54 protein-coding genes and 2 tRNA genes (2 of these 56 running past the window's edge) are annotated in these 56,842 nt (G+C 60.1%); 35 read left to right on the plus strand and 21 right to left on the minus strand.

Annotated elements, in window-relative coordinates:
* The 3 genes from JK176_RS03020 to JK176_RS03030 all read right to left on the minus strand — a co-directional run.
* Window positions 1-1,390: the 5' portion of a YifB family Mg chelatase-like AAA ATPase gene (locus JK176_RS03020; protein ID WP_211586333.1), read on the minus strand. The gene continues 113 nt to the left of window position 1, outside the view; only the first 1,390 of its 1,503 coding nucleotides appear in the window; its start codon is at window positions 1,388-1,390; the stop codon falls past the left edge of the window.
* 50 nt (window positions 1,391-1,440) lie between these two features.
* Window positions 1,441-2,691 (minus strand): phosphoglycerate dehydrogenase, encoded by a 1,251-nt coding sequence (gene serA / locus JK176_RS03025; RefSeq protein ID WP_211586334.1) that lies wholly within the window; start codon window positions 2,689-2,691, stop codon window positions 1,441-1,443.
* A gap of 139 nt (window positions 2,692-2,830) precedes the next feature.
* Window positions 2,831-3,619 carry an inositol monophosphatase family protein gene (locus JK176_RS03030; protein ID WP_211586335.1) on the minus strand — a complete coding sequence of 263 codons (789 nt, stop codon included), beginning with the start codon at window positions 3,617-3,619 and terminating at the stop codon, window positions 2,831-2,833.
* A 75-nt stretch (window positions 3,620-3,694) separates the two neighbouring features.
* Between JK176_RS03030 and JK176_RS03035 the strand changes: the two genes are divergently transcribed.
* The 4 genes from JK176_RS03035 to smpB are packed head-to-tail and all read left to right on the plus strand — an operon-like array spanning window position 3,695 to window position 6,691.
* Window positions 3,695-4,420, plus strand: coding sequence for a 3-deoxy-manno-octulosonate cytidylyltransferase (locus JK176_RS03035; protein WP_211586400.1), 726 nt, complete (start codon window positions 3,695-3,697; stop codon window positions 4,418-4,420).
* Complete coding sequence (locus tag JK176_RS03040; RefSeq protein ID WP_211586336.1) at window positions 4,420-5,256, plus strand: prephenate dehydratase; 837 nt, start codon at window positions 4,420-4,422, stop codon at window positions 5,254-5,256. Before JK176_RS03035 ends, JK176_RS03040 begins: the two co-directional genes overlap by 1 nt.
* 17 nt (window positions 5,257-5,273) lie before the next feature.
* The gene (gene dapA / locus JK176_RS03045; protein ID WP_249194140.1) at window positions 5,274-6,185 is read left to right on the plus strand and encodes a 4-hydroxy-tetrahydrodipicolinate synthase; all 912 of its coding nucleotides are present in this window, start codon (window positions 5,274-5,276) and stop codon (window positions 6,183-6,185) included.
* A gap of 8 nt (window positions 6,186-6,193) precedes the next feature.
* A complete protein-coding gene (gene smpB, locus JK176_RS03050; RefSeq protein WP_062031523.1) occupies window positions 6,194-6,691 on the plus strand; it encodes an SsrA-binding protein SmpB in 498 nt (165 codons plus the stop codon).
* A gap of 137 nt (window positions 6,692-6,828) precedes the next feature.
* Here smpB and JK176_RS15080 read toward each other — a convergent pair whose 3' ends face one another.
* Window positions 6,829-7,524, minus strand: coding sequence for a cold-shock protein (locus JK176_RS15080; RefSeq protein WP_194262070.1), 696 nt, complete (start codon window positions 7,522-7,524; stop codon window positions 6,829-6,831).
* Between the two features lie 277 nt (window positions 7,525-7,801).
* On the opposite strand from JK176_RS15080, the gene JK176_RS03060 reads away from it, so the two are divergent.
* Window positions 7,802-8,803 carry a lipid A deacylase LpxR family protein gene (locus tag JK176_RS03060; RefSeq protein ID WP_194262069.1) on the plus strand — a complete coding sequence of 334 codons (1,002 nt, stop codon included), beginning with the start codon at window positions 7,802-7,804 and terminating at the stop codon, window positions 8,801-8,803.
* 59 nt (window positions 8,804-8,862) lie between these two features.
* Here the strand turns inward: JK176_RS03060 and JK176_RS03065 are convergent, their stop codons facing one another.
* Window positions 8,863-10,566 (minus strand): bifunctional diguanylate cyclase/phosphodiesterase, encoded by a 1,704-nt coding sequence (locus JK176_RS03065; RefSeq protein ID WP_228125431.1) that lies wholly within the window; start codon window positions 10,564-10,566, stop codon window positions 8,863-8,865.
* A gap of 75 nt (window positions 10,567-10,641) precedes the next feature.
* Entirely contained in the window at window positions 10,642-12,771 is a 2,130-nt protein-coding gene (recG, locus tag JK176_RS03070; RefSeq protein ID WP_211586338.1) for an ATP-dependent DNA helicase RecG, read from the minus strand.
* 72 nt (window positions 12,772-12,843) lie between these two features.
* Between recG and mfd the strand changes: the two genes are divergently transcribed.
* Window positions 12,844-16,365, plus strand: a complete 3,522-nt coding sequence (gene mfd, locus JK176_RS03075) for a transcription-repair coupling factor (protein ID WP_211586402.1) — start codon at window positions 12,844-12,846, stop codon at window positions 16,363-16,365.
* On the opposite strand, the gene JK176_RS03080 is transcribed toward mfd, so the two are convergent.
* Window positions 16,354-17,217, minus strand: a complete 864-nt coding sequence (locus JK176_RS03080; protein WP_211586340.1) for a DUF2125 domain-containing protein — start codon at window positions 17,215-17,217, stop codon at window positions 16,354-16,356. The genes mfd and JK176_RS03080 overlap by 12 nt on opposite strands.
* 94 nt (window positions 17,218-17,311) lie before the next feature.
* Between JK176_RS03080 and JK176_RS03085 the strand changes: the two genes are divergently transcribed.
* The gene (locus JK176_RS03085) at window positions 17,312-18,136 is read left to right on the plus strand and encodes a DUF1217 domain-containing protein (RefSeq protein ID WP_207728908.1); all 825 of its coding nucleotides are present in this window, start codon (window positions 17,312-17,314) and stop codon (window positions 18,134-18,136) included.
* A 78-nt stretch (window positions 18,137-18,214) separates the two neighbouring features.
* Window positions 18,215-19,642: a pyridoxal-dependent decarboxylase gene (locus JK176_RS03090; protein WP_211586341.1), complete on the plus strand. Its 1,428-nt coding sequence runs from the start codon at window positions 18,215-18,217 to the stop codon at window positions 19,640-19,642.
* Here the strand turns inward: JK176_RS03090 and JK176_RS03095 are convergent.
* From JK176_RS03095 to JK176_RS03105, 3 genes are all read right to left on the minus strand, one after another.
* Window positions 19,596-21,467 carry a cobaltochelatase CobT-related protein gene (locus JK176_RS03095; RefSeq protein ID WP_211586342.1) on the minus strand — a complete coding sequence of 624 codons (1,872 nt, stop codon included), beginning with the start codon at window positions 21,465-21,467 and terminating at the stop codon, window positions 19,596-19,598. The two genes, JK176_RS03090 and JK176_RS03095, sit on opposite strands and share 47 nt — an antisense overlap.
* A gap of 4 nt (window positions 21,468-21,471) precedes the next feature.
* A complete protein-coding gene (gene cobS / locus JK176_RS03100) occupies window positions 21,472-22,488 on the minus strand; it encodes a cobaltochelatase subunit CobS (protein WP_211586343.1) in 1,017 nt (338 codons plus the stop codon).
* Between the two features lie 85 nt (window positions 22,489-22,573).
* On the minus strand, window positions 22,574-23,194 hold the full coding sequence (locus JK176_RS03105) for a J domain-containing protein (RefSeq protein WP_211586344.1): 621 nt from the start codon (window positions 23,192-23,194) through the stop codon (window positions 22,574-22,576).
* 69 nt (window positions 23,195-23,263) lie between these two features.
* Here JK176_RS03105 and JK176_RS03110 point away from each other — a divergent pair, with 69 nt between their 5' ends.
* Both JK176_RS03110 and JK176_RS03115 read left to right on the plus strand, forming a co-directional pair.
* Window positions 23,264-23,566, plus strand: a complete 303-nt coding sequence (locus tag JK176_RS03110; RefSeq protein WP_194262061.1) for a BolA family transcriptional regulator — start codon at window positions 23,264-23,266, stop codon at window positions 23,564-23,566.
* A complete protein-coding gene (locus JK176_RS03115) occupies window positions 23,563-24,156 on the plus strand; it encodes an outer membrane lipoprotein carrier protein LolA (protein WP_194262060.1) in 594 nt (197 codons plus the stop codon). The genes JK176_RS03110 and JK176_RS03115 overlap by 4 nt, the downstream gene beginning before the upstream one ends.
* Here the strand turns inward: JK176_RS03115 and lipB are convergent.
* Window positions 24,137-24,838 carry a lipoyl(octanoyl) transferase LipB gene (gene lipB / locus JK176_RS03120; protein WP_211586345.1) on the minus strand — a complete coding sequence of 234 codons (702 nt, stop codon included), beginning with the start codon at window positions 24,836-24,838 and terminating at the stop codon, window positions 24,137-24,139. The two genes, JK176_RS03115 and lipB, sit on opposite strands and share 20 nt — an antisense overlap.
* 59 nt (window positions 24,839-24,897) lie before the next feature.
* Between lipB and JK176_RS03125 the strand changes: the two genes are divergently transcribed.
* From JK176_RS03125 to JK176_RS03155, 7 genes are all read left to right on the plus strand, one after another.
* Window positions 24,898-24,983: transfer RNA gene (locus tag JK176_RS03125), tRNA-Leu, on the plus strand.
* Between the two features lie 212 nt (window positions 24,984-25,195).
* Entirely contained in the window at window positions 25,196-26,080 is an 885-nt protein-coding gene (galU, locus tag JK176_RS03130; RefSeq protein ID WP_194262058.1) for a UTP--glucose-1-phosphate uridylyltransferase GalU, read from the plus strand.
* 112 nt (window positions 26,081-26,192) lie between these two features.
* The gene (locus JK176_RS03135; protein WP_211586347.1) at window positions 26,193-26,387 is read left to right on the plus strand and encodes a DUF3553 domain-containing protein; all 195 of its coding nucleotides are present in this window, start codon (window positions 26,193-26,195) and stop codon (window positions 26,385-26,387) included.
* Window positions 26,387-27,154 carry a ComF family protein gene (locus JK176_RS03140; protein ID WP_283091953.1) on the plus strand — a complete coding sequence of 256 codons (768 nt, stop codon included), beginning with the start codon at window positions 26,387-26,389 and terminating at the stop codon, window positions 27,152-27,154. Before JK176_RS03135 ends, JK176_RS03140 begins: the two co-directional genes overlap by 1 nt.
* A 7-nt stretch (window positions 27,155-27,161) precedes the next feature.
* Window positions 27,162-27,419, plus strand: coding sequence for a glutaredoxin 3 (gene grxC / locus JK176_RS03145; protein ID WP_211586348.1), 258 nt, complete (start codon window positions 27,162-27,164; stop codon window positions 27,417-27,419).
* A gap of 33 nt (window positions 27,420-27,452) precedes the next feature.
* The gene (locus JK176_RS03150) at window positions 27,453-27,902 is read left to right on the plus strand and encodes a DUF2147 domain-containing protein (protein ID WP_249194142.1); all 450 of its coding nucleotides are present in this window, start codon (window positions 27,453-27,455) and stop codon (window positions 27,900-27,902) included.
* 72 nt (window positions 27,903-27,974) lie between these two features.
* The gene (locus JK176_RS03155; protein ID WP_211586350.1) at window positions 27,975-29,246 is read left to right on the plus strand and encodes a lactonase family protein; all 1,272 of its coding nucleotides are present in this window, start codon (window positions 27,975-27,977) and stop codon (window positions 29,244-29,246) included.
* A 63-nt stretch (window positions 29,247-29,309) separates the two neighbouring features.
* Here the strand turns inward: JK176_RS03155 and ubiG are convergent, their stop codons facing one another.
* Entirely contained in the window at window positions 29,310-30,065 is a 756-nt protein-coding gene (gene ubiG / locus JK176_RS03160) for a bifunctional 2-polyprenyl-6-hydroxyphenol methylase/3-demethylubiquinol 3-O-methyltransferase UbiG (RefSeq protein WP_211562873.1), read from the minus strand.
* 164 nt (window positions 30,066-30,229) lie between these two features.
* Between ubiG and JK176_RS03165 the strand changes: the two genes are divergently transcribed.
* From JK176_RS03165 to prfA, 6 genes are all read left to right on the plus strand, one after another.
* Window positions 30,230-31,555, plus strand: coding sequence for an aspartate kinase (locus JK176_RS03165; protein ID WP_194262052.1), 1,326 nt, complete (start codon window positions 30,230-30,232; stop codon window positions 31,553-31,555).
* Window positions 31,552-32,619 (plus strand): nitronate monooxygenase, encoded by a 1,068-nt coding sequence (locus JK176_RS03170; RefSeq protein WP_349291894.1) that lies wholly within the window; start codon window positions 31,552-31,554, stop codon window positions 32,617-32,619. Before JK176_RS03165 ends, JK176_RS03170 begins: the two co-directional genes overlap by 4 nt.
* A 14-nt stretch (window positions 32,620-32,633) precedes the next feature.
* Complete coding sequence (locus JK176_RS03175) at window positions 32,634-33,884, plus strand: helix-turn-helix domain-containing protein (RefSeq protein WP_211586351.1); 1,251 nt, start codon at window positions 32,634-32,636, stop codon at window positions 33,882-33,884.
* Window positions 33,885-33,975: 91 nt separating this feature from the next.
* Window positions 33,976-35,121: a flavodoxin-dependent (E)-4-hydroxy-3-methylbut-2-enyl-diphosphate synthase gene (gene ispG, locus JK176_RS03180; protein ID WP_062031453.1), complete on the plus strand. Its 1,146-nt coding sequence runs from the start codon at window positions 33,976-33,978 to the stop codon at window positions 35,119-35,121.
* Complete coding sequence (gene hisS, locus JK176_RS03185) at window positions 35,121-36,368, plus strand: histidine--tRNA ligase (RefSeq protein ID WP_211586352.1); 1,248 nt, start codon at window positions 35,121-35,123, stop codon at window positions 36,366-36,368. The genes ispG and hisS overlap by 1 nt, the downstream gene beginning before the upstream one ends.
* A gap of 4 nt (window positions 36,369-36,372) precedes the next feature.
* A complete protein-coding gene (gene prfA, locus JK176_RS03190; RefSeq protein WP_211586353.1) occupies window positions 36,373-37,434 on the plus strand; it encodes a peptide chain release factor 1 in 1,062 nt (353 codons plus the stop codon).
* A 3-nt stretch (window positions 37,435-37,437) separates the two neighbouring features.
* Here the strand turns inward: prfA and JK176_RS03195 are convergent, their stop codons facing one another.
* Window positions 37,438-37,908, minus strand: a complete 471-nt coding sequence (locus JK176_RS03195) for a hypothetical protein (protein WP_211586354.1) — start codon at window positions 37,906-37,908, stop codon at window positions 37,438-37,440.
* Between the two features lie 30 nt (window positions 37,909-37,938).
* Between JK176_RS03195 and prmC the strand changes: the two genes are divergently transcribed.
* Window positions 37,939-38,784 (plus strand): peptide chain release factor N(5)-glutamine methyltransferase, encoded by an 846-nt coding sequence (gene prmC, locus JK176_RS03200; RefSeq protein ID WP_211586356.1) that lies wholly within the window; start codon window positions 37,939-37,941, stop codon window positions 38,782-38,784.
* Between the two features lie 277 nt (window positions 38,785-39,061).
* The gene (locus tag JK176_RS03205; RefSeq protein WP_249194159.1) at window positions 39,062-39,523 is read left to right on the plus strand and encodes a DUF4167 domain-containing protein; all 462 of its coding nucleotides are present in this window, start codon (window positions 39,062-39,064) and stop codon (window positions 39,521-39,523) included.
* Between the two features lie 61 nt (window positions 39,524-39,584).
* On the opposite strand, the gene JK176_RS03210 is transcribed toward JK176_RS03205, so the two are convergent.
* Both JK176_RS03210 and JK176_RS03215 read right to left on the minus strand, forming a co-directional pair.
* Window positions 39,585-40,454, minus strand: a complete 870-nt coding sequence (locus JK176_RS03210) for a glycosyltransferase family 2 protein (protein ID WP_211586358.1) — start codon at window positions 40,452-40,454, stop codon at window positions 39,585-39,587.
* Between the two features lie 75 nt (window positions 40,455-40,529).
* Window positions 40,530-40,604 (minus strand) — tRNA-Met (locus JK176_RS03215).
* Window positions 40,605-40,819: 215 nt separating this feature from the next.
* Between JK176_RS03215 and JK176_RS03220 the strand changes: the two genes are divergently transcribed.
* Window positions 40,820-42,019, plus strand: a complete 1,200-nt coding sequence (locus tag JK176_RS03220; RefSeq protein ID WP_194267725.1) for a mechanosensitive ion channel family protein — start codon at window positions 40,820-40,822, stop codon at window positions 42,017-42,019.
* Here JK176_RS03220 and JK176_RS03225 read toward each other — a convergent pair.
* Entirely contained in the window at window positions 42,011-43,552 is a 1,542-nt protein-coding gene (locus tag JK176_RS03225; protein WP_194262043.1) for an APC family permease, read from the minus strand. The genes JK176_RS03220 and JK176_RS03225 overlap by 9 nt on opposite strands.
* 38 nt (window positions 43,553-43,590) lie before the next feature.
* Window positions 43,591-44,433, minus strand: a complete 843-nt coding sequence (locus JK176_RS03230; RefSeq protein WP_194262042.1) for an undecaprenyl-diphosphate phosphatase — start codon at window positions 44,431-44,433, stop codon at window positions 43,591-43,593.
* A gap of 158 nt (window positions 44,434-44,591) precedes the next feature.
* Between JK176_RS03230 and JK176_RS03235 the strand changes: the two genes are divergently transcribed.
* Complete coding sequence (locus JK176_RS03235; protein ID WP_099286401.1) at window positions 44,592-45,056, plus strand: MlaD family protein; 465 nt, start codon at window positions 44,592-44,594, stop codon at window positions 45,054-45,056.
* 12 nt (window positions 45,057-45,068) lie between these two features.
* On the opposite strand, the gene JK176_RS03240 is transcribed toward JK176_RS03235, so the two are convergent.
* Window positions 45,069-46,133 (minus strand): ATP-grasp domain-containing protein, encoded by a 1,065-nt coding sequence (locus tag JK176_RS03240; RefSeq protein ID WP_194267724.1) that lies wholly within the window; start codon window positions 46,131-46,133, stop codon window positions 45,069-45,071.
* Window positions 46,134-46,138: 5 nt separating this feature from the next.
* On the minus strand, window positions 46,139-46,705 hold the full coding sequence (locus JK176_RS03245) for a DedA family protein (protein ID WP_211570078.1): 567 nt from the start codon (window positions 46,703-46,705) through the stop codon (window positions 46,139-46,141).
* A gap of 193 nt (window positions 46,706-46,898) precedes the next feature.
* On the opposite strand from JK176_RS03245, the gene JK176_RS03250 reads away from it, so the two are divergent.
* From JK176_RS03250 to JK176_RS03285, 8 genes are read left to right on the plus strand one after another with little or no spacing between them, the layout of a single operon-like run.
* A complete protein-coding gene (locus JK176_RS03250; RefSeq protein ID WP_211586359.1) occupies window positions 46,899-47,906 on the plus strand; it encodes a lytic murein transglycosylase in 1,008 nt (335 codons plus the stop codon).
* Window positions 47,860-48,744, plus strand: coding sequence for a septal ring lytic transglycosylase RlpA family protein (locus JK176_RS03255; protein WP_249194144.1), 885 nt, complete (start codon window positions 47,860-47,862; stop codon window positions 48,742-48,744). Before JK176_RS03250 ends, JK176_RS03255 begins: the two co-directional genes overlap by 47 nt.
* On the plus strand, window positions 48,741-50,015 hold the full coding sequence (locus JK176_RS03260) for a D-alanyl-D-alanine carboxypeptidase family protein (protein ID WP_211586360.1): 1,275 nt from the start codon (window positions 48,741-48,743) through the stop codon (window positions 50,013-50,015). Before JK176_RS03255 ends, JK176_RS03260 begins: the two co-directional genes overlap by 4 nt.
* 4 nt (window positions 50,016-50,019) lie before the next feature.
* Window positions 50,020-50,664: a dTMP kinase gene (gene tmk, locus JK176_RS03265; protein WP_211586407.1), complete on the plus strand. Its 645-nt coding sequence runs from the start codon at window positions 50,020-50,022 to the stop codon at window positions 50,662-50,664.
* On the plus strand, window positions 50,661-51,584 hold the full coding sequence (locus JK176_RS03270; protein WP_211586361.1) for a DNA polymerase III subunit delta': 924 nt from the start codon (window positions 50,661-50,663) through the stop codon (window positions 51,582-51,584). Before tmk ends, JK176_RS03270 begins: the two co-directional genes overlap by 4 nt.
* 30 nt (window positions 51,585-51,614) lie before the next feature.
* Entirely contained in the window at window positions 51,615-53,150 is a 1,536-nt protein-coding gene (metG, locus tag JK176_RS03275; protein ID WP_211586362.1) for a methionine--tRNA ligase, read from the plus strand.
* Complete coding sequence (locus tag JK176_RS03280; protein WP_211586364.1) at window positions 53,147-53,932, plus strand: TatD family hydrolase; 786 nt, start codon at window positions 53,147-53,149, stop codon at window positions 53,930-53,932. The genes metG and JK176_RS03280 overlap by 4 nt, the downstream gene beginning before the upstream one ends.
* Window positions 53,929-54,726, plus strand: a complete 798-nt coding sequence (locus JK176_RS03285; protein ID WP_211586366.1) for an MBL fold metallo-hydrolase — start codon at window positions 53,929-53,931, stop codon at window positions 54,724-54,726. Before JK176_RS03280 ends, JK176_RS03285 begins: the two co-directional genes overlap by 4 nt.
* On the opposite strand, the gene JK176_RS03290 is transcribed toward JK176_RS03285, so the two are convergent.
* Both JK176_RS03290 and JK176_RS03295 read right to left on the minus strand, forming a co-directional pair.
* A complete protein-coding gene (locus JK176_RS03290; protein ID WP_211586368.1) occupies window positions 54,723-54,953 on the minus strand; it encodes a hypothetical protein in 231 nt (76 codons plus the stop codon). The genes JK176_RS03285 and JK176_RS03290 overlap by 4 nt on opposite strands.
* Before the next feature lie 310 nt (window positions 54,954-55,263).
* On the minus strand, window positions 55,264-56,842 hold the 3' portion of the coding sequence (locus JK176_RS03295; protein WP_211574732.1) for a porin. 47 nt of this gene lie beyond the right edge of the window; the window shows 1,579 of its 1,626 coding nt (coding positions 48-1,626); the start codon falls outside the window, past its right edge; it ends in the stop codon at window positions 55,264-55,266.

Below are 56,842 nucleotides of genomic sequence, written 5' to 3' on the forward strand. Positions count from 1 at the left end.
TGGACAGGCGCAGCTTTTCGGCAGCCTGTTCGGCGAGAGAGCGGGCGTCATCGTCCATGTCGAGGTCGTCCGGGGACGCCTGTGAGTTCGGAACGCCCTGACGGTCGATCTGACGTTTGCGGGCGGCCTCAACCCGGGCGCGAACCGTGGCGCTGTTCTCGCCTTTCGGGGCTCGGCTGATCTCGATCGGAGAGAGCGGTTCGATCTGGACGCAGAGATCCATACGGTCGAGCATCGGGCCTGAAATCTTGGCCGTGTAATCCTCGCCACAGCGCGGGGCCTTGCGGCAGCTTCGCTCAAGATCGCCCAGATAGCCGCAGCGACAGGGGTTCATGGCGGCGATGAACTGGAAGCGCGCGGGATAGGTCGTGTGATGGGCCGCGCGGGCAATGGAAATGCTGCCGGTTTCGATCGGCTGGCGCAGGGACTCCAGACAGGAGCGTGAAAACTCCGGAAGCTCGTCGAGAAACAGGACGCCGTTATTGGCAAGACTGACTTCGCCGGGCCGGGCTTTCGCGCCGCCTCCGACGATGGCGGGAAGGCTCGCGCTGTGATGCGGTGCGCGATAGGGCGGCCGGACGACCAGTCTCCCATTCTGTAGGATGCCAGAGACACTGTGAATCCGGCTGGTTTCAAGCGCTTCTTCACGTGTCAGATTGGGAAGAATACCGGGCAAACGGCTGGCGAGCATGGATTTCCCGGCACCGGGAGGTCCGCTCATGAGCATGGAATGTGCTCCTGCAGCGGCAATTTCCAGAGCGCGCCGTCCGATCGCCATGCCTTTGACATCTGAAAGATCCGGTCCGTATTCAAGAACCTGTTCACTTGGCAGCGGTGCCGGAGACAGGATCTGTTGCCCCTGAAAATGGGAGACGAGAGCGGCAAGCGTCGGCGCACCGAGAACGTCCGTGCTCCCATTGCCCCAGCGTGCTTCAAGAGCCTGCGCGATCGGGCAGATCAGGCCGAGTTTGTCCGCAACGGCGCCGATGGCAGCCGAAAGAACACCAGCAACGGGGTTGATCCGCCCATCCAATGAGAGTTCGCCAACGGCGGCATAGGCCGAGACAGCCTCAAAAGACAGAACGCCCATAGCGCAAAGCAACCCAAGTGCGATGGGCAGATCGAAATGCGCGCCTTCCTTGAGAAGATCGGCCGGGACGAGATTGACGAGAATGCGTTTGGGCGGGAGCGCCAGTCCCATTGCTGTTAATGCAGCACGGACACGTTCGCGGGCTTCCCCGACAGATTTGTCCGCCAGTCCTACGACGAGAAACGCAGGAAGGCCGCTGGAGACCTGAACCTCGACCTTAACCGGGACGGCTTCAATGCCCGAGAAGGCGAAGCTCTGGATGCGGGCGAGGGCAGGTGTATGCGGGCTGGGACTCGTCATGAGACAAATCCTAGCCCGAAATTATTTCCCGTTGGTTAACGGAAAATGCCTCAGGAACGTTGGTACAGCAGACGAGCACGGAGTGTGCCATCGAGCGCCTTGAGGCCGTCGAGAAGTTTCGTGTCCATGTCCGGGCCTTCCGACTCGGCTTCGACGACGACATAGCCCACTTCACCATCGGTCTGGAGATACTGCGCCGTCACGTTGCAGTTCTGGGCTGCGAACAGATCGTTGATCTGGCGCATAATGCCGGGACGATTGGCATGGACATGCATGAAGCGTGTGCCACGGGGGCGTTCGGGAAGCTGGACGCTGGGGAAGTTGACCGAACCGATCGTGGAGCCCACGTCGGAATAATCGACTAGCTTGCGCGCGACTTCAACGCCGATGCGCTCCTGCGCTTCCATGGTGGAACCGCCGATATGCGGCGTGAGAATGACATTCTCCAGACCCTGAAGCGGGGATTTGAACTCTTCGCCAGCCTTCTTGGGCTCGACGGGGAACACGTCCACGCCCGCGCCCATAAGATGACCGTCTTTGAGGGCCGCGGCGAGGGCGTCGAGGTCCACGACGTTGCCGCGCGCGTTGTTGAGCAGGATGGAATTGGGCTTCATGGCCCGGATTTCCGTCTCTCCGATCAGCAGATCGGTCTCCGGCGTCTGCGGGACGTGGAGGCTGACGATGTCGGACTCGGCCAGCAGGTCATGCAGGGTCGGAACGGCGATGGCATTGCCGTGCGGCAGACGGGGCATCACGTCGAAATACAGAACGCGCATGCCGAAAGCTTCGGCCAGGACGGAAAGCTGCGATCCGATGGAGCCATAACCGACGATACCGAGCGTCTTGCCGCGGACTTCCCAGGCATTGGTGGCGGATTTGTCCCAGCCGCCCTTGTGGCAGGCTTCCGAGCGCGACGGGATGCGACGCAGCAGCATCACGACCTCGCCCATGACCAGTTCTGCCACGGAACGGGTGTTGCTGAAGGGCGCGTTGAAGACGGGAATACCGAGCATGCGGGCAGCATTCAGATCGACCTGATTGGTGCCGATGCAGAAGCAGCCGATGGCCATGAGGCGGTCTGCTGCTTCAAGGATTTCGCGCGTGAGCTGGGTCCGGCTGCGAATACCGACCATGTGCACGCCCTGAAGGGCCTCTTTCAGCGCAGCGCCTTCAAGCGCGCCCTTGACCCGCGTGACCTCTGCATAGCCTTCTGCGGCGAAATGGGAAGCGGCGCTTTCGTGAATGCCTTCCAGAAGAAGAATGCGGATCTTGTTCTTGGGGAGAGAGAACTGCGTTTCCATAAATCCGTCCCGGTCATGAACCGGAAGGCTCCGGTTTCAATTCAAACTGGTTCACCAGATCTGGCCGTGACCAGACCGGCCCCGGCTGATGTCTGCCGCCACGTTCGCCGGGGCCCCCTCCCTAGCCGATCAGCGGGTTTCAGGAAAGATGGCGCACGAGTTCGGGAAGCAGGGTTGCGTCTCCACAGGCGAGGACGGTGCCGTCACTTTCGAGCGTCAGGCTCTGTCCCTGCCAGTCCGTAATGCGGCCCCCCGCACCTTCCACTACTGGAACGAGCGCGCCCCAGTCCCATGGATTCATGGTGCATTCCGCAATGACGTCGATCTGACCAAGGGCGAGAAGGCCGTAAGCGTAGCAGTCTCCGCCCCAGGACGTGCGGCGAGTGTGTTTCTGCAGATTGGCAAAACGTGGCGCATGAGCGGCGGTCATGATCTCCGGGGCGGTGCAGGACAACTCTGCTTCGGCGGCGTTCGGGCAGGGACGGGTGCCGATCGTGCCAGGCAGGCGATCGGACAGAAACTGCGTAGGTCGTCCCGACACCCCAATCCAGCGTTCCCCGGTTACGGGCTGGTCGATCAGCCCGAGCACAGGACGACCTTTATGGAAAAGGGAAATGAGCGTGCCGAAAGTAGGACGACCGGTTAGGAAGGCACGGGTCCCGTCAATGGGATCAAGAACCCAGAGCCAGTCGCCATCCGTGCCGCTCATGCCGCTTTCTTCCCCGAGAATGGCATGTTCCGGCAGGCGCTCTGTGAGAATCTCGCGCATGGCCTGTTCCGCCTGACGATCCGCGATGGTGACGGGGCTGTCATCGGATTTCGCATCGGCACGCAGGGACGTCCTGAAATGAGGCAGGACGGTCTTGCGGGCGATATCCGCGCAGGCTGTTGCGGCATCAATGGCACTTTGCAGCACGTTTTCAGTCATGATTTGTGTCTATTCCCGTCCTGTAAGCGCTGCATGCGATTGACGCCCGTGGTGGCGGGCGGCATCAGAGGAGCCATGCATCCGATCATCGTCATTCCCTCCAGACTTGCTTCGACCCGTCTGCCGCGCAAGCCCCTCGCTGATATTGGTGGCGTCCCCATGATCGTCCGGGTCGCCCGTCAGGCTCTGGCCGCACAGATCGGCCCTGTAGTCGTGGCGGCGGGAGACGAAGAAATTCTGGAGGCCGTCAAAGGGATACCCGGTGTACGGGGCGTGCTGACCGACTCGGATCTGGCAAGCGGCTCCGACCGTGTCCATGCCGCTTTGGCGGATGTGGACTCCGATGGCGCTCATGATGTGGTCATCAATCTTCAGGGCGATCTGCCCCTGATTGCGCCTTCCAGCTTGGCTGCCGTTCTGAAACCGCTTGAAGATCCGACCATCGATATCGGAACACTGGCCGCTCCTGTGACGAGCGATGCCGAGCGCGATGCCGCGCAGGTCGTCAAGATTGCGTGTGATTTTGACGGGGCGGATGTGACGCGGGCGCTGTATTTTTCGCGTCTGCCCATTCCGTGGGGTGCCGGGCCGCACTGGCATCATGTGGGCGTCTATGCCTGGCGCCGGACCGCGCTGGAGCGTTTTGTGGCTCTTGCGCCGTCTGCTCTGGAGCGTCGGGAAAGCCTGGAACAGCTTCGTGCGCTACAGGCTGGCATGACGATCGGCTGTGCAAGGATTGACCATGCCCCTCAAGGGGTGGATACGCCTGCTGATCTTGAGCATGTGAGAGGGTTGGTCTGATGCCGGTCATTGCATTTCAGGGCCGTCCGGGCGCCTATTCCGATCTGGCCTGCCGTCAGGCGCGCCCCGGCTGGACAACGCTGCCCTGCCCGACTTTTGCCGATGCGATTGACGCCGTGCATGATGGCCGGGCCGATGAGGCGTTATTGGCCTGCGAAAACACGCTTGCCGGGCGCGTGCCGGACATTCATTCGCTGCTGCCTGACGCCGGGCTTCATATTGTCGGGGAATATTTTCAGCGCGTGGAGCATTGCCTTCTGGGTGTGCCGGGAGCGACGATCGAAGATATCCGGCGCATTCACACGCATCCGGTCGCTCTGGGGCAGGTTCGCAAGTTGGTCAGCGAGCTTGGCGTAGAGCCAGTGGTGCAGTTCGACACGGCGGGCGCGGCTGAAATGGTCGCTCAGTGGGGACGGAAAGAAGACGCGGCCATTGCTTCTTCTCTCGCAGCAGAACTGAACGGACTGACGGTGCTGCGGAGCAATGTGGAAGATGCCTCTCACAACACGACGCGCTTTTATCGTGTCTCCCGCAAGCCTTGCATTCCTTCACCCGAACGCACAGATGTTCTGACGACACTTTTGATGCGGGTCGGAAACTGTCCGGGTGCGCTCTATGCGGCATTGGGTGGATTTTCCCGGCATGTTATCAACATGACGCGGATCGAAAGCTACATGCTGGACGGCTCGTTCACGGCGACGCAGTTCCTGATGGATGTCGAAGGACATCCCGAGCAGGCGGCACTGGCCAGTGCGCTCGCAGAACTGGAGCAGGTCAGCGATGATCTCAGAATTCTGGGTGTTTACCCAAGCAGCCTCTCACGGCACGCCGCGTGACGGCAGGACAGGAACCCATGACAGAAGACGGAACAATGGCTGACACGAGCATGTATCAGGGATCGCTGACGGCTCTGGTGACCCCGATGCATACGGACGGGCGGATTGATTTCGACGTCTCGGCCAAGCTGATCGAGCGTCAGATCGACGCTGGTACAACGGCACTGATCCCCGCCGGAACGACGGGTGAAAGCCCCACACTTTCGCACGAAGAACATAGCCGTGTTGTCGCGCACTGTGTCGAGACGGCGAATGGTCGGGTCCGCGTCATGGCAGGTGCTGGCTCCAACAGCACGTCTGAAGCCGTCCTGATGGCGAAACACGCTCATTCCGTCGGTGCGGACAGTCTGCTGGTTGTAGTGCCATATTATAACAAGCCGTCGCAGGAAGGGCTGTATCGCCACTTCATGACGATTGCGGATGCAACGCCCCTGCCGATTTTCCTGTACTGCATTCCAGGTCGATCGGTTGTCGATATTTCGGTGGCGACCATGGCGCGTCTGGGAGAACATCCCAATATCGTCGGGACGAAGGATGCCACGGCCAATATGGCCCGACCGATTGCTGTGCGCCGGGCGGTGGACAAGCCCTTCAACCAGCTTTCTGGTGACGACAATACCGTTCTATCGTTCCTCGCTGCGGGGGGCGACGGATGTATCGGCGTGACGTCGAATGTCGTGCCGCATCTGTGCGCGGACATGCACTTGGCTTGGCAGGAAGGGCGGATCGAAGATGCGATCGCCATTCAGGACCATCTGACCCCGCTCCATGATGCGATGTTCATGGAAAGCAATCCGGGGCCGGTCAAGTACGCGATGTCACGGCTTGGTCTGTGCGGTGCAACCCTGCGTTTGCCGCTGGTCGAGCCTCAGGAAGCGACTCGTCTGGCTGTTGATGAAGCCCTGCGTGCTCTTGAGCTTCTGGACTGAGTGCAGGTATGGCGGGAAAGAAAACCAAGAGCGGCATGATTTCTCACGGCATTGCCGCGCAGAATCGCAAAGGTCGGTTTGACTACACGATTCTGGAGACGACCGAAGCCGGGATTGTTCTAAAGGGGCCGGAAGTTAAAAGCCTTCGTCTTGGACGCGCGACCATTACGGAGGCTTATGCGGCTGAGCGTGACGGCGAAATCTGGCTCTTCAATTCCTATATTCCGGAATATCAGGGCGGTGTGCTCTCGCGTTTCGAGCCGCGAGCACCACGCAAACTCCTGATGCACCGCAAACAGATCGTACATTTCTTGGATTCGGTCAGTCGTGCGGGTGCCAGTCTTGTGCCGTTGGATATTCACTTTAACGATCGTGGAATGGCGAAAGTGACCCTTGGTTTGGGTCAGGGACGTCGCAAGGAAGACAAGCGGCACGCCATTGCCGAGCGGGACTGGAAGCGGGACAAAGCTAGGCTGGTCCGTAGTAGTGGTAAGGATTATGGGTAAGAACCCGAAAGGCCGGATCGGATCTGATCCGGCTTTTTTTTATGGCTTGAGAGAGTGCCTGTAATTCTGGGCACAAAAAAAACCGCTGCAGCAGAAGCTGGCAGCGGTTTTTTTACTCAGACCGAAGTCCGGGTCATTCAGTCAGCGCTGATTTCAGCAGCTTCCGGACCCTTCTGGCCCTGAACAACCTTGACGTTGATCGTCTGGCCTTCGTCAAGCGTCGGCAGGCCGGAACGCTCGAGAGCGGAAGCATGGACGAAAATGTCCTTACCACCGGATTCCGGCGTGATGAAGCCGAAGCCCTTCGTGGCGTTGTACCACTTGACCGTGCCACGCATATCTTCAGCGCGGGACAGGTCCGGAGCCGGACGGCCCGGACGAGCCGATCCACCGAAACGGGGCTGATCGCCAAAAGCGGCGCGCGGACGCGGTGCTTCTGCCGTGCTCTCGTCAACCGAGAGAACTTCAGCGACCTGACGACCCTTCGGGCCCTGGCCGATGCGGACCACGACGGTTGCACCCGGGTTCACGGCGCTGACACCGGCATTGGTGAGAGCGTTGGCGTGCAGGAAGATGTCGCCCGAACCATCGGACAGTTCAACGAAACCGAAGCCCTTTTCGGTGTTGAACCACTTCACGCGGGAGCTGATTTCCGGGCCTGAAGCTGCGACGAAGCTGTTGCTGCGACGGGGAGCGCCGTAGCCGCCACCGCCACCATTTCCACCACCAAAGCCACCACGGTCGCCATAGGACGGCTGGGACGAGTATGTGTCGTCAAACCCGCCGCGGCGAGGTGAGTTGAAGCTGCTGCGGTCGGTTCTGTTGTTTCTCAACGGTCTAATCCCGAGACTGGGGTGCCATGATAGGGCGGACCCTGTCGTGACGTAATTTCAAAAATTTGGAAAAAAACGATGCTGCTTTTCTCCTGCAATAAGCTGTAGCACGGTTTTTTCCTTCTCTGCCACAGGGAATGTCAGGCTGAAACATAACTCGCGCTGATTTTAAGATTGTGAAGTGCCAGCTCGACACTTTGATTTCGGTCGTGGAAATGACATACACACGTTTTCCAGTACTTTGCGGTCCCGGATCCCGCACGTAACAGAGGTGCCCATGCGAAGCAGACTGACTTTTTCCATTGGAGCCACTGCCGTGCTGGCGCTGTCTTCCTCTGCCATGGCAACACCGTTGCAGGACCCGTATGGAACATGGACCATTCAGGGTGAAAATGATGCAATCTCCACGCTGAAAGGCACGTCGGATCAGTATTATACGTCCGGTCTGCGCATCAACTGGACGTCCGGAACCGATAATCTGCCGCGCCCGATTGCCAAGCTGAACCGCATCCTGATGGGAGAAGGCGTTCAGCGCATCAGCATTGGTTTGCAGCAGATCATTGATACGCCGCGCGATACGCAGGCCGATAATCCGCCCCAGGGTGATCGTCCTTATGCGGGTCTGCTGCTCGGAACGGTCAACCTTATCAACGATACCGATCTTTCCCGGACTGTTACGGGAATCCAGTTCGGCATGCTTGGCCCAGCAGGACTCGGGCGTCAGGTCCAGAACGGGTTTCACAAGGCCATCAGCGACACCCCGAGCACGGGCTGGGGCCATCAGCTTGCGAATCAGCCGATCTTTCAGGTTCAGGCGGGACGGATCTGGCGTCTGCCGGTCCTGAATGTCTATGGCATTCACGCGGATGTGCTGCCCGCGATCTCGGGTGCTGCTGGTGATTACCGGACCTATGCCGATGTGGCGACGACGTTCCGCATTGGTCAGGGTCTCGACAGCGATTTCGGCAACGCGACAATCGGACCGGGGCTGGACGGAACGGATGCGTTCCGCGCGACTCGTCCTTTCGCCTGGTATTTTTATGGCGGTGTTGAAGGTCAGGCCGTGGGATATGACGTGACGCTTCAGGGCAGCACGGTCCGCCCGAATGCGCCGCATGTGAACAAGATATGGGATGTGGGTGAGGTTCATGCCGGTGTTGCGGTGATGTGGCATGGTGTGCGCCTGTCCTACAGCCAGAACTGGCAGACAGCCCAGTTCCAGACTCAGAAGGCCGGTCTGTTTAACTATGGATCGCTCAAGCTGTCCGTGAAGTTCTGATCTGTTTAGACCGCTGATCTGAAAAGGTCGCCTTCCATGAAAAGGAAGGCGGCCTTTTTTTATGTCAGTGCGGGATGTGGGGTGTGACTGTCACGAACCGGTGCGCCCAGAAGATAGCCCTGGACTTCCTCGCAGCCATTGGCGTCCAGAAGGGCCATCTGGTGCTCGGTTTCCACACCCTTTGCGCAGCAGGTGATATTCAGGGACCGTGCCAGTGACAGAATGGCGTACATTACTTCGTCGGCGCGGATGTCTTCGCCCAAATACTGGACAAAAGCCCGATCGAGTTTGATCTGATCCAGCGGATAAGTCCGCAGGCGTTCCAGCGAAGAATAGCCTGCCCCGAAATCGTCGATGGCGAGGCGCACGCCCAATGCGCGAACACGGGAGAGTTCACGGAAAGCGATGTCGGATGGTCCGAATGGTCGGCATTCGGACAGTTCGATCTGCAAACGGCCGGGCGGAAGGCCGGTCTGGGTCAGAACTGAATCGATGAGGGGGGCGAGGCGCTCGTTGACCAGCCAGACAGGCGAGACATTCACGCAGACCCGCAAGGGAGCAGGCCAGTGCAATGCAGCCAGGCAGGCATTGCGCAGACTCCAGCTGTCGAGCGCTTCAATCATGCCGGCCTCTTCGGCGTAATGGATGAACAGGTTCGGCGCGACTTCGCCGTGTCCGGGGCGCGTCCAGCGTAGCAGCGCCTCATGTCCGACGATCTTCTGGGATTCCGTATCGACGATGGGCATCCATTTAAGGAAAAGTGCGTCGTCCTCGACGGCTTTGAGAAGATCCTGCTCAAGATTGGACGTGACGGTATAGGTGTTGGTGAGTTCTGCGTTTGCCCGGCGTTCATGTCCCCCTCCGGTCCGGTTGGCTTCGGTGAGGGCAGCGCGTGCGGCAAGAATGAGCTGGTTCGCATCTTCGGCATCCTGCGGATAGACGCTCCAGCCCGCGGAGATGGAGAAAGGGACGGCCCCCATCTCCAGGTCAACGGGAGTGCTGGAAATCTGCAGAATGGCGTTGACCAGAGTGCGGGTCGTGACGGCTGTTGTCCCCGGCGGAGTGAGGACCATGAAATGTCCTCCCCCGATCGAGCTGAGGAAAGCCCCTTCCGGCAGGACGGCTTTCAGGCGCCGGATCATCTCCGCAAGAATAAGATCAGCCGTGTCCCATCCATACCGATCGTTGATTAGGGAAAGGTGATCGAGATTAAGATGAATGAGGCTGAAAACGGCGCGGCGGGGCAGTTTCCCCGTTCTTTCGATGAACTGCTGCAGGACAAGAAGACTCTCCTCACGATCGGGAAGAGAGGATTTTCCAGCGTTCTCCGTAACCTCGCAGGCGAGCTGCCTGGCCACGTCCTGCAGGGAATCTTCGGCCGTCGGCAGGAAGCTGCTGCCGTTCAGGCGAATGGCGATCAGAAACTGTCTGCGGTGACTGTCATAGGATCTGTTCGTAATCGGAAGCCCGATGAGCGACCAATCTTTGAAAAACGGACATGAGAAAAAGGTTTTGCCATTTCGTTTTTGCTCGGCTGCGAGAATGATCTCGCCAGCGTCCAGCTTGTAGAGTGCGACTGGGGGCGATCCTGCGGACTGGAGAATGGATGGTATTCCGTTCTCCGGGATATCCAGAAATGCGACAGCTGTTGCGCCCGTTGCGGCCAGAAGCAGACGAAAGAGCAGGGATCGGCTGTCCGGAGAGGAGCCAGAGTATTCGTGGAGCGTCTTTTCCTGAACGTCTCTGGCCGGACTGCCCATCATTCGTAGACTCCATGAAATTCGGTTGAACGCATTACTGATAAATTCACAGTATTATATCGGTGTGAATTTTTCTGTCTAACCGGAAATCAGAAGTCTGTCGGGGTCGTTGCGGTCGAATATTTCGAGCAGAATTCTGAGTGCATGGCCTCGCGCACCAGTGAGTTGCGGGTTGCGAACGATTTCGCGTTCGCTGTCCTGCTGCATGGCGGTCAGCAGCAGCGCAAGACGGGCTCCCTGTGCCAGACGGAAACCGGGAAGACCGGACTGACGGTCCCCCGCAATGTCTCCACCACCCCGGATCCGATAGTCTTCGTCAGCGATCAGAAAACCGTCATTGGTGTCGCGTAGAAGGCTCAGACGCCGGACTGCAGTGGGCGTAGCGGTCCGGTCATGGAGCAGGAGGCAGAAGGACTGTTTTGAACCGCGTCCCACGCGGCCACGCAATTGATGAAGCTGAGCAAGGCCGAAGCGTTCGGCCTGTTCAATCACCATGACGGACGCATTGGGGATGTCCACGCCGACTTCGATGACGGTTGTGGCGACAAGAAGCCGTGTTTTGCCGAGACGGAACGTATCCAGAGCTTCCTGACGAACGGTAATGTCCTGTTTGCCGTGTGCGAGACCCACAAGCCCTTCAAACCGTTGCTCTAGCGAAGCCCACCGCTCTTCCGCGGCAGCCGCGGCCTGTGTTTCGCTATTTTCGATGAGCGGGCAGACCCAGAAGACCTGCACGCCATCACGCAAAGCCCGGCTGATGCCTGCAAGAACGCTGTCGAGCGAGTCCATGCTGTGCAGAGTCGTGCGGATCGGCTGGCGGCCGGGGGGCTTCGAGTCCAGACGGCTGACGCTCATCTCACCCCATTCCATAAGCTGGAGCGTGCGGGGGATGGGCGTTGCGGTCATGATGAGAATGTCCGTCGCGTCACCCTTGGCGCTCAGGTTCATGCGTTGACGGACACCGAATCGATGCTGTTCGTCGATGACGGCGAGGCCGAGATCGTGGAAGGTCACGCCGTCCTGAAACAGGGCATGCGTTCCGATGACGACTCTTGCCGTGCCATCCGCGATGGCCGCGAGCACCTTGCGCCGGGCCGCGCCTTTGATCGTACCGCTCAGATAGACACATTCCGTCGGGCACAGACGGGAGAGTGTTTCGAAATGCTGGCGGGCGAGGATTTCGGTCGGCGCCATGAGCGCAGCCTGAGCGCCGGACTCCACGACCTGAAGCATCGCGTTCATCGCGACGAAAGTCTTGCCCGCGCCGACATCGCCCTGAAGCAGACGCATCATGGGCGTTGATGCAGAGAGATCGGCAGCGATTTCCGCAATGGCCATGGTCTGGGCATGGGTGGGTTTGTGCCCGAAGCGCCGGAGCATTTCATCCTGAAGCGCGCCGGTGCCGCGAAAGCTGCGCCCATGCCGTTCGCGGGCTTTGAGACGCGCGAGCCCGAAGCAAAGCTGATCGGCCAGCAGTTCGTCGGCTGCAAGGCGGGACAGAGCACGGTTGCGGACAGGCTCCCATGCGATGTCCGGCGGGATGATCTCGGGCGATTGCATCAGGCGCAGGGCCTGCGTGAAGGACGGCCATTTCCGCTGGGTAACGAGGGCAGGGTCCAGCCATTCCGGCAGATCGGGCAGGAGGGCCAGAGCAGCGCGCATCGCCTTGCGGACCGTATAGGGGAAAAGCCCGGCGGTCAGCGGCCAGACGGGTTCGAGCGAGGGGTAGCTGTCGCGTTTGGCCCAGCTCACGACATGATCGGGCTGCGGCATCGTCAGCTCGCCCTGAAAGCTGCCGGTTTTGCCAGACACCAGCAGTTCGGCGCCCACGGTCGGGCTGGGCATGTTCCGCGTCTGGAAGAAGACCAGATCGAGTGTTCCGGTATCGTCTTCGGTACGGATGATGGAGGGCTGTCCCGGACGTCCGGCTTTGCGAAGAGCAACGACCCGGACATGCGCTGTCAGGATTTCGCCGGGGGCGAGATTGTGTCCGTCCGCAACTGTGCGCAGAATGCGTCGGTCAACCACCCGTTCGGGCAGGGTGAACAGCAGGTCCAGCACCTTTCGGCCACCCGCGATCTTTTCCAGCAGGCTGGCATGCCGTGGCCCAATCCCGGGCAGGCTCGTCAGCGGCGCAAAAAGTGGTGCGAGAGCATGCTCTGTCTCGGAACTGGGATCGGCAGGGGGCGGGAACTGTTCGGACGGCATCGTGACAACGGGCGCTTCCCGTGCTCCTCGGGCTGACAGGCGATGGAACGGAAGGTATAGGGCATGAGCAGGATGGAACAAAACGAAACCATGACCCGTGAAATGTCCACAACGTCCTTTGACCGGTCTTTCGGACCGACCGTCTGGGGCGTGCCTGATGGTAGTGTGGCCTTTCTTCTCCGTCAGCGCCTTGCCGAGCATGACGGACCACTGCTGCATGTTGCGCGCGATGATGCCGCTGTGGCCGCGTTGGCCGACATGCTGGCGTGGCTCATGCCTGAAGTCGAAGTTCTGCGGCTGCCGGCCTGGGACTGTCTGCCCTATGACCGTGTTTCCCCCAATCCGGTTCTGATCGCCGAACGGGCAGGGACGCTCTGCCGCCTGCTGGAGCCCACGAAGGCGCAGCGCATTGTCCTGACGACCGTGCACAGCCTGATACAGCGCGTTCCTCCGCGTTCGGCGTTCCGGGGACAGTCCATCAGCGTGAAGACGGGCGAGAGCCTCGATCAGGCGATGCTGATCGAGCTTCTGGTGGCCAATGGCTACACCCGGACCGATACGGTCATGGAAGCGGGCGAGTTCGCCACACGGGGCGGTATTTTCGATCTGTTCCCGGCGGGTGAAAGTGATCCGATCCGGCTCGATCTGTTCGGAGACGAGGTCGAGAACATCCGCGCCTTTGATGTCGGAACGCAGCGCTCCACTGAGACCCTGAAGCGCTTCGAGTTGCGACCGGTGTCCGAATTTTCGCTGGGCCCCGACAGCATCAGCCGCTTCCGTACTGGCTGGCGCGATTCGTTCGGCCCTGCGGCGACGTCCGATACGATTTATGAAAACGTCTCGGATGGGCGGCGCTATCCGGGGCTGGAGCACTATCTGCCGCTGTTCCATGACGGTGACGGCCATCAGATGGAAACGCTGCTGGATTATCTGCCGGGTGGTGCAGTCAGTTTTGACCAGCATGCACCAGAGATCCTCAAGGCGCGGCTGGATATGATCGCCGATCACTATCAGGCCCGGCGCGTTCCGACGCGCGAAGGCGAAATCCCGTACCGTCCGCTGCCGCCGCACCGGCTCTATCTGGATACACACGGCTGGGAATCGATGCTGGCGGGTGTGCCGTCCGTCATCCTCAATGCGTTCGCCATGCCGGATACGGCTCATGGCGTAGATGCAGGGTATCGGCCCGGCCCGTTGTTTGCGCGGGCAAAGGACGGAACGAGGGCAGGGATGTTTGAGGCTTTCGGACAGCAGGTGAAAAGCTGGGCCGACGCCGGACGGCGGACCTATGTTACGGCCTGGAGCCGGGGCTCACGGGAGCGGATTTCGCATCTTCTGGCGGAGCATGGCGTCACCGTTACGTCCTATGACGACTGGCCGGATGCGGCGGGAATGCCGAAAGGCACGACCGGCCTGCTGACGCTGGGGCTGGAGCGCGGGTTCGTCTCGGATCGTCTGTGCTTCGTCTCCGAGCAGGATCTGCTGGGCGAGCGGATTTCGCGTCCGCCGCGCCGCCGCAAGCGTGGAGAGCAGTTCATCTCGCAAGTCGGCGAGATTGCGGAAGGCGATCTGGTCGTTCATTCCGATTACGGGATCGGGCGGTATGTCGGGCTTGAAACGGTCGTCGAAGGCCGGGTCGCGCATGACTATCTGTCGATCCTGTACGACGGGGAGCAGCGCTTGCTTCTGCCCGTCGAGAATATCGAACTTCTCAGCCGTTTTGGTTCTGAGCAGGCCGGGGTTCAGCTCGACAAGCTGAGTGGAACTGCTTGGCAGGCCCGCAAAGCCAAGATGAAATCCCGCATCCGCGTCATGGCGGGCGAGCTGATCAAGACGGCAGCGGCCCGGGCCATGAAGGATGCGCCAATGCTCGCACCCGCCGAAGGGCTGTGGGACGAGTTCTGCGCGCGCTTCCCGTTTGTGGAGACGGAAGATCAATCCCGCGCGATTGCGGACGTTCTGGAAGACATGAGCGCCGGGCGTCCGATGGATCGGCTGGTCTGTGGCGATGTGGGTTTCGGCAAGACGGAAGTGGCGCTACGAGCCGCGTTCGTGGCCGCGCTTTCAGGGATGCAGGTCGCGGTCGTAGTGCCGACAACGCTGCTCGCCCGCCAGCATTTCCGCAGCTTCACGGCACGTTTCGAGGGCTTTCCGGTCAATGTTGTGCAGCTTTCGCGTCTCGTAACGCCAAAGGAGGCAACGAAGGTCCGCGAGGGCATGGCGAACGGCACGGTAGATATCGTCGTTGGCACTCATGCGCTGCTGGCCAAGACCGTGGCGTTCGAGCGTCTGGGCCTGCTGATCATCGACGAAGAACAGCATTTCGGCGTCTCTCACAAGGAGCGCCTGAAAGCGCTGCGTGAGGACGTGCATGTCCTGACGCTCTCCGCCACGCCGCTGCCCAGAACGCTTCAGCTGTCGCTGTCGGGCGTCCGCGAAATGAGCCTGATCGCAACGCCGCCGACGGACCGTCTGGCGGTCCGCACGTTCATCACACCCTTCGATAGCGTCATGATCCGTGAAGCCATTCAGCGTGAACGCTTCCGTGGCGGCCAGGTCTTCTGTGTCGTGCCGCGCCTGGCGGATATGGACAGGATGGCCGAGCGTCTGGCGGAAATCGTACCGGATGCCAAGACCGTACAGGCGCATGGTCGCCTGACGCCGACCGAGCTTGAACGTGTCATGACGGAGTTCGCGGACGGAAAATACGATATTCTCCTCTCCACCAATATCGTGGAAAGCGGGCTGGACATGCCCAGCGTGAATACGATCATCATCCATCGTGCGGACATGTTCGGTCTGGGACAGCTCTACCAGCTTCGCGGACGCGTGGGGCGTGGGAAGCAGCGCGGTTATGCCTATCTGACCTGGCCGCAGACGCGCCCGCTCTCGGCATCCTCGGAAAAGCGGCTTGAGATCATGCAGACGCTGGATTCGCTCGGGGCCGGGTTCACGCTGGCGTCCCACGATCTGGATCTGCGAGGCGCTGGCAACCTGCTGGGGGATGAGCAGTCCGGACATATCAAGGAAGTCGGGATCGAACTCTATCAGCAGATGCTAGAAGATGCCGTGGTCGACATGCGTCGTGAGCGTGGCAAGCGTCTAGAGGAAGAAGATAGCTGGACCCCGACCATCATTCTGGGCCTGCCTGTCCTGATCCCAGAAACCTATGTGCCGGATCTGCCGGTGCGTCTGGGGCTGTATCGCCGGATTGCGTCTCTGACGAACGAGGCCGAAGTCGAGGCGATGCGTGCGGAGTTGGTGGATCGTTTCGGGTCACTTCCGCCGGAAGTCGGCAATCTGCTCGATGTGGTTCTGATCAAGCGTCTGTGCCGTGAGGCCGGAGTGGAGCGTCTGGAAACCGGGCCGAAGGGCATGGTGATCCAGTTCCGCCGCAACCGGTTCGGCAACCCTGCTGCGCTGATCGACTGGGTGGCACGCAAGAAGGAATCAGGTGTAAAAATCCGGCCCGACCACAAGCTTGCGGTCATCCGCGAAATGACGAATGCGACCCGCATTGGCTATGCCAAGAAGGTCACGACCGTCCTGTGCAAAATGATCCGCAAGCTTGAAGTCGAGACATCAGGGTACTGAGAACGGCAGCGGAATGCGGTTGACGGTCACAACTCCGCCGCTCAGCCCGACATCCCACAGGGTCGCATCGCCGCTCTGACGACCCATTAGTCGGGCAATTGTGAGTGCGGCTACGACCTTCTTGGGGGCCGTATCACGGATCTCACCAATGAGGGTATCGACGTTCGTCACGCCAATATGCAGGTCCGCCGTCGACGTGGATGCCGTGGCGCCGGGTGAGATGGTGCCCTTGCCGTCGATGGCGCTGCTACCCGTAACGGCATGCAGGGCGTTGATCGTGATCTGCTGACGGGCGGTATCGAGGCCCTGAACCGTCAGATCCGCCGAAAGCTGCGTAGGCATGAGCGGCTGTTTGGTATCGTGGATACCACTGCCCTCAACCTTCAGGCGCAGATCCGGCGTTGTCTGGACCGCCTGAATCGACGCTTTGCGGATCGTCATGTCATGACCCGGGCGGGCGAGCGTTACATTCGTCCATGTGACCTGTGGAGTGCCGCCACGGATGTCGCTGCTGTTGATCGTCAGGCTCTGGTCCTTGCAGGCGGGACTGATGCCGCCGCGAAAGGCGCTGAGAGCGGCATAGGCGGCAACAGCATTGAAACGCTCCAGAGTTGCGGTCTCGACGTGACCGGAAGAATCGGAGAGCGTCACGCCATGAATGTCGAGCGTGATGTCCGTTCCTGTCAGCGCTGCATGCAGGGTCTTGGCCGTCAGGCCGTGTGCGGTGGTCTGGGTGCCGCCCAGCTCATAAGTCATACACGAGGCGGGAAGGCCAGCGGGTGTGTTTGCGCTGGCCATGATGGGTGTCAGGAGTGCGGCAGTCGCGGCGAGTAGAGTAAGGCGCAGGGACATAAGAGGATTCCGGACTGTGGAGAGAGAAGAAGCGTTAAGACCGTATTAGGGAATGAAGCGGTAAAATAATGGCACCTCCTCCTCTTTCGGAGAAATGCGCGTGTCGTCTTCCATTTCTGCCATGCCCGCCATTCCGCAGTATGTCTCCATCATCAAGGATGAAGAATCTTCGGCAAACAAGTGGGAAAAAACAAGCGTTTCCACCCAGCAGGCGGTTGCAGCGTTCAAGAGCGATGCGTCTTCGATCAAGACCCCGCAGCAGCTTCTGAAAAACTACAAGGCCCTCAAGGTCGTGCTGGGCGCTTATGGCATGTCTTCGGCGATCGGCGAGACGGCCGTTCTGACGAAACTGATGACGCAGGACCCGACATCAGCCAAATCCCTTGCCCAGACCAGCGGTAATTCGTCATGGAAAGCGTTCGCCAAAGCGTTTTCTGACTGGTCAACGTCTCCGTTGGCCTCTGCTGATACCGTTCAGAGCATCACGCAGAGCTATCTGACCAATAGCTACGAAGACAGTCTGCAGACGGAAACGCCGGGTCTGGGGGATGCGCTCTATTTTACCCGGACCGCCAAGACGGACATGACGCTTGAAAACGTGATGGCTGATCCAAAGCTCTTGAAAGTGGCGGAAGTTGTGTCGGGGTTTGATACCACGCAGTTTGGTGCACTAGATTACGATCAGCAGGTCCGTCTGCTCGGCTCCAAACTCGATCTGTCCAAGCTCAGTACGACCAAAGGAATCCAGCAGTTCGCCCAGCAATATCTGGCGCTGTTGCAGATCCACCCTACCAAGACCACGACTCCCGCAAGCATGTTGACCCTCTACGGGGGAAACGGTTCCACAACCAGCATTCTCTCCCTTTTTACGGGCGACAGTTCAGACAGCAGTTCTTCCCTGTATTCGGCGCTGTTCTGAACCTTTCTCTGACGTGACATCCTGTGTGCGGCCCTGTATCGCAGACACCTGACGGATTTCAGGTGAAGGGATATTTTCATGGCCGGACTGGACCCCACGGACTGGCACGGCATCCGTGAGATCGGGCATCGGATGCTGGATGAGCTCTTTGACCGCATGGAACATGTGGGCGAAGGCCCCGTCTGGCGACCGATGCCGCCCGCTGCTCGACAGGGCCTGAAGGAAGGTCTGCCGGAAAAAGGGCATTCCCTCAACGATCTGTATGGCCGCTATCAGGAACTTGTCGTGCCTTATGCCGTGGGAAATACCCATCCCGGTTTCATGGGATGGGTGCATGGGGCAGGAACGCCGGTCGGCATGCTCGCCGAGATGCTTGCCGGAGGACTGAACGCCAATTGTGGTGGACGCGATCACGCGCCAATCGAAGTCGAGCGTGAGGTGATCCGCTGGGCGTTGCAAATGGTTGGTATGCCGCAGGATGGCTCAGGCTGTCTGGTGACGGGATCGTCCATGGCCAACTTCATCAGCGTCATTACGGCGAGCCGCGCACAGGATCTTGCGATCCGTAAGGATGGGATCGGCGGCCGCAGGCTTGTCGGCTACGCCGCCACAACAGCGCATGGATGCTTGCCCCGGGCGTTTGATCTGGCCGGGCTTGGGAGCGAGACACTTCGGCGCGTGCCGGTTCTGGCCGATCATCGCATGGATGTCGGGGCCTTGTCCGATATGATCGCAGCGGACCAGAGAGCGGGCTTTGTGCCATTTATGGTGGCGGGTACGGCGGGTACGGTTGATTGCGGGGCGATTGATGATCTCGTTGCGATCGAGGCTGTCGCTCGTGAGGCCGGGCTCTGGTTTCATGTGGACGCAGCCTTCGGAGCACTGGCCTGTCTTTCGCCCCGGTTCAAAAAACAGCTTTCCGGCATCGAAAAAGCAGACAGTCTGGCGTTCGACTTTCATAAATGGGCGCAGGTTCCTTACGACGCCGGCTGCGTACTGGTGCGTGACAGCCGCAAGCATGCAGCAGCTTTCGCGCAGTCCCTCGATTATCTCGTGCGTGAAGAGCGTGGGCTCGCGGCAGGAGCCCCGTGGTTCTGTGATTTCGGCCCGGATCTGTCGCGCGGGTTCAGGGCCCTCAAGGTCTGGATGACGCTGGGCCATTACGGGTCAGAGCGTATGGGAGACATGGTCGAGACGTGCTGTGACGTTGCAGCCGATCTGGCGCGGCGTGTGGAACGGACCGAAGGACTGATTCTTCTGGCGCCTGTGACGCTGAATATCGTCTGTTTCGGTCTCGACGGTCTGGAAGATGCCGAAGTCTCGGAACTGGTGCAGGACCTGCATGAAAGCGGGATCGCCGCGCCGTCCACGACAAGAATCAACGGTCGGCTGGCGGTGCGGGCGGCGATCGTCAATCACCGCACCACGACCGCCCACACCAACCGGATGCTGGACGCCGTTATCGCGCTGCGCGACGACCGGTTGAAGGCGCGAACAGCGCGCTGAGCTGGGCCATCATGGTTCCGCCGAGGTCTTCGGCGGAGCTGATGGTGACGCTGTTGCGGTAATAGCGCGTCACGTCATGCCCAATCCCGATGGCCAGAAGCTCCGTGCCCCGGTCTGCTTCGATCCGCGCAATCACCTGACGTAGATGGTCTTCCAGATAGTTGTGCGGATTGGCCGAAAACGTACTGTCATCAACCGGCGCGCCATCCGAAATCACCATCAGGATATGGCGATGCTCCGACCGGCGACGCAGGCGCTTCCAGGCCCAGAGCAGGGCTTCGCCGTCGATATTTTCCTTCAGCAGTCCGTCACGCAGCATCAGGCCCAGATTGCGACGGGCCCGCCGCAGGGGCGTGTCTGCGTCTTTGTAGATAATGTGGCGAAGATCGTTCAGACGTCCCGGATGGGCTGTGCGACCGCTCTTGAGCCAGCGTTCACGGCTCTGTCCGCCCTTCCATTGCCGCGTGGTGAAGCCGAGAACCTCCACCTTCACGCCACAGCGCTCAAGTGTCCGGGCCAGAATATCACCGCAGATGGCGGCCGTACCGATGGGACGACCCCGCATTGAGCCCGAATTGTCAATCAGAAGGGTGACGACCGTATCGCGGAACTCGGTCTCACATTCGTGCTTACAAGAGAGCGGCAGGGTGGGATTCGTCACGACGCGAGAGAGGCGTCCGGCATCCAGAATGCCTTCTTCCTGCTCGAACTCCCAGCGACGTTGCTGCTGCGCCATGAGGCGGCGTTGCAGACGGTGCGCGAGGCGCGAGACCAGACCATGAAGCTGGGACATCTGCTGATCGAGCTTCTGGCGCAGGCGGTCCAGTTCGTCCGGATCACACAGATCGGAGGCGTTCACTTCCTCGTCGAAATCCGTGGTGTAGGCTTTGTAGGTGTTGAGGGATTCGGACGGGCCTGTTTCCGCCTGCTGATCCGAAGGGCCAGCGGCTTCTTCCGTACCGTCTTCCGACATCTCGGCGGAATCCGTGGCTTCGCTTTCGCCCGAAAGGCCGGTTTCGCCACTTTCGGGCTGATAGCCGTCCTCTTCTTCCGTTGCGGCCGGAGCCTGCTGATCCTGCCCTTCGGTTTCCGGAGCGTCGCTTTCCGTTGTCTCTTCCTCATCGGACGGCAGATCGGACGGCGCGGTCTGCTCTTCGTCATCATCAGGGACGGTCGTGAGCTGACAGGCACCAAGGAAGCGGGTCGTGGCGCGGGCGAAGGCCGCCTGATCGTTCTGGGTGCGGGCCATGTCAGCAAGAGCGGCCTTTGCCGCAGGCGTGAGGGCCGCGCGCCACTCATCGAGCGCAGGTCCGGCCTGAACCGGCATCGGATGGCCGGTCATGGCTTCACGTGCGAGCAGATCCAGCGCTACGGGGGCTGGCATGTCCTCGCGGGTTTTCATGCGGTTGCAGCCGATTTCGGCGCAATGCTGGGCGAGTTTCTGCTCCAGATTGGCGCGGACGCCCGCCATGTGGCGGGAGCCATAGACTTCGCAACGCGCCTGCTCCAGCGCATCGAAAGCCTGCCGGGCTACGGGCTCAGCCGGAGCGTTTGTATTCCGGTCCACATGATACCGCATGCGCAGAGCGGCAGCGTCCGCAGCTCCCCGGATCTTGCGGATTTCCCAGTCGTGCATATGGCGCGACAGATAGGGAAGTTCCACATTTCCGGCCTCTGGCGCGGTTTTGCGGTTTCCGCTGACGGCACCCTGAAAATCCACGCCCTGTTCCGGCGCACCACCCATGGCGCGCAGGGTGGCGATGGTGGCCTGACGAAAGCGTTCCTGCCGGTCTTCGTCGGTGGGGGAAGTCTGGGGGGCGGACAAGGGATCAGGCCAGTGGCGAGGTGTTGAAGCAGCGCTGGTAGTATTCCGCCACGATTCCGCGCTCGGCTTCGTCACATTTGTTGAGGAAGGTCAGGCGGAAAGAAAATGCCACATCATTGAAAATACGGTTGTTTTCGGCCCAAGCGATCACCGCGCGGGGGGACATGACGGTTGAGATATCCCCGGCCATAAATCCGGCGCGCGTGAGGTTCGCCAGTGCGACCATGCGTTCCACGAGCGTCGTGGCCTCCTGATCGTCTGCCGGGATTTTCAGCTTGGACGTGACGATGCTGACTTCCTGCTCCAGCGGCAGATAGTTTAGGGTAGCGACGATGTTCCAGCGGTCCATCTGGCCCTGATTGATCTGCTGCGTGCCGTGATACAGGCCGGTCGTATCGCCCAGTCCGACCGTATTGGCGGTGGCGAACAGACGGAACGCAGGGTTCGGACGGATGACGCGGTTCTGATCCAGCAGCGTCAGATGGCCTTCGGCTTCCAGCACGCGCTGGATAACGAACATCACGTCCGGACGACCGGCGTCATATTCGTCAAAAATCAGGGCGCAGGGATGCTGGAGGCACCAGGGCAACAGACCTTCGCGGAATTCCGTGACCTGTTTGCCGTCCTTGAGCACGATGGCGTCCTTGCCGATCAGGTCGATCCGCGAGACGTGACTATCCAGATTGATGCGGACGCAGGGCCAGTTCAGGCGCGCTGCGATCTGCTCGATATGGGACGATTTGCCGGTGCCGTGGAAGCCCTGAACCATGACGCGACGGTTAAAAGCGAATCCAGCCAGAATCGCACGGGTCGTGTCTTCGTCAAACTTGTAGGACGGGTCGATGTCTGGGACGTGTTCCGTGCGCACGGAATAGGCCGGAACCTGTATGTCCGTGTGGATGCCGAAGACTTCTGCCGAAGACACCATGAGGTCGGGCGCACCGAGAACGCTGGTCGGGACCGAGGAGTTTTCAGCGGTGGTCACGGCTTCCGGGGTATCAATCGTCGCGAAATCACTCATGGGACTCTGGGGCTTTCTCTGGCTCTTGGATCAGGGCGTTCTGGAGAAGATGGAGCCTTGGCGTCCTCTCTTCCAGTCTAAAAATTCAGGAAACGAAATCGTCCTGACGCGTGAAATGGACTTTGAGCGTGGCATAGGCCGAGCCGATGGCCTTGAAACGCTCCTCGGATGTCGCATCGCCGATATTGGCATCAGGATGATGCTGGCGGGCGAGGGCACGGTAGCGGCTTTTCACGTCCTCGAAAGAAACGGGCCATGTCAGGTCCAGTGTGGCCAGTGGCTGCCGTAAAGGCTCGGGAATACCGGCGGCTTGGGCGGACGCGCGCTGTCGTGCCGCATCCTTGGCCCGCTCCGCCCGGCTGTGACGGGTCGCACCAAGAATATCGAGCGGATCAATGACGTCGTCTTCGTTGAACTCCGCTTTGTTTGCCGTGCCGGTTCCCAGCTTCCATGAGGGGCGTTGCCAGGAAACATCGGCCCGCAGATGCGCCTCGATTTGGCCTGGCGTCATGCCGCGATAGAAGTCCCAGCGGGAATTATATTCGCGGACATGCTCAAGGCAGAACCAGAAATATGAACGCAGGGCATCACGCCCGCGCGGCGCACGATAGCCGGCAAGCTCGTTGCAGCCCGGATGGTCGCAGACCTGTTCCGGCGCGTCAGGATCGGGATCGAATGCCCGGTGTCTGGTGGATTTGCGCTGCATGGTGTCTGATATGGGCAATCACCGCCGCCCGATGCAAGCGGGCATTCCTCAAGCCGGACGATTTTCATCATGTCTGAAACAACTGCACACCCTTCCAGCCGACGCGAACGGATTGCGACCCTCCTCCAGCAGGGACTGGCCCCTACAAAGCTCGAAATCCAGGATGACAGCGCCCGACACGCCCATCACGCCGGAGCCAAAGCCCTCGGCGGCGGAGGCGAAACGCATTTCAACATCGCCATCACGAGTGCGCGTTTTGACGGACTGAACCGGGTGGCGCGGCACCGGCTGGTCAATGACCTGCTGGCGGAAGAATTCCGCTCCGGTCTTCATGCGCTGTCGCTGGTCCTGCATGGAGAACAAACCCCATGAGACGTGCTCTTTTCGCTCTTCTGCTGCTTTCAGGCTGCGCGACCAGCGGATATGATCGTCTTCCCAAAGCCGATCAGAATGACGTGCATCGCATCGAAGCGTATCTGAACGGTATTCAGGGATTGCAGGCGGCTTTTATCCAGCATGGACCGGACGCAGGCGAAAGCGGCGGCCGCTTTTCGTATATTCCGGGCCATCTGAGACTGGATTATGTCGTGCCGCATCCGATGGAACTCGTGGCCGGAGACGGTCATCTTGTGTTGGACGATCAAGGAACAGGCGCTGTTACGCATCTGTCGCTGCGACATAATCCGCTTGGGCTGCTGCTGAAACACCCGATCCGCTTTGATGGCGACATTCAGGTCACGGATGTGCGACATGGGAACGGATCGCTTCAGATTTCCGTAGCCCAGGCCGATAACCCCTCACAGGGCCTGCTCACGCTCCAGTTTTCGGACGTGAACGGCCAGCTGAGCCTGATCGGATTGCAGGGCGTGGATGCCCGACAGCATCATTTCGGCGTTCTGCTGTCGGATGTGAAACAGGGCGTGGTGATCGTCCCGTCCGTGTTTACGCCCCCTGCGGGTTAGAGCCGAAACGGTCGGGCCATGCGTCGGCCAGCGCGTCATCCAGATCTTTCATCGTCAGGCCGCTGTCGAATCGCTGAAGGCTGGTGACGCCGAATTCGCGGATGCCGCAGGGGACGATCCCGTCAAAATCGTTCAGATCGGGGCTGACATTGATTGACACGCCATGCCAGCTCACCCAGCGGCTGACGCGGATGCCCAACGCGCCGATCTTGGCTTCAAGTCCGCTCAGCGGATCAACCGTCCAGACGCCAATCCGTCCCTCACGGGTGAAGGCCGTGACCCCAAGTCGGGCGAGGGCGTCGATCATCCAGCCCTCCAGACCCGCCACGAACGCCCGCAGATCGCGGGGAGGGACGGTGCCGTTCGACTTCGTCAGATCCATCATCACGTAGCCGAGCCGCTGTCCTGGGCCATGATAGGTCCATTGCCCTCCGCGCCCCGCGTCATAAGTCGGATATCCGTGGGGATTATAAAGATCGGCCTCCTTGGCCGATGTTCCGGCTGTAAAAACGGGCGGATGCTCGACGAGCCAGACCAGAGGCGCGGCGGTTCCCTGATGAATCGCCCGTGCGCGCTCCTCCATGAACGCCAGCGCATCGGGGTAGGGCGTCAGTCCCGGAGAGGACGTCCACAAAATTTCTTCATAAATCGTATCTCGGGTCATTGCCCTCGTATCTGTCATCGGCTATAGCCCCTCCCACACCGGACGGTCATGCACCAAGCAGGATCGTTTGTCACGGGGCGGCCGTGGCGGAATGGTAGACGCGCAAGCTTGAGGTGCTTGTGGGGGCAACCCCGTGGAAGTTCGAGTCTTCTCGGCCGCACCACTGACATTCATATGTCGGTGTATCAAATTAAAAATCATGGATCTCCTGAATATTACTCTCCCTCAAGGGGGGCAGGTTTTATTAAGGTTCTGATAGTCTGTGCCATCTTATTGCCAGACTATTAAGACAGGGGTATTCCTCTAATGTCTTTGAAGAGCGTCTGGGCTTCCGTTCGGCAGTCGGGCGTCATCTCGTATGATGTGTGAGGTTTCGTGATCAAACCACTGAAAAAAGCTGTTCTTCCTGTTGCCGGTCTTGGTACGCGGTTTCTGCCCGCAACAAAGGCCATGCCGAAGGAAATGCTTCCTGTCGTCGACAAGCCGCTGATTCAGTACGCGATCGACGAAGCTCGCGAAGCCGGGATCGAAGAATTCTGTCTGGTCACCGGACGTGGCAAAGACAGTCTGATCGATTATTTCGATATCGCTTATGAACTTGAGGCAACGCTCAAGGAGCGTGGCAAGAAGAGCGCGCTTGAAGCGCTGGCTCCCAGCAGCGTGCAGGCTGGATCTCTTGTGGCCGTGCGTCAGCAGGAGCCGCTGGGCCTCGGGCATGCGATCTGGTGTGCACGTTCCTTCATTGGCGATGATCCGTTCGCGATCCTGTTGCCGGACGATATCGTCAAGGGACGCAGCTGCATTGGGCAGCTGGTCGAAGCTTACAACAAGACCGGTGGCAATGTCGTAGCCGTGTCGGAAGTTCCGCCCGAGCACACGAACCGCTACGGTATCCTTGACGTTGGCAGCGACGATGGAAAGCTGGTGGAAGTGAAGGGGCTAGTTGAAAAGCCTGCTCCGGAAGACGCGCCGTCGAACCTGTCTATTATCGGCCGCTATGTCCTGACGCCGGACGTCATGAAGTATCTGGCGAAGCTTGAGCGTGGTGCAGGCAACGAAGTCCAGCTCACGGACGCAATGGCCAAGACGATCGGTGAAGTGCCGTTCCATGGGCTGCGCTACGAAGGCACGCGCTTTGATTGCGGCGACAAGGCCGGCTTCCTTGAGGCCCAGCTTGCCTTCTCGATTGATCGCGAAGATCTCGGGGCGTCGGTCAAGGCGTTCCTTAAGAAGTACAAGCAGTACACAGACGCCCCCTGATCCCGGTCAGGTACGATTCTGACCTGCTCTACCTGCAAGGTTTTTTTACCTTGCAGGTAGAGCAGCTAAAGACCATATCCGCTCAGATCCTGCGGCGAGGAGTCTGGCAAGCATGTCAGTAAGCGGGCCGTTTCAATCTTTTCTTGAGCCGGGCCAGATTGTCCTGCATCCCGATTACCCGGACTGGGGATGGGGGCAGGTTCAGTCTGCTGTTGGTGAGCGGGTGACGGTCAATTTTCAGCATCAAGGCAAAGTCCTGATCGATGCATCCCGTATTACGCTCCGACTTCTGCCGAAACCCCGGTAATGCGGACAAGCCGTCGTATAGCCCGCACACTCCTCAATACACTTTTGCCTCCTGTCTGTGCGGCCTGTGGCACCGAAGTCATGACGGAGGGAGCTTTTTGCAGCACCTGCTTTCAGACGGCACACCGGATCGTCTCTCCGCGATGTGATCGTTGTGGCGTGCCTCTGGAAAACGAGGGGCTTGGGGGTACGCAGAACTGCTGTGCCGCCTGTCGTGCCCATCCGCCGGTCTGGCGTTCCGCTCGGGCCGCATTCGTTTATGACGCCTGGTCCCGACGCCTCATCCTGCCACTGAAATATTCCGATCATACCGAAAATGCTGCCGTTCTGGCACGGCATATGGTTGTTGCGGCTGAAGATCTGCTGGAGAAAGTAACGCTTGTCGTTCCTGTGCCACTGTATCGCACCCGATTATGGAAGCGGCGCTACAATCAGGCCGGTTTGATGGCGCAGGGTGTGGCACGCCTTGCCGGATTGCCATGTATGGTAGATGCCCTTCAACGTGTTCGCTCGACAAAGGCTCTGGCCCGTCTGTCTGCCGGAGAGCGCGAGGAGGAGATGGCACAGGCAATCCGGATCAGAAAAGGGCGGGACGCCTGCATAAGAGGGCAGGCTGTTTTGCTGGTGGATGATGTGCTGACGACAGGCTCCACGGCGACGGCCTGTACATTGGCTCTGATGCAGGCCGGGGCGGCAAGCGTGGATATTTTGGTTGCAGCCCGGACCGGGAGAGTGGATGAACAGAACCCGCGCTTTGTCCAGGAATGAGAATCCTATGCCGAAAATCGAGATTTTTACCCAGCCTGGATGCCCTTACTGTGTGCATGCCGTCAGTCTTCTGCGCTCCAAGGGCGTGACGTTTCAGGAAATCAACGCCCCGCACGGATCTGTCGAACGTGAGGACTCCATTCGTCGTTCGGGACGTCGCACGGTGCCTCAGACGTTTGTTGACGGAGAGTCGCTCGGGGGCTGCGACGATCTGATGGCCCTTGATCGCGCCGGGCGGCTCGATGCCCTGCTGGGCACCGTCTGAATGCGCTGTGTGGGCCTTTTCGCGGCTTTCCTGATGACTGTGCTGTCACTTTCATGTGTTCGGGCCCAGTCTCCTGTTTCGAATGATTCTCTTCCGCAGAACATTCCCGAACAGGGCCTGTGGTTGTCGGAAGGGCACGATGGGCTGTTTTCGATCCAGCCCTGCGGCCATGCTCTCTGTGGTCAACTGATTGGCATGGCTTACGAAGGGGAAATGCCAAAAGACGTCTGGGGACGTTCGCAATGCGGTATCCGTATGCTGACAGACTTTGTCCCAATCGAGGATCGCAAGTGGCAGGGCCATATTCTTGATCCGAGAACCGGACGGGTCTATCAGGCGCGGATATGGGTTTCCCAACCCAATGTTCTGAAGCTGCGCGGATTCGTTCTGGGAATGCCTCTTCTGGGTGAAACCCAGACCTGGAGCCGCTACACCGGTCCGCCAGTCGGACCACAATGCAAGCTGCCGAAGGACGTGCACTAGGTCTGTTGTCGCGAAACCGGCATCATGACCTGGACGTTATCGTCGCCCTATCGAAAGGAATGCAGACCCATCATGTCCCACCCTGTTTCCCGCCGCAGTTTTGCGGCCGGACTGGTTGCCGGTGTTGCGGCTGCCGGTACTGGTATTGCTGGTGCCGCCGATCCTGAGAAGGAGGTTCCGACGCCACCTCCGCCACCAAAGCAGGTTTCCAAGACGATCTGCTTTGTCGGCGGATATACGAAACACGGCCCCCCGGGCGGCGGAACCGGAAACGGGCAGGGCATTGCCGTTTTCGATATGGACCGCGAGACAGGCGTTCTGACGCCGATCACGACGTTCACCGATATCGCCAGCCCGTCCTTCCTGACGATCTCGAAAGACCAGCGCTTCCTCTACGCGCTGAGCGAAATCGACGATTTCAACAAGAATGGTGACGGGTCCGTCACGGCATTTGCCATCGACCCCAAAACCGGTTCACTGCGCAAGCTGAATGTCGTCAGTTCGATGGGTGCTGTTCCGGCGTATGTGAGCATTCACCATTCGGGTCGCTATGTGCTGGTGGCCAATTATGTCGGTGGGAATGTCGCGGTTCTGCCCATCCGTTCGGACGGATCTCTGGGTGAAGCATCGGACGTGGTTCACAACACAGGCCCGCGCCAGCCGGAGCGCGCTGCGGACAATCCGCAGGGTAATTTTGCCGTTTCCGATCATTCGGGCTCGCATCCCCACATGATCCATTCCGATCCAAGCGGAAAATTCGTACTGGCCGATGATGCAGGTCTGGACCGGGTGTATGTCTGGACGCTGAACCTCGACACGGGCAAGCTGATCCCGGCCAAGACGCCGTACTACGACATGGAACCGGGCTCGGCGCCGCGCCACTTCCAGTTCAATCATTCCGGTCGGATTCTGTACAATCTGTGCGAACAGGATTCGAAGGTCGTTGTTTCCAATTTCGATCCGGTCACCGGCGCGATCAGCAACATTCAGACGGTCAGCACGGTCACGTCGCATTTCCGTGGCTCGACGCTTGCAGCGGAAATCCTGATCTCGGCCAGCGGCAAGTTCGTTTACGTTTCCAACCGGCTCGGTGATTCGCTGGCCGTGTTCGCCATTGGCACCGACGGAACACTCACACTTCAGGACGAAGTCTGGATGCACGCGGATTATGGCCGTGCCCTGATGTTCGATCCGTCCGGAACGTTCCTGTTCTGCGCCAACCAGCGCTCGGATGCCGTGACTTCGTTCCGGGTGGACAAAAAGACGGGCGAAATTGCGTTTACGAACAATTTCACGCCAGTCGGAAGCCCGACGACCTTCGCGTTCATGAACACGCAGGCCTGATCGGCTGTGTCTCCGGCTAAGGCGCTTGTGGCGGATGATCCCGCTGCAAGCGCCTTTTTTTGTTCAGTCCTTGCGGAAAATCGCGATGTAGTTGATGCCGGTGTCGCGGCTTTCGCGCCATTTGAACGGCACATAGCTCATGCCCGCGATGTCCAGCATCCGCAGACCGGCCTGTCGGGCCATGGCGGCCAGTTCGTCCGGCTTGATGAACTTCTTCCAGTCATGCGTGCCCACGGGCAGCATCCGCAGCAGATATTCCGCACCGAGTTTGGCGACAGCGAAAGAGCGTGGCGTGCGGTTCAGTGTGGACACAGCAACCATTCCGCCCGGCTTCGTCAGCGTAGCCAGCATGATCAGAAAGTCCTGCGGATCATTGACGTGTTCGATGACTTCAAGCGCATTGACGACGTCGAACCGCGCCCCTTCTGCAACAAGGTCTTCCGCGCTGCCATTGCGATAAGACAGGGGCACGGCTTCAGGCGGCAGGGGATGTTGGGCCAGATGCGCTTCGGCTGCCCGGATACCGGCGGCGCTGGCATCGATTCCAAGCGTTTCAAACCCGAGTTTGGCATAGGCCTCGCTGGCCAGACCCGCGCCGCAGCCGATATCCAGCAGGCTCAGAGGTCCGGCGGATGCGGCGCGCAGAGGAGCAACGTGACGGCTGACCCATTCGGTTCGTAAGGGGTTCATGGCATGGAGCGGGGCCATGGGGCCGCGTGGATTCCACCAGTCTTCTGCCAGGGCGCTGAAATGGGCAATTTCGGATTCCGAAACGGATGAACGTCTGAAATCCTGTCCCGGAGATGTTTCTGTGGGCATCAGAACTGTCCTTCTGTGTGCCTGTCTGCCGTGCGTCATCTGGACGTGGCGGAGCGAGACGAGTATGTGGACCGGCAGAGTCTGTTCAGGCGCCGGGTGTTTTGCGGTACCCGATGCCAGACCCGAGCGCGCAACGCCAGACACGTACTGGAGCCTTATCCGCGATGTCCATGCCCGATACTCCCGTCCACGACCAGCTTTCCGGTCGTGCCGATCCTCATGCCGCCATGACTGGCGAAATTGGGAAACGGAAGACGGTTGTCATGAAATTTGGCGGCACATCCGTCGGAAATATCGAGCGTATCCGGAACGTTGCGAAACGCGTGAAAGCAGAGCATGACCGCGGACGCCGCGTGGCAGTTGTTGTGTCGGCGATGGCGGGTGTGACGAACCGGATGGTCGGATATTGTGCGGAACTCGATCCGCTAGCCGATCCGAAGGAATATGATGCCGTGGTGGCCGCAGGCGAGCAGGTGACGAGCGGACTTGTCTCCATCGCCCTTCAGGCGCTCGGCGTGAAAGCGCGGTCGTTTCAGGGCTGGCAGATCCCGCTGGTGACGGATGACGCCCACGGCAAAGCTGCTATCGAAAGCGTGGACGGCACGGCGCTGCTGGCCTGTCTGGATGATGGCATCGTGCCGGTCGTCGCGGGCTTTCAGGGCGTAGGGCCTGATGGACGGATCGCAACGCTGGGACGAGGCGGATCGGATACCTCTGCCGTGGCCGTTGCGGCTGCCATCCACGCCGATCAGTGTGATATTTATACCGACGTGGACGGGATCTACACGACCGATCCGCGCATCGTGAAACGCGCAAAGAAGCTGGATCGCATCACTTACGAAGAGATGCTTGAACTGGCTTCCGTAGGCGCCAAGGTACTTCAGACCCGCAGTGTCGGCCTCGCCATGCGCGAGAATGTCCGGGTGCGGGTGCTGTCATCGTTCGCCGAGACGGATGACGACAGTGGTTCGATTGTTGTTGATGAGGACGAGATCATGGAGAAGGAACTGGTTGCGGGGATTGCTAACTCGCATGACGAAGCGAAAATCTCCGTGCGGAATATTCCGGACCGTCCGGGCATTGCTGCCGCGATTTTCGATCCGCTGGCCGCTGCGAACATCAATGTCGACATGATCGTCCAGAGCGTTGGCGTGGACAATCTGACGAACATGACCTTCACGGTCAGCAAAGCCGACGAGGCCGCTGCCCGCTCCGTGCTGGAGAAGGCCCGCGAATACGTCCAGTATGGCGAGCTGATCACGTCCCATAACGTGGTGAAGATCAGTGTCGTGGGCATCGGCATGCGCTCGAACGCCGGTCTGGCCGCGCGGATGTTCCGCACGCTGGCCGATCGCGGCATCAACGTGCAGGTCATCTCCACGAGCGAGATCAAGATCTCGGTGCTGATCGATTCCGAATATACTGAACTGGCCATGCGCGCACTGCACACGGCTTATGGCCTTGATGCCAAAGAGGAAGCCGACGCGTGAGCGAAACCCTGATCGAGACTCCGAGCGAGGCTCTGGACGCCCGCGCGACGCTGGACCGGCTGTGGAAGCCGGGCTGTGACTTCCTTGGAAGCGAAGTTGCGATCCTCGGCGGCGCTATGTCCTGGGTTAGTGAGCGGCATCTCGTCTCGGCCATTTCCAACGCCGGTGGGTTTGGTGTCATCGCCTGTGGCGCGATGTCTCCCGAGCGTCTGGAAGAGGAAATCGTTGCCACACAGGCGATGACGAAGCGTCCGTTCGGCGTCAACCTTATCACCATGCACCCCGAGCTGGATCGTCTGGTGGATGTGTGTCTGGCGCACAGCGTCTCTCACATCGTGCTTGCAGGCGGGGTACCGAACAGCGCCACGATCCGCAAGGTCCGTGATGGGGGAGCGCGGGCGATCGGTTTTGCGCCTGCTCTGGCTCTGGGCAAGCGGCTGGTGCGCATGGGCATCGAGGCTCTCGTGATCGAAGGCTCGGAAGCGGGTGGCCATGTCGGGCCCGTGTCACTGACGGTTCTGGCGCAGGAAATCCTGCCTCATATCCGCGACGTGCCTGTGTTTGTGGCTGGTGGCCTTGGACGTGGTGATGCCGTCCTGTCTTATCTGGAGCAGGGCGCCGCTGGTGCGCAGCTCGGAACGCTGTTTGCAGCATCCAAGGAAAGCATTGCGCATGAAAACTTCAAGAAAGCCTTCCTGCGCGCCAATGCCCGCGATGCCGTGACGACCGTGCAACTCGACGAGCTCTTCCCGGTCATTCCGGTTCGGGGACTGTCGAATGAAGGTGGTCGTCGCTATGCCCGTCTTCAGGGCGAAGCACTTCAGAAGTTCCAGAGCGGCGAACTGACCAAGGAAGAAGCCCAGCTTTCGATCGAGCATTACTGGGCCGGTGCGCTGCGTCGTGCTGTTATTGAAGGTGATGTGGAAACGGGTTCCGTCATGGCCGGTCAGTCCGTCGGTATGGTCAAGGAAATCCGTCCGGTCGCCGATATCCTCGCGACGCTGGTGCAGCAGGCCGTTGATGCCATAAAGCAGCGTGAAACCCGTATTCACGCTGCCAGCTAACGGATCATCCGGTCATGTCCTCTCCGCCCTCCAGCCGCCCGTTGTCGCAGTCTTCTGACCAGCCCAGTGTTGGAAAGGTGCTGCGCGAGCGTCGCGAGGAACTGGGATGGCGGCTGGAAGACGTGGCGGAATGGCTGCGAATCCGCCCGAAGCTTCTGGCAGCGCTTGAAGCGGACGATCTTTCGGGGCTGCCGGGTGTGGCTTATGCCGTCGGCTTCCTGCGGACTTACGCACATGCCATGCAGCTTGATGCGGACGCGCTGGTCGAGCGTTTCCGGCGCGATACGCGTGGGGCGGTGACACGCAAGACGGAGCTGGTTTTCCCGCAACCCGAAGGGGATCGGGGGTTGCCTGTTGGTGTGCTGGTGGGCGCCGGGTTGGTGGTCGTGGCTGTGGCCTATGTCGGCTGGTACCGTTTTACCGCACATGACACACCGGCGCAGCGTCAGGTTCCAGCCGTGGCAGAACTGATGCCGGGTGCGGCAACTCCTGCCACGACCTCCCCACAGGTCGCCTCCGTCATGCCCGGACAGGCACCCACGCCCGAACCTCATGCTCCGGTCGTTGCGTCGCCTACTCCTGCTGGGCCGCCAACAGTTTCCAGCCCTGTGCAGACGGTTGCGGTTCCGCAAAACCTGCCTGCGTCTGCACCGGAACAGGCTGTACCACCGGCTCCGCCTCCTGATGAAGGTGATGCAACTGGCCAGACGTCCGCGGCTGAGACCGTTGCGCCTGAAAAAATCCCGACACCCGGACAACCCGCCACAGATCTGCCCCCGGCTGTTCCAGAAGGGGCTGTCGTCGTGAGAGCACTGTCGCACGTCTGGACGCAGGTCCGGGACAAGGACGGACATGTTCTGATCTCGCGCGTCATGCAGCCGGGCGAAAGCTGGCAGGGTGATCCGGCGGGCGCTCCGTTCCGCATGTCGTTCGGCAATGCGGGTGGTGTGGTTCTGACCACGGCAGGGGCGACCAGTGCGCCTCTGGGCCGGGAAGGGCAGGTCCGTCGCAATGTCGAGGTGACGGCCGATGCCATTCGCTCCGGCTCATTCGGATCGGGTGTGGCCCTCCCGGTTCAGCCCAGTCCTCCCGCAGAAACTTCGGCTATGGGTGTACCGGCCGTAGTGCCGCCTGTGGCCGCAAAACCGGCTCCGGTACCTGTGACGCACAAAGCCCCACCGCCGGAGCACGACGTTTCAGCCGATGACCTGAATGCCCGGCAGCTTGAACATCAGCCGCTGGAACAATCGTCGCCACCGCATTAAACCCTTATATCCGTCAGGGGGGCTCAGTGTCCCTGAATACAGCCCCCTGCGTCAGAGCTTCCGGTTTCCACCGGGCACGAAGAGGTAAATCATGAGCAGCTACCGTCCGTATCAGCACATCGAACGTCGCAAGTCGCGCCAGATCCATGTCGGCAAGGTCGCGGTCGGTGGTGATGCCCCGATTTCCGTGCAGACCATGACCAACACCCTGACGTCGGACGCACAAGCCACGATCGACCAGATCCGCCTGTCCGAACTGGCTGGTGTGGACATCGTCCGCGTCTCCTGTCCGGACGAGGCCAGCACCGAGGCTCTTGCGGAAATCGTCCGTGAAGTGAACGTCCCCATCGTTGCGGACATCCATTTCCACTACAAGCGCGCCATTGAGGCCGCGAAGGCCGGTGCTGCGTGCCTGCGAATCAACCCGGGCAATATCGGCAGCGCCGAGCGCGTGCGGGAAGTCGTGAACGCCGCCAAGGATTATGGCTGCTCCATCCGCATTGGCGTGAACGCCGGGTCTCTGGAAAAGCATCTGCTCGAAAAATACGGTGAACCCAACCCCGAAGCGCTGGTCGAGAGCGCTCTGGAACATGCGAAAATCCTTCAGGATCACGATTTCCACGAGTTTAAGATCAGCGTGAAGGCCTCCGACGTGTTTATGGCGGTTGCGGCCTATCAGCAGCTTGCGGATTGCTGTGATCACCCGCTGCATATCGGCATCACCGAGGCAGGCTCCAAGCGTGCAGGCACCGTGAAGTCGTCCATCGGTCTGGGCAATCTGCTCTGGGCTGGCGTGGGTGACACGATGCGTGTGTCGCTCTCGGCTGCTCCGGAAGAGGAAGTGCTGGTCGGCTGGGATATCCTGAAGTCCCTCGGCCTGCGTCATCGCGGTGTGAAGATCATTTCCTGCCCGTCCTGTGCCCGTCAGGGCTTCAATGTCGTCGAGACGGTCCAGACGCTGGAAGATCGCCTCCAGCACATCAAGACGCCGCTGACGCTGTCCATCATCGGCTGCGTGGTGAACGGCCCCGGTGAGGCACTGATGACCGATCTCGGCGTGACCGGTGGCGGCAATGGCCGTCACATGGTCTATGCGGCCGGTCGTCAGGATCACACGATGCCGGGTGGCGACATGATCGAGCATATCGTGGACCTCGTGGAAAAGAAGGTCGCAGACATCGAAGCGGGCAAGGTCGAGGCCTCCACGGCCAAGCAGATGGACCCGGCAGCGCACTGATGTCCGGACTTCAGCCCCCCCGCGGAACCCACGACCTCATCGGCGAGACGATGCGCCGCCATCACCATGTCGTGGAGACGGCGCGCCGGGTTCTGCGGACCTATGGGTTCGAGGAGTGGAGCACGCCCATCTTCGAGGACACGCGCGTCTTTTCGCGCACACTCGGCGAGACGTCCGATGTCGTGTCCAAGGAGATGTATACGTTCGAGGATCGCGGCGGTGAGAGCATCACCCTGCGTCCCGAGGGCACGGCGGCGATCTGCCGCGCGCTTGTTACGAACGGTCTGACGCAGTCTTTGCCGCAGAAGGTGTTCTATCACGGGCCGATGTTCCGCTACGAACGCCCGCAGAAGGGACGCTACCGCCAGTTCCATCAGATCGGTGCGGAACTGATCGGTGCGGAAAGTCCGCTGCGCGATGCCGAGACGATCGCCATGGCGCAGGATATCCTGCGTGAGCTTGGTTTGGGCGATCACGTCACGCTGGAACTCAATACGCTTGGTGATCTGGCCAGCCGTCAGGCCTGGCGCGAAGCTCTGGTCGCCTATTTCCGCGATCATGCCGATGCGCTGTCCGAAGAGAGCCGGGTCCGGCTCGAAGCCAATCCGCTGCGGATTCTGGACAGCAAGTCCGAGCAGGACCGCAAACTTCTCGACGACGCCCCGGCCTTTGCAGATTATCTGAACGATGAGTCCCGCCAGTTCTGGGACACATTGCGCGACAGCCTTCAGGCATTCGGCGTGGACTTCGTTGAAAACCCGCGTATCGTCCGTGGTCTTGATTATTACAGCCATACAGCGTTCGAGTTCGTGACCTCGAAGCTCGGGGCTCAGGGCACCGTACTGGCCGGTGGTCGTTATGAAGGACTGGTCGAGCAGATGGGCGGTCCGGCCATCCCGGCAATCGGTTGGGCTGGCGGAATCGAGCGTCTTGCAATGCTGCTGGACAGCGCACCGGAGCTTCCGGCGGGAATTACGCTGGTGCCTATGGGTGATCCGGCTGTTCTCAAGGCTGCGTCCATTGCACGCACGCTGCGTTCTGCGGGATTGAGGGCCGAAATCGAAACGCGCGGCAATCTCAAAAAGCGGATGGAGCGCGTGGTGAAGTCCGGCGCGTCTCATGCGATTGTTCTGGGCGATGAGGAAATCGCCAAGGACGTCGTTCAGCTTCGGGATCTGTCCAGCCGCGAGCAGCAGGAAGTTCCGGTTACGGACCTTGTGCGGCTCCTGAGCGCAGGACGCGCCTGAGCGTATGGCATTTGACGACAGGCTTGAGCGGATTGTCGCGCGTTCGGAGGAAGTTCAGGCCCTGATGTCTTCCGGCGATTTGACGGGTGAGGATTTCACCCGTCTGTCGCAGGAATATGCCGAACTGGAACCGGTGGTCGCGTCCATTCAGGCCTGGAAAAGCGCGGAAGAGCAGAAAGCCGGGGCGCAGGCTCTGCTCGATGACCCGGAAATGCGTGAACTGGCGCAGATGGAACTGGCGGAGATCGAGGCGACCCTGCCCGATCTCCAGCATGCGCTCCGTCTGGTACTCCTGCCGAAAGATGCGGCGGATGAGCGCAGCGCCATTCTTGAAATCCGACCTGCCGCTGGCGGCGACGAGGCTGGTTTGTTCGCCGCGGAACTCTTCGATGCCTATCGCCGCTTTTCGGAACAGAATGGCTGGCGTTTCGAAGTCATGGAATATTCCGAAAATGAAGTCGCAGGCCTGAAGGAAGGCATGGCGACCATTTCAGGCCGCTCGGTTTTTGCCCGCTTGAAATACGAATCCGGCGTGCATCGCGTGCAGCGCGTTCCGGCGACCGAAAATCAGGGCCGCATCCATACCTCGACCGTGACCGTCGCTGTGCTGCCGGAAGCCGAAGAGGTTGATGTCACGATCAATGACGATGACCTGCGGATTGACGTTTATCGGGCGTCAGGTGCGGGTGGTCAGCACGTCAACAAGACCGAAAGTGCAGTCCGCATTACGCATATGCCCAGCGGGATCGTGGTGGCGATGCAGGAAGAGAAAAGCCAGCACAAGAACAAGGCCAAAGCTTTGAAGATCCTGCGCGCGCGGCTTTACGAACGCGAGCGTGCACAGCTTCATGCTACCCGGGCAGCAGACCGGAAATCACAGGTCGGGACGGGGGATCGTTCGGAGCGCATCCGGACCTATAATTTTCCGCAGGGTCGCGTGACGGACCACAGGATCAATCTGACGCTCTACAAGATCGACCGGATCATGAGCGGTGAATTCGACGAGATCATCGACGCCCTGACCCGGGAAGAACAGACGGAACTGCTCGCTGCAGCAGGCTTTTAAGCTTCAGGTGTTGGGTGTGGCACAAACGGCAGCGCGGCCATGCCGATGGGTTGCGACAGCGGCATCGTCGTAATCGACCAGAAAGAAGTCCGTGAAATTGTTGCTGCCCACAGCGTCTAGGGAATGGCCTTCAGGATGGTGGAGCTGCCCCTCGCTGCTCACCTGATGGGTTTCCTGATGGCCATTGCGTACAATGGTGATTTCCCCGCACAGGGCGTAATCCACATCGGACCGGCCAACCGGAAGCGCGATGGTCTGCGTCTCATGGGCCTTGGACAGCCCGAGTCTGAATGTTGCAACCAGATTGCCATCCAGATAGAGGCGCGAGACTTCCGAAATTTCTTCGGGCGCACGCTCGTCCGTTACCGTAAAGGACGGGGGCAGTTCCCTGGACAGTTCTGACTGCGCCTGAACAGGCGTGAGTGTACAGCCAAGCAGCAGGGCGGAAAAGAGGAGCGCACGTTTGGACGTCATGACACCAACTATAGCAGGTTCGCTTTGAAGATGATGGCCAAAGATGATCTTTTGCGCGAGGCCTCACAGGCGCTGGAGCAGGCCGGGATTGAGGATGCGCGTCGCGAAGCGCGGCTTCTGCTGTGCTGGGCAACAGGACGGGATCTGGGTGGATTGCTGTCTCTGGATGGCGTGGATGACGTCCAGCAGATACGATTCGCCGATGCCCTGAGGCGCAGACTGAACCGGGAGCCTCTGGCGTTCATCACGGGCGAGACGGGTTTTTGGACACTGGATCTGGAGACTGGGCGTGACACGCTGATCCCCCGTGCCGACAGCGAGGCCCTGATCGAAGCGTTACTGGATATCCACCCTGATCGGGATGCACCGCTGTCCATTCTGGATCTGGGCACGGGGACGGGTTGTCTGCTGCTCGCCGCCCTGTCGGAATACCCGCAGGCAACAGGCGTAGGCGTCGATTTATCTCCTCAGGCGGCAGCTCTGGCGCGACGCAATTCCGTTCGTACCGGGCTTGGGCCACGGAGCGTTTTTTTCGCCGGAAGCTGGGCGGAAGCCCTGAATGCCCGGTTCGATATCGTGCTCTCTAATCCGCCTTATATCGAGACCGGTGATCTGTCGGATCTGATGCCCGAAGTTGTGCGCTATGAACCTGCGCGGGCTCTTGACGGCGGGGCAGACGGGCTTGAGGCGTATCGTATTCTGTGTGCCGCCCTGCCGGATCTGCTGGTGCCGGGAGGACATGCCATCTTTGAGATGGGGATCGGGCAGATCGACGACGTGTCTGCGCTTGGAGTGCAAAACGGACTGCGGGACGTAGGGCGCCGGAAAGATCTGGGGGGGGTGGACAGAGCGCTGGTTCTGCATTTGCCTGCATAAGAAGGCAGACAGTGGCGTGAGATAACGAAAAACCGTTGGCTTGACTGACGGAACTTGGTATGGCTAAAGCCAATGCATACGAATTTGAAGGTGTTTTACAGACACTTTCAGGCGTATCTTTGCCCATCGTTCACGTCATTCTGCACTGACGATGGAAGACTGGCTGAGCCGGGTTCAGCCATAGCGGAACAGACAGACGTCTTTTTCGATAGCGGCGGTCGGAACTTTCTGTGCTTGCAGAACGGTCCACGTCATCATGAAAGTGCATCACGGGTCGATGAATATGAAGCGCATAAGAGGCCGGCATCATCGTGCGGGCAGTGGGCCGTCACGTAGCAGCAGTAATGCCCAGACACCTCTGAACCGCAACCATGTGTTTGACAGTAACGGGCCTGATCTCAGGGTCCGCGGTACGGCGCAGCAGCTGTTCGAGAAGTATCTCCAGCTTGGCCGCGACGCAACCGGAACTGGCGACCGCATTCTTGCAGAAGCCTATTTCCAGCATGCGGAGCATTATTTCCGTATTCTCAACGCCATGAATCAGGCCGCTGAGAAAAGCCAGCAGGAACGTAACGAACGCCAGCAACAGCGGCAGCGGGCTTACGAAGACCGTCGTGAGGCACGCGGTGAGCGTGGTGAAGACGAGGCCCCGTCATCCGAGCAGGAAGGGGACTACGCTTCGGAGCGTTCCTCCGATGAAGACCATGATCGTCGTACGGCGGAAGTCGAAGCAGAATAAGACGTTCTGTCTTCAGCGCCTCAAAAAGACCGGCCCGCAAGGAGCCGGTTTTTTTTGTGCCTCAGACGCGCCCTACGAAGCGGTCTGGCAGGCGCCAGAGTTCTGTTCCGCTCAGATGCAGATCAAGCCGGTAGAGGTCGTTCAGACGCGTCTGGGTGCTGTCCTCGACCTGCTGGCGCCAGTGCATGAGGCGCGCGTCCCGATGGTCGAGCGTGCTTTCCGTTCTGGGTAGTCCTGCCATTCCAAGCAGCATATTTTCCCAGTCCGCATTGTCGAGGCGCTGATGACGTCCAACGTCTTCCGAGACCCAGGGCTGCCTGCGGGTCCGCTCCAGCCGCGCCAGACCCGAACCCAGATCAGCATAACGCAGATGGAACAGGAAAAGAGGAGCGGCGAGGCTGGGAACCGCTTCTTCGCAGCAGTGGAAACCCGGAGCCCAGGTGATGGGAATGCGGGTGAGGACCGGTTTGCACATCGCGCTCGAAAAGCGGAGATGGCGGCGTTGTAAAGAGACGGGACGGCTGTAGTCGAACGGGCCTTCCTCATCCGGACGGTGGATGACGTCAAAGCCTGTCGCTGTGACCACGGGGCTTCGGTTCAGCAGCGCGAATTCAGTCAGGGACGGGACGAAAGCGGGGTCAGCGAGGAGGATTTCGTCCACATCCGTATAGATGACGCTGTCATACCATTCGAGCAGACTGTCACAGAATTTTCCGACCGCCCGGGTGCGGCGTTCATCGTCCTGTGGAGAGCGGGGAATTCGAACGACATTCACCTGTCCGAGATGTGTTGTACATCCGTCATCTGACCCGTGATCGATGATGTAACAGGCGCTTTCCCCAACCTGTGCGCCATAATGACGCCGCCAGACCTGAAGATGCTCCGGTTCATTATAAACCATGGTCACGACGGCGAGGGGCTTTTTGATCATGTCCCGCAGACTACAGGAAATGACCCCACGCAGCAGCGTCTGGATCAGGAAAAAACGACTTTTTCGGGAAAAGAATGGTAGCGGTGGACGGATTTGAACCGCCGACCAAGGGATTATGATTCCCCTGCTCTACCACTGAGCTACACCGCCATCCTGCCGGTCAAACCGGCGTTGTGGCGGGGTTTTAAGGGGGATCTTTCCGGGTGTCAACACGTTAGGTTCAGGAAAATGCGGCATAAAATAAGATGTTTTTTACGGGTCGCCATCCTGCGGCTGCCCGTGGCATTTGAGGTATCACGGTTTTCCAATCAATCCGGCCTTCAGGGCTTTTCCAGTTTCTTTCGATGCAAGGAGTCTTTCATCTGGTGATGCAGCATTTTGTCAGCACTCTGTTTGCCATAAGATCCTATTTCACCTGGCTTCCAGCGTCCGTCGTTTCGGTGTTGATGCTTGTGGTGGTGGGGGTGCTGGCGTTCTATTGCGGCAATCTTGTCACGACACAGCTTCTGAAAATCCCCGGATCGCGCAAGGCCGCGTTGATCCGGCGTATTGTTTCGTCCCTCCGCAGACCGACGCGGCTGATGGTCGCCCTGCTGGCCATGCTGTCAGCGCTCCCGGCTGCAACAGGCTTTACGGCGGCACAGGAAGATAACTTTCAGCTCTTTTTGCTGTTTCTGCTGATCCTGACCTTTGGTTTCTCGGCAATCATGGTCTTCCGTATCATGACGGAGGTCTATCTCAACCGCCTCGCATCGCGGGAGCAGACCGACGACATCATGATCCGTTCGCACCAGACGCAGATCCGCGTCCTGCGGCGGCTGACAGAGATTCTGGTGGGGATTGTAACGGTGGCATCGGCCCTGATGTTGTTCCCGTCCGTCAAGCAGTACGGACTGTCACTGTTTGCCTCAGCGGGTGCGGCGTCCCTGATCGTCGGCCTGTCAGCGCGCGGGCTTCTGACGAACCTGATTGCTGGCGTACAGATTGCGCTGACGCAGCCGATCCGGATGGAAGACCTGATCATCATCAATGGCGACTGGTGCTGGGTGGAAGAAATTAACGCGACTTATGTGGTGCTGCGTGTCTGGGACTGGAGGCGACATATCGTGCCGATCTCGTATTTTCTGGAGAACCAGTTCGAGAACTGGACGCATAATTCAGCAGCCATTATCGGCGTGGTATTCCTGTGGGTCGATTATCAAGCGCCGATGGATAAAATCCGCGAGATGCTGAATGAGATCGTGCGGGGCTGCCCGCTTTGGGATGGGCGTGTGTTCGACGTGCAGGTGGCCGACTGCAACGCGCATGTCATGTCCATCCGTATCATCGCCAGCGCACGGACGGCGCTTCAGAGCTGGGATCTGCGGTGTGATATTCGCGAGAAGATCATCGCCCGGATCCGCGATGAATGCCCCGAAGCACTCCCGCGTTCGCGTTTTTCCATGATGCCCCCCGGTCCGGGCGGGCAGGACCCATGGGAGCAGATGGCGCCCCCGATCGGACGCCCGCCACCGGGAAGTTATATGGGGCCCGGAATGAGCAGTGCGTCGATGTCGTCAGACTAAAGGTAGTCCCGGGCGCATTTTTGAGTGTCTGCGGCCGTAGAAGACGTATGTTGCGACGCCCAGAACCAGATAGGTCACCAGAAGGACCAATGGCACCGGATTGCCGCTTCTGACGGCGCTGACCATGTCTGAAACCAACGGGATGGTCATCACCAGACAGAACAGAATGCCCAGCGCAGGTGTCGTACCGATCCAGAACCCGCGGATACGGATACCGCCCAGCGGGACACTGAAGGGGCGAACAATGTCCGGCCGTGTGTTGCGTTGCCAGATCACGGTAAAGCACACAATTCCGAACGCAGCCGCTGTTCCGATGGACACGAGGTCGCTGATGATGTCGATCGGCAGTGTCGCGGTGATGAGGGCAACAACAAGGCCAAGCACGATCGTGCCGATCCACGGCGTGCGGAGCTGAGGATGGATGACGGAAAAGATCTGCGGGATCAGGCCGTCGCGGCTGATGGTCAGCAGAACGCGGGACTGGGCATACATCAGTCCCATCAGTACCGAGCACAGACCGATCGTGGCCCCAACATTGACCAGCAGCGCCAGCCAGGGCGTGTGCATGATCTTCACGGCAATTGCGAGCGGATCCGGTACGTCCAGTTCACGATAGGGTACGATCCCGAGCAGGACCGTGGCGACGATCATATAGACGACCGTACAGATCAGCAGACTTCCGATAATGCCGATCGGCACGTCACGCGTGGGATTGCGGGCCTCGGCAGAAGCGGTGGAAACAGCTTCAAACCCGACATAGGCAAAGAAAATGACCGAGGCCGCACGAAAGATGCCGCGCACGCCATAATGAAACCCACCTTCGCTGGGGGGAATGAACGGATGCCAGTTTGCCGGATTGATGGCACCGATCCCAAACGCCACGAAGACGAACAGAACGCCGACCTTGAGCGCCACGATCATGGTGTTGACGCGGGCTGATTCCTCAATGCCGCGCACGAGCAGGGCCGTGACGAGAAGCGTTGCTACGAAGCCGATCAGGTCGAAGCGCCATCCTGCGCTGATCTGCGCTCCAGCCGTGCCTGCAACGGGTTGAAGTGTGGCATGGGTCAAAGCCGCAGGAATATGAAAGCCGGTGATGCCCAGAAGGGAGCTGGCATAGCCTGAAAGACCGGCGGCAACGGCAGAACACGAGATGCCGTATTCCAGAAGCAGCAGCCAGCCGACCATCCAGGCCACTTTTTCGCCCATTGAGATATAGGCGTATGAATAGGCCGATCCCGATACAGGGAGCGTCGAAGACAGTTCGCCATAGGAAAACGCGGTGAACAGGCAGGCGAGGGCGGCAATGACGAAAGAGATCAGAACGGACGGACCGGCATATTCGGCCGCCGCCGTGCCGGTCATGACATAGATGCCAGCGCCGATCGTGGACCCGACGCCAAGAATGACCAGTTGGGTCGCCGTCAGGCTGCGCTTGAGGCCGTTCGTATCGTTTTCGAACAGGACCTGTTCAAGGGTCTTCCGGCGACCTGATCCGGAAACGTCAGGAGGAGATTGTATCGATGCTGGCATGATCCGTAATGTGCCGCGAAAAACGGCGGCTGGGAAGTTCAGAGAAGAATGACGGCAGCGGAAAACGCCCCGGCCACAATGCAGTAGACACCAAAGGGTGTGAGCGCCCAGCCGTCATGGTTGCGGAAGAAACGCAGCATGAGGAGCGAGCAGATCAGTGCGGTGATTCCGGCGACGATGGCACCTGCGACGCACTGCACCATGACATCATGGGAGATCGTCATGTGGCGCATCTGCCAGGCTTCACGGACCGTGGCAGCCAGCACGATGGGCTGGGCCATCAGCAGGGAGAAGCGCGCGGCCGTTTCGTGGTCCAGACCCCGCAGAAGACCGCCATTCATGGTGGCACCGGAGCGGGACAGGCCGGGCAGAAGGGCAAGGCACTGCCAGATGCCGATGATGGCGGCGTCTTTTGGAGCGAGTGTCGAAATGGGTCGATGGTCGCGCTGGCCTTTCTGGCGGCGGAGCCACTCAGTCGCCATCAGCAGGAAGCCATTGAGGATCAGGAAACCCGCGACAGCGATGGGGGAGCCGAAAACATTCCGCAGACGATGCTCCAGAAGCCAGCCGACCAGTACGGCGGGAATGGTGGCGATGACGAGGAGCAGGAAGACCCGAATCGCATCCATCTGGGCGTGGCGACCATGACGGCCCATCATTCCGGTCAGAATAGCCACCCAGTCCTTCCAGAACACACCCGCCAGTGCGACCAGCGTTCCGACATGAAGCATGGTCAGGAACGGCAGGAATGTCGGTGCGTGCTCATCCAGATCCCAGTGCAGAAGCGCAGGAAGTAGAACGGCATGACCAAGGCTGCTTACCGGAAAGGGTTCGGTAATTCCCTGGACGACGGCGAGAATGAGGGCTTGGAGAAGCGTCATGGAGCCTGTCTCGGTGAAAGCCTTCGTTTACAAAGGCGGAAAAGAGATCACTTGCCCGATGGTTACAATCGACGCAACCACGGATGTAGCCTTGACCGGTCGGTCATGGGAGGACTAACTCCCGATCTGTTCAAGATTTTCGGGAAGGCGAGGCTGGCATGCAGTCAACATTGAGCGGCCGCGGGGGCGCCATCCTGGCCAGTGGTCTGGTTCTGGCGATTGCCGGAACATTCCTCGCTTACGGCAATGCCCTGCGTAAGGGGCCGGATTTTCAGGGCTCCGTCCTGCATGCCGCCTTCAATTCCGCGAACGGGCTCCATACGGGTGCGAATGTCGATCTCGCAGGTGTTCCGGTGGGGCGCGTCGTGTCCATTAAACTCGACCCCAGAACGCAGATGGCGGATGTCGCTTTTACGGTGGACCAGCGTTTGCATCTTCCGGTGGACACGGCTGTGGGAATCGGTGCGCCGACCATGACGGCGGACAACGCCCTGCAGATCCAGCCGGGTCATTCCCGCACGACGCTCTCCAGCGAGGGCAAGATTACCGATACGCAGGATCAGCTCTCTCTGGAGCAGCAGGTCAGCAATTATATTTTCGGTGGTGGCAAGTTGGGCCAGTAAGGCCCGCTTTCGTCAGTCGTTCAGAGGATAGGACGCCAGCAGGCGACGCTGTTTGCGCCAGGAATGCAGCATCGAGAACGCGCCGGACGTTTTCCAGCCTCGCGCCCGGTTGGCGGCCCCGATCAGGAAGGTCTGGCGGTAATGGGAGAACTGGGCGCGATAGGCTTCCCAGAGCGTCGTCCGCCGGTCCCAGATATGGGTGGCTTCAGACCCGACGCCATTGATTTCGATAATCCGGAAATTCTCACCACGACGCAGGTCTTCGATGGAGGCGGCTTTCACATCCACGCGCCCGAAATGGAAATCCGGGATGTCCTGCATGATGGCATCCAGACGGGCCGTCAGCGCATCCGTGGTATCGGCGCGCCCATCCCGGAAGACAGACCCTTTGCAGTGATTGCCTGCAAAAACCAGTGACATCTCCTCGCCCTTGGCAAGGACGTTCTTTTCCCGACCTGCAAGGCGCGGCAGGTAGATCTGCGGGACGAGGCTCATGCGCGCGTCACTCAGGATCAGTTCCTCGATCGTCGACACGCCATCGCCCGTCAGGACCGGAGCTTCCTTATAGGTGATGGAGGTGATGCGGCCACGCGGTTCGTCGGGGTGGCGGATATAGAACAGTCCGGCTTCGACGGGATAGGTGATGAGTTCCTGAACCAGCATGTCCACATCGTCGGGAAACTGCGGCAGAACCGTTTCAAGCTGTTCGCGGGACTGGACGAGCTTCACACCCGTGCCATTGCAGCCGATATCGGGTTTGATGACGACGGGAAAGGACAGGTCCTTGCGCGTCATGGCATCCAGCGCGCGATGGTCCGCGCCTTTGCCGCTGCGGAAGACGGCATAGGGCGCGATGAAGGACTGCGCCGTGGCGCCCCCCATATCGAGAATGGACGATTTGCTCTCACCACACAGGCCACCCGTTTCGATGCGCGGATTGGCGGCCGTGGAGATGCTGAGATCACGGTATTTGATCCCCATGACGATCCAGTACAGGACGATGGGCGTGTAGAAGATGGAACCGGGCCAGAATTCAAAAAGGGAAAGCGGGTTCTGGTCGGCTTCTGACTTGGACATTGCTGTTATTTGCTCACGGTCTGGAGACGGGCGATCAGATGCCCGACGACGACGATACACAGGACAAACCCCGCCAGTCCGGCCCAGCGCCAGCCGCCCTGATGGGCAAGAAGCCAGCCGCCAACCCGCATGGCGAGCAGGAAAAGACATGTCGTCCACACCAGCGTAGCCAGAACAGCGGTTATGGCAAAACGCAGGAACGGGGCGTGGAAAAAACCGCAGGCGGTATAAAGCGGAAGCCTTGCGCCGGGCACGAAACGGGAGATGGCGACGATGCGGATGACATTCGTGCTGAACCAGTCCTGCGTGCGTTCGCGCTTCGGCAGTGTCAGAAAGCGTCTGAGATAAGGCCAACGCGCACCTGCCGCCCCGAGGCCGTACAGGCCAAGATCTCCGACCGCCACGCCAAAATAAAGCGCGCCCAGAGCCAGTGGAATACTGACCTCGCCCGCGCGTGCCGCGATGGCGGAGAGCACCGTGGCCACGTCTTCAAGGATGAAGGTGCCCACAATGATGGTGGCCGCCTTCAGCCATGCTGGCTGCGAGGCCATGGCGGGGCCGATGGCGATCATGAGTGGGGAGAGTCCATGAACATTCAGTCGCCGGTTTCGCACGCCAGCGCGCCAACCACAATCTTGCCGTGCCATATTTCGGCGCGAATGCTCTGCGAGAGTGCTGACAGAGTTCTGGCGAGGCTGGCGGTCCGGGCTGCGGATTGCTAGCGTGTGCCCTATCATTTCTCCCTGTAAGGGACTGGTCCTGACCGTGCTTCAAAGACGTCATCTGCTTGCTACCCTGACCTCCGTTGCCGGTTCCGCCGCAGTGGGGCTTTCCTCTGCCAGAGCGCAGGCTGCCTCCCAGACACCAGCGCAGAGTTACGCCGCTTTTCTCGACAGTGTGAGGACGCAGGCTCTGGCACAGGGGATCGCGCCGTCGATCGTCTCACAGGCTCTCGCCCTGACCCGCACTCCCAATGCCTCCGTCCTCAAGCTGGACCGCCACCAGCCGGAGTTCACCCTGACCTGGGCGCAGTATCGCGATCGCGTTCTGCCGGAGTCGCGCTTTGCGAAGGGCCGGAGCGTCTATGCTGCCCAGCAGTCCGTGATGTCTCCCGTAAGCGCGCGCTTTGGATGCGATGACCGTGCCGTTATGGGAATCTGGGGGCTCGAGTCGGGTTTTGGCGCGCATGACGGGACATATTCCGTCATCGATGCACTCGCGACGCTGGCTTATGACGGACGACGCTCGGCATTTTTCCGTAACGAGCTCATGAAAGCGCTCCAGATCCTCAATGACGGCGATATCGCCCCTGCGGCCATGATCGGCAGCTATGCGGGAGCCATGGGGCAGGCGCAGTTCATGCCCAGCGCCTATCTGCGTTATGCGGCGGACGGGGACGGGGACGGCAAGCGCAATATCTGGACATCGGAAGCGGATGTGTTCGCGTCCATCGCCAATTATCTCGGAAAGTCCGGCTGGCAGGTCAATGAACCATGGGGTCAGGAAATCATCCTCACCAAAGCGCTCGACAAAAATGAAACCGGTCGGACCCGCCAGCGGACACTGGGGGAATGGATGGCGCTGGGCGTGCGCCGGGCAGACGGGACGGCATTCTCGCGCCGGGACGTGAAGGGCGCTGTCGTGCAGCCCGATGGTCCGGGAACGCAGGCTTTCATGGTCTATCACAACTTCAACGTGATCCGCCGGTATAACCCGTCGGATTATTATGCGCTGGGCGTCGGGCTTCTGGGGACTGGCATTGTTTCTGCGTAATTGCGGGGCCGTTCTGGCCCTTCTGCCGGTTCTGGGTGCGTGTCATCGCGACGAACCTGCGCCTGTTGCGCATCCGCATTACGAACTGGGTGCTGCGTGGCATGGCGCACAGGGATGGTTTTACCCAAGCGAGCAGTTTGATTATCGCATGACAGGTCTGGCGACGCGCCAGAAAGCGCCTGCTTCCGGCCTGAGCGCTGACGGGGAAATCTGGTCTGCGGAGAGCATGATGGGCGCGCATCAGACGCTCCAGCTCCCCGCGATCGTCAGCGTCCGCAATCTGCTGAACGGACGCATCGTTCGCATCCGCCTGACGGATCGTGGGCCAGAGGGGCAGGGGCGCATCATCGCACTCTCTCCGAAAGCGGCTGACCTGCTGGGTATGACCGCTGATACACCCGTTGAGGTGATTGAAGATGAAGTGGCCAGCCGCACACTGGCGGAAGGGCTGGGGGAAAGACCCGCTGCGCAAAGCATTTCTGCCGCACCGGTAGGCGAAGTGCGCGAAACATCGCTCAGTGATGGGTCTTCGCATGTCTATGGTAACGACTCGTCCGTGACGACAGCATCTGTAGCCGTTGGACCGCTCCCCGCGACATGGATGCAGGGCAGTCCGGGGCCATCAGGGCTGTATGTCTTGATGGGAATATTTTCCGGTCATGCGGCAGCGGCAGGTGTCGCCCTGCGCTGTAACGGTACGGTTCTGCACGCCTCCGAAGGTGCGGGACTGGAGTGGCGCGTTCTTGGTGGACCCTATGCCGACATCGCACAGGCCGATGCGGCACTGGACCACACCCGCCTGTGCGGGGTAGAGGGCGCGCGGATCATTGTGGAATGACGGCCCGTTGTCTGAAGGCCGTGGAACTGGGGACGAACGTGCGGACTAGACGCTCTCTTTTCGGTGGGGTGGCAGGCATTGCGGCCTGTGCTTCTTTTGCGGGACCCCTGAAGGCGTTTGCCCGCCCGCACCACCATGCGGCCCACGCCGCGAAAGCTGCTGCGGCTTCTGCGGTAGACGCGCCGGCTGGAACGCCCGCGAACACGCCGATCGGCCCGTTCGATACCGTGGCGCGCTGGGCCTATGTTGTCGATTACGACACGGGCGCCGTCCTGCTCGACAAGGCGTCTGACGAGCGTATGGCACCGTCTTCGCTGACGAAGATGATGACGGCCTATATCGTGTTCGGCATGCTGGCGACAGGGCGTCTCCGTCTGGAACAGAGCCTGCCGGTCAGCGAGAAAGCCTGGCGCACGCAGGGCTCCAAGATGTTCGTGCCGCTGGGCCAGAGCGTTCTGGTGTCCGACCTCATTCAGGGTATGCTGATCCAGTCCGGCAATGATGCCTGCATCGTACTCGCCGAAGGTATCGCCGGGTCCGAAGAACGCTTCGTCGCGATGATGAATGAGGAAGCGCCGAAGCTCGGCATGATGAACTCGCACTTCCTCAACGTAACGGGCCTTCCGGCGGACGGTCACTACATGACGGCCCGCGATGTCGCGACAGTGGCGTCGCATCTGATCCGCGATTTCCCGCAATATTACCATTATTTCGGTGAGCTTGAATTCACCTACAACCACATCCGTCAGGGCAACCGGAACGTGCTGGTTGACAAGGGCCTCGCTGACGGCCTGAAGACCGGTCATACCGATGCGGGCGGTTTTGGTCTCTGTGCCAGTTCCAAGCGCAACGGCAACCGCGTCATCGTCGTCATCAACGGTACGGCGTCGAGCAACGAGCGCGCCCATGAAGGCGAGCGTCTGATGTCTTGGGCGTTTGCGAATTTCGAGAACGCCACGCTGTTCCGTCGCGGGCAGGTCGTGGATTCCGCACCCGTGTGGATGGGCGAACACCGTCAGGTTCCGCTCGTCGCCGGTGCCGATATCGTCATGACGCTGCCCGTCGGCTGGCAGCAGCGTTCGCATATCGCTGTAGATTATGCCTCGCCGGTGATCGCCCCGGTGACGAAGGGGCAGGTTTGTGGCGCGCTCGTGATATCCGCCCCGAACATGGCCGATATCCGCGTCCCGCTTGAGGCTGGCGAATCGGTTGCGAAACTTGGACTGGTCGCCCGCGCCATGACGCGTCTGGGCCATGGCCCCGCGCAGTAAGGGCATGGCTGGAACAGGACTGTTCATCACACTCGAAGGCGGTGAGGGCGCGGGGAAATCCACGCAGGCCCGCCTTCTGGCCGAAGCCCTGCGCGCGGAGGGGCATACGGTTCTTCTGACGCGTGAGCCCGGTGGTACGCCGGGCGCGGAAGAAATCCGCAACCTGCTGCTGTTCGGCAAGGTTGATCTGTCCTGGCGGGCGGAAATCCTGATGCACATGGCGGCGCGTTCGGACCATCTGGACAACGCCATTCTCCCGGCTCTGGAGCGCGGGGAGATCGTGGTGTGTGACCGTTTCCATGATTCGACGCTAGCCTATCAGGGCCATGGCGTCGGGCAGGGCGTGCCCGAGATTCTGGCGTTCCTGAATGGTGCGCGCAAACTCGTGAATTTCGAGCCGGATCTGACGCTCATGCTGGAACTGCCTCGGGCCGAGGCGCTCGCACGTCTTCGTGCTCGGGGCGGGCAGACGGACCGTTACGAAGGTCAGGCGGAAGCGTTTCACGAGCGCGTTCTGGCCGGATTTGAAGCGATTGCCTCGGCTGATCCGGGGCGCGTGAAACGCGTGGACGCAGCCCAGACGCCGGAAGCCGTCAGTGCGGCGCTTATGCGGGCGGTGCAGGACCGCCTGATGGTTCAAGGCGTGTGAGCGATCCGCGTCACACTCTGGGTCTGTACGGTCACGGCGAGGCGGAAACGACGTTTCGGCAGGCTCTGGCCAGCGGCAAGCTCCATCATGCCTGGCTGATCTGCGGTCCGGCAGGGATTGGCAAGGCAACGCTGGCCTTCCGTCTGGCGCGACTGCTGCTGAATGCGGAAAATCCGGACTCGGCACCCGCGCGGCGCATCGCAGCCTCCACGCACGGGGACCTGCTGGAAATCTCGCGGGCCGTGGACGAGAAAAAAGGCCGTCTGCGAGGCGAAATCACGGCAGCAGATGTGCGCCCTGTGCAAACCTTCCTGCATCACACAGCGACCGAAGGCGGCTGGCGCGTGGTGATCGTGGACGGCGCGGAATATCTGAACCGGTTTGCAGCCAATGCCCTGCTCAAAATCCTTGAAGAACCGCCCCCGCGCTGCGTCCTGCTGCTGACAACGTCTGCTCCGGGTGCGCTCCTGCCCACGATCCGCAGCCGCTGCCGCATACTGACATTGTCTGCACTGTCCGACGCGGATATGCGCGCTGCACTGCCCGGCATCTCTGTCGATGTGCTGGCGCGCGCGCATGGATCACCGGGTCGTGCGCTCTTTCTCTCGCACGACCGGGACGGGGCGATTGCAGCATTTGTGGCGGAAATCCTCGGCGGACAGGTGCGTGCGTCGGCAACCATGGCCCTGAGCGAACGTATTGCAAAAGAAGCGGAAGGTTTCGCATTGCTCTGCGATTTGCTAGGCGAAGGACTGGCAGACCGTGCGCGCTTGGCAGCGCGACATGGGGATCTTGCAAAGGCCGATCTGGCGGCGCGGCAGTGTTCTGAACTGGACACGCTGAGGCGTCAGACCGAAGGCTTCAATCTGGACAAGGCCCAGGCCATCCGTCAGGCAGCGGAACTCGCTTCCGGCAGTTGAGATGGTCAGGGCGTTATGAAACGAGTGGACATGACGCGGCGCTTCACCATCACGACCCCGATCTTCTATGTGAACGGCGCTCCGCATATCGGGCATGCCTACACCTCCATCGCGGCCGACGTTCTGGCGCGCTTTCATCGCCTGAATGGCGAAGAGGTCCTGTTCGTCAGCGGGACGGACGAGCACGGCCAGAAGGTCGAGCAGACCGCTGTGGCCAAGGGCATGGACCCGCAGGCTTATGCCGACGAGGTGTCGGCCTCCTTCCGCCAGATGCAGAAGGACATGGCGATCTCGACCGACGAGTTCATCCGCACCACCGAGGAGCGCCACAAGGGTGCGGCCAAGGCGCTTTGGGAGAAGGTTGCGGCGAACGGGCATATCTATCTGGGCGCCTATGAAGGCTGGTACTCCACGCGCGATGAAGCCTTCATCGGCGAAGACGAACTGGTCAAGAAGCCCGATGGAACATTCGTGGCCCCCTCCGGTGCGCCGGTCGAGCGCGTCAAGGAGCCGTCCTATTTCTTCCGTCTGTCCGATTTTCAGGACCGCCTCCTGAAGCTGTATGAAGACAATCCCGACTTCATCGGTCCCGTCGGCCCGCGTCGTGAAATCGAAAGCTTCGTCCGTCAGGGTCTGCGCGATCTGTCCGTCAGCCGCACGAGCTTCAAATGGGGCGTTCCGGTCCCGAACGATCCGGATCATGTCATGTATGTCTGGTTCGATGCGCTGGCGAATTACCTGACGGCCGTGGGCTATCCCGATCTTGATGATCCCCGTGCGAAGTTCTGGCCTGCGGACATTCATGTCGTCGGCAAGGAAATCGCGCGCTTCCATTGCGTGTACTGGCCGGCGTTCCTGATGGCAGCTGGCATCGATCTGCCGAAAAGCGTCTTTGCCCATGGCTGGTGGACGGTCGAGGGCGAGAAGATGAGCAAGTCTCTCGGCAATGTCCTTGATCCGAAGGCTCTAGCCGACGAGTTCGGACTGGATGCGCTGCGCTTCTTCCTGATGCGTGAAGTGCCGTTCGGCGGCGATTCCAATTTCAGCCGCCGTTCTATGATCACGCGGACGAATGTCGAACTCGCCAACGATCTTGGCAATCTGTGCCAGCGCACACTGAGCCAGGTGGCTCGCAATCTGGGCGGCATCTTGCCCGAGCGTGGCACTCTGACCGAAGACGATCAGGCCATGCTGGCGATGGCAACGCTGTTGCCGACGATCATGTCCGAACAGATCGAGCGCAAGGCGATTACGGATGCGCTGGAGGAAGTCTGGAAGGTCATCCGCGCCGCCAACTCCTACATCGACCGTCAGGCCCCCTGGGCTCTGAAAAAGACCGATCCCGAGCGGATGGCGGATGTGCTGCGCGTCCTCGTGGACATGATCCGCGGCATTGCAACCATGCTGCAGCCCTTCATGCCGAACACAATGGACAAGATGCTCACGCAGCTTGGCGTGCAGGGTGACGAGCGGACATTCGCCGCTCTTGAGACGCTGCTCCCGGCTGGCCGCACACTTCCCAAGCCCGAAGGCCTGTTTCCGCGCTTCGTCGAGGAAGAGGCATGACGGGACTGATCGACACGCATTGTCATCTGGACAAGCTTGACGATCTCGCGCCTGCTTTCGAGCAGGCACGGGAAGCGGGTCTGTCCGGAATGATCACGATCGGGACGCGCTTTTCCAAAGCAGACACGCAGATTGCCCTAACCCAGCACGATACGCCGGATTTGCGGATCTGGTGTGCGATCGGCATCCATCCGGATTATGCGGGTGAGGAGCGTCTGCCCTCGGTTGAGGAGCTTATTGCCAAAACCGAAGCGCCTTGCGTCGTGGCAATCGGGGAGACCGGGCTGGATTATTTCCATAGCGGCGATGAGGCTAAACCTGCCCAGCATGCCGCCTTCCGCACCCATATCGCTGCTGCGCGCCAGACAGGGCTGCCGGTCGTCATCCATACCCGCAATGCCGATGACGACATGATCGCTATCCTGCACGAAGAGCATGCGAAGGGTGCGTTTCCGTTCCTGATTCACTGCTTCGCATCTGGTCCGAAACTGGCGGAAGCGGCTCTGGAACTGGGGGGCTATATCAGCTTTTCCGGCCTGCTGACCTTCCCGAAATGCGAGGAAATCCGTGAAGTCGCACGGATGGTCCCGGAAGATCGTCTTCTGGTTGAGACGGACAGCCCGTATCTTGCGCCCGTTCCGAAACGCGGAAAGCCCAACACGCCGGGTTATGTTGCGCATACGGCAGCACGTCTGGCAGAGGAACGTGGCGTTTCTCTAGCAGAAATCACCCGGATTACGACCGAAAATGCCCGCCGTCTGTTCACGAGGATCGCTGCATGAAGGTGACGATCCTGGGATGTGGCGGCTCCGCTGGCGTTCCCATGATCGGGGGCGAGGAGGGGTCACAGACGGGGATCTGGGGTGCCTGCGACCCCGCCGAGCCGCGCAACCGTCGCACCCGCTCCTCAATCGTGATCGAAGGCGAGGGCGGGTTTCGGCTTCTCGTGGACTCAGGGCCGGATTTTCGGGATCAGATGCTGAATTGTGGCCTGAGCCATGTTCATGCGGTCCTCTATACACATCCGCATAGCGATCACATCGGCGGTCTGGACGAATTGCGCGCCATCAACCGCGTGATCGGAACGCCGCTGCCATTGCTGGCGACACAGGATGTGCTCGAAGAGCTGCGCCTTCGCTATGCCTATGCATTCGCGCCTTGGAAGGGGCCAGACTTCTATCGGCCGGTCTTCGATGAACGGATTGTGCAGGCTGCAGAGACGGTTTCGTTTCCCGGACTTAACGCTCAGATTTTCGAACAGCGTCACGGGCGGATCACGTCTCTGGGCGTACGCTGCGGTAATTTTGCCTACAGCACGGATGTCGAAACGCTTTCGGACGAGGCCCTGTCGTTGCTCGAAGGGGTGCAGACCTGGATCGTGGACTGCTTCCAGTACGACCCGCACCTCGCCCATGCCTGGCTGGAACGCGTGCTGGAATGGCGCGAGCGGCTTGGGGTGAAGCACGTCATTTTGACCCATATGGGCCCGGACATGGACTATAAGACCTTGTGTAAAACACTGCCCGAGGGTGTTGAGCCTGCCTATGACGGAATGGTTCTCGAACTTCAGGCTTAATGGACCGGGCTGTCTGGCGAGAGAATACTCTGTCCTGTTGCGTGCGGGAGTGGTTCAGCTGGAGGAAGCGAGGGATTGAGCGGATATCGTTTTCCGTCAAACCTCATGCGGCTTAGGACGAGGGCAGGCCGCCCATCTGGCGACTGTCCAGAATAGGAAATTTCGAGATCGTGCCAGCCATGAGACAGAACGGGCAGGATACGAACCGGCAGATGAACCAGTGTCATGCGTGACAGAAGTTTCCATTTGCCTGCATGCCCTGTGAGAATGAAAAGTGTGCAGCCGCCGCTTGCTCCACACCATCTGTTGTCCCGGGAATAGACAAGATATTGCTGCGTCTGACCTGTTGCATCCAGCGCGACTTCTGCTCCCTGATAATGGGATAATCCGAGCTTCGTCTTTATGACGTCCTGTATGTCGAGGCGGGGTTGTGCTGCACCCCGTCGATGAAACACAAGCAGGGCGCACAAAAGGCAGACGAAAAATATTTTCATTTTTTGAAGGACCGGGCAGGGCGCATCGCTCGGTCCTTCAAGATCAGAACGTCATCATCGCACCGGCCGACATCGTATGGTCGCTCTCATGTGCGATGCCGTGGGCGTCCGATTCCGTATGGGCATATTCGCCCACAAGCGTGAACCAGTCCGTCAGGTTGTAATAGACTGCTCCGACTTCCGACTGGTTGCGGCGGACCATGGACGGATTGTCTTCACCGGGGGCCTGATAGAGATTGCTGACGCCATAGCTGCCGACAACCTTGAGCTTCGGCAGGATCTTATAGGCCGCCTGAACGTAGTAGCCTTCCGAATCACGCTTGCGTCCCTGTGCTGAGACACCGTCGAAGAAAAGGCCCGTCGTGCCGAGACCGCTGCCATAGTAATAATATGCCACGCCTTCAAACGGACCGCGCGAAAGTTTGACGCCCACGTCTCCGGCCTCGACCGTCGTGCCCTTGCGGCTGTTGCTGCCAAGGGTTGCACTGGTCAGGTTCTGCTGGTGCTGAACGAGGAAGCTAGTCCAGAAGCGTGTTGTAAATCCGGCGATATTGCCGTCATAGGTAACTTTGCCCTGAAGCATGGGCGAACTGTGCTGAGTCGTCGTCGCGGAAAGACCGCCGCCTGCGAAGTTATATTCGTCAAGCGGTGTCATGACGCCGACGGAAGCCTGAAAGCCTTTCCATTTCGGTGAGATATAGGTGATCTGCGGAAGCCAGTCAGTATAGACGTAACCGACGCCAATGCGGCCGAGAGACGTATTGGCCGGGTTGGCGTTGCTGCCGGTGCTGCCAACGCTGAGAAGCGTGGCGTCGTTCAGGATGGCATCGGACGCAAACAGCGCAATATCACGACCCAGCTTGACCGTACCGAGTTCGTCGGTTCCCGCAGTCATGAAAACCTGACGGAAATCGAGGCCGGCGGTTCCAAGGCCCACCGGGCTGCCACCGGAATTGGCGTTGAAAGTGCTGGGGTCGTTGTTGTTGATGCCGGGATACATGCCGAACACGGCGCCCAGCTTGATGCCTTCCTGTACCGTGTTCAGCTTCAGGATCAGACCACCCGGCAGAAGGCCGTTACGGACGGAAGATGAGTCGAACCCGCTGCTACCGGTGGAAACGCCGCCCGCGACGGGGCGCCCGCCGCTGGGACTGTTATAGGTATAATAGGCGTTGACGAAGCCGGAAATGTTGATGTCGATCTGGCCTGCCTGGATCGTAACGCCTTTGCCCGCAACATAGGGCTTCACGCGGACGATACTGTCCGGATTATACGTCCTGCGTGCTTCCATCAGGGAATTGCGAGCGTCCTGTGCGCTGGCCGAGGCTTCCATGGCGGCACGGCGCGCTGCGGAGACTGCGGCAATTGTCGTCACGTCAGGTGGAGTATCAAGGCTGCTGCCTTCGTTCTGGGGTCCATAGCGCATGTAACGGTTGCGATGGCGTGCGGGTGCCGGGGATGCTCCGTCGTCGTCACGTTGCAGCGAGGGGTGCGCGTGATGCTGGTGATGTGACAGCAGTACGTTGTATTCCGAACGGCTCAGGCTGCCCTTGGCGCGAAGGATGTCGAGCAGTTCCGTATAATCATCAGCCCGTGCGATGGTCGGGAGGGCGGAGAGAACA

It is taken from the genome of Gluconobacter sp. Dm-73, from assembly GCF_018256215.1.
GTDB classification, from domain to species: domain Bacteria; phylum Pseudomonadota; class Alphaproteobacteria; order Acetobacterales; family Acetobacteraceae; genus Gluconobacter; species Gluconobacter cadivus.

Coding starts and splice junctions, on each gene's coding strand:
- serA (WP_211586334.1), bottom strand. CDS start 2,691: ATGGAAACGCAGTTCTCTCTCCCCAAGAACAAGATCCGCATTCTTCTT.
- JK176_RS03030 (WP_211586335.1), bottom strand. CDS start 3,619: ATGACTGAAAACGTGCTGCAAAGTGCCATTGATGCCGCAACAGCCTGC.
- JK176_RS03035 (WP_211586400.1), top strand. CDS start 3,695: ATGCATCCGATCATCGTCATTCCCTCCAGACTTGCTTCGACCCGTCTG.
- JK176_RS03040 (WP_211586336.1), top strand. CDS start 4,420: ATGCCGGTCATTGCATTTCAGGGCCGTCCGGGCGCCTATTCCGATCTG.
- dapA (WP_249194140.1), top strand. CDS start 5,274: ATGACAGAAGACGGAACAATGGCTGACACGAGCATGTATCAGGGATCG.
- smpB (WP_062031523.1), top strand. CDS start 6,194: ATGGCGGGAAAGAAAACCAAGAGCGGCATGATTTCTCACGGCATTGCC.
- JK176_RS03060 (WP_194262069.1), top strand. CDS start 7,802: ATGCGAAGCAGACTGACTTTTTCCATTGGAGCCACTGCCGTGCTGGCG.
- JK176_RS03065 (WP_228125431.1), bottom strand. CDS start 10,566: ATGATGGGCAGTCCGGCCAGAGACGTTCAGGAAAAGACGCTCCACGAA.
- recG (WP_211586338.1), bottom strand. CDS start 12,771: ATGCCGTCCGAACAGTTCCCGCCCCCTGCCGATCCCAGTTCCGAGACA.
- mfd (WP_211586402.1), top strand. CDS start 12,844: ATGGAACAAAACGAAACCATGACCCGTGAAATGTCCACAACGTCCTTT.
- JK176_RS03080 (WP_211586340.1), bottom strand. CDS start 17,217: ATGTCCCTGCGCCTTACTCTACTCGCCGCGACTGCCGCACTCCTGACA.
- JK176_RS03085 (WP_207728908.1), top strand. CDS start 17,312: ATGCGCGTGTCGTCTTCCATTTCTGCCATGCCCGCCATTCCGCAGTAT.
- JK176_RS03090 (WP_211586341.1), top strand. CDS start 18,215: ATGGCCGGACTGGACCCCACGGACTGGCACGGCATCCGTGAGATCGGG.
- cobS (WP_211586343.1), bottom strand. CDS start 22,488: ATGAGTGATTTCGCGACGATTGATACCCCGGAAGCCGTGACCACCGCT.
- JK176_RS03105 (WP_211586344.1), bottom strand. CDS start 23,194: ATGCAGCGCAAATCCACCAGACACCGGGCATTCGATCCCGATCCTGAC.
- JK176_RS03110 (WP_194262061.1), top strand. CDS start 23,264: ATGTCTGAAACAACTGCACACCCTTCCAGCCGACGCGAACGGATTGCG.
- JK176_RS03115 (WP_194262060.1), top strand. CDS start 23,563: ATGAGACGTGCTCTTTTCGCTCTTCTGCTGCTTTCAGGCTGCGCGACC.
- lipB (WP_211586345.1), bottom strand. CDS start 24,838: ATGACAGATACGAGGGCAATGACCCGAGATACGATTTATGAAGAAATT.
- JK176_RS03135 (WP_211586347.1), top strand. CDS start 26,193: ATGTCAGTAAGCGGGCCGTTTCAATCTTTTCTTGAGCCGGGCCAGATT.
- JK176_RS03140 (WP_283091953.1), top strand. CDS start 26,387: ATGCGGACAAGCCGTCGTATAGCCCGCACACTCCTCAATACACTTTTG.
- grxC (WP_211586348.1), top strand. CDS start 27,162: ATGCCGAAAATCGAGATTTTTACCCAGCCTGGATGCCCTTACTGTGTG.
- JK176_RS03150 (WP_249194142.1), top strand. CDS start 27,453: ATGACTGTGCTGTCACTTTCATGTGTTCGGGCCCAGTCTCCTGTTTCG.
- JK176_RS03155 (WP_211586350.1), top strand. CDS start 27,975: ATGTCCCACCCTGTTTCCCGCCGCAGTTTTGCGGCCGGACTGGTTGCC.
- ubiG (WP_211562873.1), bottom strand. CDS start 30,065: ATGCCCACAGAAACATCTCCGGGACAGGATTTCAGACGTTCATCCGTT.
- JK176_RS03165 (WP_194262052.1), top strand. CDS start 30,230: ATGTCCATGCCCGATACTCCCGTCCACGACCAGCTTTCCGGTCGTGCC.
- JK176_RS03175 (WP_211586351.1), top strand. CDS start 32,634: ATGTCCTCTCCGCCCTCCAGCCGCCCGTTGTCGCAGTCTTCTGACCAG.
- ispG (WP_062031453.1), top strand. CDS start 33,976: ATGAGCAGCTACCGTCCGTATCAGCACATCGAACGTCGCAAGTCGCGC.
- hisS (WP_211586352.1), top strand. CDS start 35,121: ATGTCCGGACTTCAGCCCCCCCGCGGAACCCACGACCTCATCGGCGAG.
- prfA (WP_211586353.1), top strand. CDS start 36,373: ATGGCATTTGACGACAGGCTTGAGCGGATTGTCGCGCGTTCGGAGGAA.
- JK176_RS03195 (WP_211586354.1), bottom strand. CDS start 37,908: ATGACGTCCAAACGTGCGCTCCTCTTTTCCGCCCTGCTGCTTGGCTGT.
- prmC (WP_211586356.1), top strand. CDS start 37,939: ATGATGGCCAAAGATGATCTTTTGCGCGAGGCCTCACAGGCGCTGGAG.
- JK176_RS03205 (WP_249194159.1), top strand. CDS start 39,062: ATGAATATGAAGCGCATAAGAGGCCGGCATCATCGTGCGGGCAGTGGG.
- JK176_RS03210 (WP_211586358.1), bottom strand. CDS start 40,454: ATGATCAAAAAGCCCCTCGCCGTCGTGACCATGGTTTATAATGAACCG.
- JK176_RS03225 (WP_194262043.1), bottom strand. CDS start 43,552: ATGCCAGCATCGATACAATCTCCTCCTGACGTTTCCGGATCAGGTCGC.
- JK176_RS03230 (WP_194262042.1), bottom strand. CDS start 44,433: ATGACGCTTCTCCAAGCCCTCATTCTCGCCGTCGTCCAGGGAATTACC.
- JK176_RS03235 (WP_099286401.1), top strand. CDS start 44,592: ATGCAGTCAACATTGAGCGGCCGCGGGGGCGCCATCCTGGCCAGTGGT.
- JK176_RS03240 (WP_194267724.1), bottom strand. CDS start 46,133: ATGTCCAAGTCAGAAGCCGACCAGAACCCGCTTTCCCTTTTTGAATTC.
- JK176_RS03245 (WP_211570078.1), bottom strand. CDS start 46,705: ATGATCGCCATCGGCCCCGCCATGGCCTCGCAGCCAGCATGGCTGAAG.
- JK176_RS03255 (WP_249194144.1), top strand. CDS start 47,860: ATGCGCTGGGCGTCGGGCTTCTGGGGACTGGCATTGTTTCTGCGTAAT.
- JK176_RS03260 (WP_211586360.1), top strand. CDS start 48,741: ATGACGGCCCGTTGTCTGAAGGCCGTGGAACTGGGGACGAACGTGCGG.
- tmk (WP_211586407.1), top strand. CDS start 50,020: ATGGCTGGAACAGGACTGTTCATCACACTCGAAGGCGGTGAGGGCGCG.
- metG (WP_211586362.1), top strand. CDS start 51,615: ATGACGCGGCGCTTCACCATCACGACCCCGATCTTCTATGTGAACGGC.
- JK176_RS03280 (WP_211586364.1), top strand. CDS start 53,147: ATGACGGGACTGATCGACACGCATTGTCATCTGGACAAGCTTGACGAT.
- JK176_RS03285 (WP_211586366.1), top strand. CDS start 53,929: ATGAAGGTGACGATCCTGGGATGTGGCGGCTCCGCTGGCGTTCCCATG.
- JK176_RS03290 (WP_211586368.1), bottom strand. CDS start 54,953: ATGACACTGGTTCATCTGCCGGTTCGTATCCTGCCCGTTCTGTCTCAT.